Raw genomic sequence first — 55,683 nt, 5'->3', positions numbered from 1 at the left:
CGTGGAAGAAGCGCGGGAGGTCGCCGTGCCAGACCGCACCGGTGGAGTCCGTGAAGGAGCCGATCTCCTGCCAGGCCACGGTGTTCACGAACTGGTGCATGCCGACCGGCAGCAGACCGCGGTTGATGGCGCCGAAGACGCCGGAGCCGACGGCGCCCAGCCCGGTCATCCAGTTGCCGAAGTCGGTGATGACGTTGCCGACGGGCTCCCAGAGCAGACCGAAGAGAACACCCATCACGGTGCCGACGAAGGCCATGATGATCGGGACGAGACGACGGCCGTTGAAGAAGCCGAGCCAGTCGACCAGCTTGGTGCGGTGGTACTTCTGCCATATGACGCCGGCGAGCAGACCCATGATGATGCCGCCGAAGACCTTGGGGTCGTTGTACGTCGCGGCGACGTCGACTCCCTTGTTGGCGGTCGTGTTGACGACGGCCTCGGAGGTCGGGAACGCGGTGAGCACGTTCTTGTAGACCAGGAAGCCGACCAGCGCGGCGAGCGCGGTCGAGCCGTCAGCCTTCTTCGCGAAGCCGATCGCGATGCCGACGCAGAACAGCAGCGGCATGTTGGCGAAGACCGCGTCACCCGCCGTGGCGAAGACGGAGGCGACCTTGTCCCAGCCGAGGCCATCGGCACCGAACACGTCGGGCTGGCCGAGACGGAGCAAGATACCCGCGGCCGGCAGTACGGCGATCGGCAGCTGCAGGCTGCGACCGACCTTCTGCAGGCCCTGGAACAGGCCGGATCCGCGCTTCTTCGCGGGAGCGGCGGCCTGGGCGGTGGCCGTACTCATCAACTTCCTCCAGTAAGGCAAGGCGCCGCCAGAGGACATGAAACGGGGGCGACGGCGGCGTCTCGTGGAACGCGGTGGACTGGACCGCGTGGTCTACACCAATGAGTGGTGTAGACCAGTTTTAGCACGTGAGACTTAGATAAGGAACCTGCGAATTCTGTGTGCCCGAGCCATAGCTGGGCGTGAACGACGAAGGGCCCCCGGACCATGAGGTCCGAGGGCCCTGGGGGGCTCCGTGCGCCGGGCCGAAAGGCCCGGATCGGCTACGCCTTGGTGACGTCCCGGTCCATCTCCTCGCTCAGCTCGTCCGGCTCCCGCCCCGGCGTCGGGAGGTCGAACTTGGTGATCGCGAACCGGAAGATCACGTAGTAGACGAGCGCGAAGGCCAGGCCGATCGGAATGATCAGCCACGGCTTCGTCGCGAGGTTCCAGTTGATGACGTAGTCGATCAGACCGGCCGAGAAGCTGAAACCGTCCTTGACCCCCAGCGCCCAGGTCACCGCCATCGACACACCCGTGAGCACGGCGTGGATGACGTAGAGCAGCGGGGCGATGAAGAGGAACGAGTACTCGATCGGCTCCGTGATGCCGGTGACGAACGAGGTCAGCGCGACCGACAGCATCATGCCGCCCACCTCCTTGCGCCGGTGCGGCTTGGCGCAGTGGGTGATCGCCAGCGCGGCCGCCGGCAGCGCGAACATCATGATCGGGAAGAAGCCCGTCAGGAACTGGCCCGCGTTCGGGTCTCCCGCGAGGAACATGGGGATGTCGCCGTGGACCGTCGTGCCGTCCGGCTTCTCGTACGTGCCGAACTGGAACCAGATCGGCACGTTCAGGAACTGGTGCAGGCCGATGACGAGCAGCGCCCGGTTCGCGACGCCGAAGATGCCCGAACCCCAGGCGCCCAGGCCCACCAGCCAGTCGCTGAAGTTCTCCAGCGCGTCTCCGATCGGCGGCCAGACCCACAGGCACAGGGAGGCGAAGGCGATCGCGACGAAGGTCATGATGATCGGTACGAGCCGGCGGCCGTTGAAGAAGCCCAGCCAGTCGACGAGCTTCTTCCGGTGGTAGCGCTGCCAGAGCCAGGCCGCGAGGAGGCCGATGACGATGCCGCCGAAGACCCCGGGGTTCTGGTACGTGTACCCGGTGAAGGCCTGCTCGGGAGCCAGGCATCCACCGTTGATGTCCGCGGTGCCCGGCGGGCAGTCCTCGGGGAACTGGCGCAGCACGTTGTAGTAGACGAGGAAGCCGACCGCGGCCGCGAGCGCGGTCGAGCCGTCCGCCTTCTTCGCCATGCCGATGGCGACACCGATGCAGAACAGCAGGGGCAGGCCGAGGTTGCCGTCGAGCAGCGCGCCGCCGGCGCCCGCCATCACCTTCGCGACGTTGTCCCAGCCGAGACCGTCCGCCCCGAAGACGTCCGGCTGTCCGAGGCGGTTGATGATGCCGGCCGCCGGGAGGACGGCGATGGGCAGCTGGAGGCTGCGGCCCATCTTCTGCAGGCCCTGGAAGAGAACGCCCCATCTCGATTTCCGCGGCGGCGCGGCGGCGCTTTCCGTACTCATCGGCGTCCTCCCTGACCCGGAACAGGCCGGGCCCGACTCGCGTTGCACACTGGTGTAGACCAGTTGCGATAGGCTCCCGGAGCCCACTGAGGGCAGGTTGCCGGTGATCGTCATCATTCGACAGAACCCAGGCACCCGCTCGCGAAGTTGGGCCAACCGTGGGTTACCGTGACAAAGCGGACCGTCGGTGCGCCGAGACTCACGTTTCTTGAGACGGAACGGACAGGGAGAGAACATGGCCAGCAAGGCTGAGAAGATCGTCGCCGGCCTCGGCGGCATCGACAACATCGAAGAGGTCGAGGGCTGCATCACCCGCCTCCGCACCGAGGTCGTGGACCCCTCCAAGGTCGACGAGGCCGCGCTCAAGGCCGCCGGCGCCCACGGCGTCGTCAAGATGGGCACCGCGATCCAGGTCGTCATCGGCACCGACGCCGACCCCATCGCCGCCGACATCGAAGACATGATGTAACCAGCCTCATCGGCACAGGGGCCCGTTCCGGCAGGGGAACGGGCCCCTCGCCATGTACGGCTACGCTCGTGCCATGTCTCGTATCGACGGCCGTACCCCCGAACAGCTCCGCCCCGTCACCATCGAACGCGGATGGAGCAAGCACGCCGAGGGCTCCGTCCTCATCTCCTTCGGCGACACCAAGGTCTTCTGCACCGCCTCCGTCACCGAAGGCGTCCCGCGCTGGCGCAAGGGCAGCGGCGAGGGCTGGGTCACCGGCGAGTACTCGATGCTGCCGCGCGCCACCAACACCCGCGGCGACCGCGAATCCGTCCGCGGCAAGATCGGCGGCCGTACGCACGAGATCTCCCGCCTCATCGGCCGCTCCCTGCGCGCCGTCATCGACTACAAGGCGCTCGGCGAGAACACCATCGTCCTCGACTGCGACGTCCTCCAGGCCGACGGCGGCACCCGCACCGCCGCCATCACCGGCGCCTACGTCGCCCTCGCCGACGCGGTCTCCTGGGCCCAGACCAAGAAGCTGGTCAAGGCCGGCCGCAAGCCGCTCACCGGCACCGTCGCCGCCGTCTCCGTCGGCATCGTCGACGGCACCCCCCTCCTCGACCTCTGCTACGAGGAGGACGTCCGCGCCGAGACCGACATGAACGTCGTCTGCACCGGCGACGGCCGCTTCGTCGAGGTCCAGGGCACCGCCGAGGCCGAGCCCTTCGACCGCAAGGAGCTCAACGCCCTCCTCGACCTCGCCTCCGGCGGCTGCGCCGACCTCGCCGAGATCCAGCGCAAGGCGCTCGAAGGAACTCTCTAGGGCGCCACGGCGTCTCCATGAACACGGGCGTACGGCAGGAGCCGTACGCCCGTACATCCATATCCCCTGGGGAGGACCCGTCTTGAAGCGCCGTCTCGCACTCACCGTGGCCTCGGCAGCCGTACTCACCACCACCCTCGTCGGCTGTGGAGCACTCGACAAGGCGATGGACTGCGTCGCGACCGCCGACGCGATAGCCACCAGCGTCAGCAAGCTCGAGCAGGCCGCCTCCAGCGCCTCCAACGACCCGACGCAGCTCAACGAGTCCCTGAACGAGATCTCCACCGAACTCGGCAAGCTCAAGGACACGACGGACAACGCCGACCTCTCCAAGGCCGTCGACGACCTCACCAAGGGCGTCGAATCCGTCAAGACCTCCGTCAACAACGGCGACACCACCCCGGACATCAAGCCGATCACCGACGCGGCCGCCGAGATCGGCAAGGTCTGCACCCCGGGATAATCGGGACCATGACCCGTCTGATCCTCGCCACCCGCAACGCCGGGAAGATCACCGAACTCCACGCGATCCTCGCCGACGCAGGACTCACCCACGAACTCGTCGGCGCGGACGCGTACCCGGAGATCCCCGACGTCAAGGAGACCGGCGTCACCTTCGCCGAGAACGCTCTCCTCAAGGCCCACGCCCTGGCCCAGGCCACCGGCCTGCCGGCCGTCGCCGACGACTCCGGCCTCTGCGTCGACGTCCTGAACGGCGCCCCCGGCATCTTCTCGGCCCGCTGGTCCGGCACCCACGGCAACGACCGCGCGAACCTGGACCTGCTCCTGGCCCAACTCGGAGACATCGACGACACCCACCGCGCGGCCCACTTCGCCTGCGCGGCGGCCCTGGCCCTCCCGGACGGCCGCGAGCGCGTGGTGGAGGGCCGCATGCCGGGCACCCTCCGCCACACCCCGGTGGGCACGAACGGCTTCGGCTACGACCCGATCCTCCAGCCGGAGGGCTACGAGGTGACGTGCGCGGAACTCTCCCCGGAGGAGAAGAACGCGATCAGCCACCGGGGGAAGGCGTTCAGGGCGCTGGTACCGGTGGTGCGGGAGCTGCTGGGCTGAGGTCGGGTACGGAAATGGCCTGCGAATCGATCATTCGATTCGCAGGCCTTTAGTGTGCGGCGGAAGGGATTCGAACCCTCAAGCCGTTTCACGGGCCACAGATCCTAAGTCTGCTGCGTCGCCGTTGCGCCACCGCCGCTTGCCGCCTGCCATCGTACCGGGCGGGACTTCGGCGATTTGCGCCGCCTGCACCAGGTATCGGTAGCCGCATGGCAGTTGGGGCACAGGTAGCGAAGGTTCTCTCGGCGATTGTCGAGCCAGTTCCCGTTGACGTGGTCGATCTGCAGAGTGATGGTCCGGCCCCGCCACTCGCCCTCGTTCCCGCACTCGACGCAGCGGTACGGGACGCCTGTTTCGGTGAGGGCGCGGTGGAGACGGTCGCGGTTCTCCCGCGACGACCCGTCGGGGCGTACCCGGAGAACCTGGTCCGCGACGGCCCTCGGCTCCGTGACTCGCACCGTGCCCCATGTCCGCCGCTTGAAGTGAGAGGTGTCGAGGTCGAGCTCGGCCGCCCGCCTTCTCACCCGGCGGTGGTTCTGGTCACTCACGGGGAGTCCGAGGGCGCGCATGACCTCGGCGAAACTGGTGGACTCGGCCACTGCCGCACTCAGGCGATCTGCCGGCACCGTGGGCCGCCTGTGGGTGAAGTGGGCGATGTCGATCTCCCGCTTGTGGAGCATCTGTCTCAGCGCGGCGCGGGACTTGCTGTCATCGGGTACGCCGAGCAGGCGCGCCACCTCGCGGACGCTGCGTGCGGATGCCGCAGCCGCCCTGAGTTCGTCCGTGGTGAACGGCAGCTCCGTCGTCGATCGGTTGAGTCCAGGCAAGTGACTCACGTCGATTCCGGCCGCTGCGATTCGCCGACGGATGTGCGAGAGCGTTCCGGTCGCCGGCGGTGCGCCGAGTTTCTGCACGACCTCGCGCAGCGTCGTCGAGGAAGCGACCGCCTCGGCGATGGCGCTGTCGGTGTACTTGCGCCAAGGGCTCCGCTGCTTGAAATGGCTGGTCTCGATGCCGTACTCGGCGATCTTCGACTGCAGTGTCCGTCGACGTCCGCCGCTCGCTGCGACGCCGAGTCGGTGCATGAGGTCGGTCCAGCCGCTCGACTCGGCCACGGCGGCGCTGAGTCGTTCCCGGCTGTACACGGATGAACTGCCCGGCATTCCGCATCCCCTCCGCCCCGGCCACCTGTTCGCGGTCCCGTACGGATTAACGATCCGAATATCGGACAGTCACGTCCTTATTCGTCCGAAATGCGGAACGGGTCGCACCGCTTTGCGAAGAAAGCCGTGCGACCCATCTACGCGAGAGCCCGGTTCAGATCCCCAGGTCCTTGATGATCTTGGCTACGTGGCCCGTCGCCTTCACGTTGTACAGCGCGCGCTCGACCTTGCCGTCCTCGTCGACGATCACCGTCGAGCGGATCACGCCCGTCACCGTCTTGCCGTAGAGCTTCTTCTCGCCGAAGGCGCCGTACGCCTCCAGGGTCTCCTTCGACGGGTCGCCCACCAGGGTCACCTTCAGGTGCTCCTGCTCGCGGAACTTCGCCAGCTTCTCCGGCTTGTCCGGCGACACGCCGATGACGTCGTAGCCCGCGCCCGCCAGCAGCGCCAGGTTGTCCGTGAAGTCGCACGCCTGCTTGGTGCAGCCGGGGGTGAGCGCCGCCGGGTAGAAGTAGACGATGACCTTGCGGCCCTTGTGGTCAGCGAGCGAGACCTCGTTGCCGTCCGCGTCGGGCAGGGTGAAGGCGGGGGCGGTGTCGCCGGGCTGAAGTCGCTCGCTCATGGCTCTCCTCGGGATGTCTGGGCGTACACGACCGAGCCTAATGGGGGCCTGAGACAGACCGCGGACGGAGAAACTGAGAGACTGTCCGTCAACGACCGATTACGACTACGGAGGCAGCGCGGTGTCGGAGGCCAGGACCCCTGCGCAGATCGAGGCGGACATCGTCCGCCGGCGCGAGCAGCTCGCCGTCACTCTCGACGAGATCGGCATTCGGATGCACCCGAAGACGATCGTCGGCGACGCGAAGGCGAAGGTCGTCTCCACGGTCGACCACACCGTCGGACGAGCGGCCGCCGCAGTCAGTCGGGCCTGCTCCGACGTGAAGGCCCGGTTCACCCACGACGACGGCGCGCCGCGCCTGGAGCGGGTGGTTCCGGTGGCGGTGGTCGCCGTGGCCCTCGTCGGGCTGCTCGCGGTCTCCTCGCGCAAGCGCAAGGGATGACCCCTCCCGAGTACGGCCGACACGCCCGGACAGGTAGGTTCGAGTCGTGAGCGACAACACCCACGACAAGCTGCCCATCCGGATGCTCCACGACCGTGTGCTGGTCCGGACCGACTCCCCCGAGGGGGAGCGGCGCTCCGGCGGTGGCATCCTCATCCCGGCGACCGCCGCCGTCGGCCGCAGGCTGGCCTGGGCCGAGGTCGTCGCGGTCGGCCAGAACGTCCGTACGGTCGAGACCGGCGACCGCGTTCTGTACGACCCCGAGGACCGCGCCGAGGTCGAGGTGCGGGGCGTCGCGTACGTCCTGATGCGGGAGCGCGATCTGCACGCCGTGGCCGCGGACCGGTTCGAGGGGTCCACGGATACCACGGGGCTCTACCTGTAGGACGGTTCCGCGGAACGTCCTAGCCGAAGGCCTGGTGACCGGTGTCACCAGGCCTTTCGTATGGATTTTGCTACTGTGGAGCCACCCGACGAGACGCGCCGTACCGGGCCAGCTGCACCGCAGTACGCAAAGACGACGCACCCCTGTTGTTCCGTCTCGCGGAGGTGTTCGTCGTCATGGCCTGGGTTCTTCTCATCGTCGCCGGTCTGCTCGAGGTCGGCTGGTCGATCGGCATGAAGTACACGGACGGGTTCACCCGCCTCTGGCCCAGTGTGTTCACGGGCGCCGGGATCGTCGCCTCCATGCTGCTGCTGTCCCAGGCCGCCAAGACGCTGCCCATCGGTACGGCGTACGGCGTCTGGGTCGGAATCGGCGCGGCCGGTGCGGCGGTGTTCGGCATGGTGGTGCTCGGTGAGCCGGCGACCGCCGCCCGGATCTTCTTCGTCTGTCTGCTCCTGGTCGCGGTGGTGGGTCTGAAGGCGACCTCGGGGCACTAGCTCGGCGAGGCCGCCGGCTGCACCGGCGGCGGTGGGGGAGCCGCCTCGGGGGTCGACTCGGTGGTGGTGACGGGAGGCGTGCCTCCCCCGCTCTGGTCCGGGGCCGTGGCGCCGCCGTCCACTCCGCCCTGGGCCGCGGGGCGCTCCGGCTCCGTTTGCGGCTCGGGGCGAGCCGGTCGCTGAGGCTTCTGAGGCGCCTGGGGCGTGAGAGGCGTCAGCGGTACCGGCGGTGTCCGAGTGTGGTCCTGCGTCCTCTGCGGGCCCTCCATGCCCTCGTCCGACTCCTCCCACTCCTCCGCCGTGTCCGATCCGTCCGGCCGCAGCGGGTCCCATGACTCCTGCGCGCCGGCCCCGAGTTCGAGCTCGAACTCCTGCGGCTCGGTCCCCGCCAGCGCGTCCCGAGTGAACTGGCCCCAGATCTCCGCCGGTGGCCCGCCCCCGTTGATCCGGGGCAGTCCGAGCGCCCCGTACAGCGACTTCTGCTCGCCCGTGTCCGGGTCCTGGCCCATCATCGTGACCACCGTCGCCAGATCCGGGGTGTACCCCGCGAACCAGGCGGCCTTGTCGTCCTCGGCCGTGCCCGTCTTGCCCGCGGCGGGACGGCCCGCGGTCAGGGCCGCCGTTCCCGAACCGAACTCGACCACGCTCCGCAGCACCGAGGTCGTCGTGTCCGCGGCCTCCCGGGTCACCGCCTGCCGGCTTCCGGAGGCCGGCAGCTCCAGGTCCTCGCCGTCCTTGGTGACCTTCTCGACGAGGCTGTACGTGCCGTGCCGGCCGTGGTTGGCGAGGGTGGCGTACGCCTCCGCCATGTCGAGGACGCTCGCGGTGGCGGGGCCCAGCGCGATGGAGGGGGAGGCGTTGAGGTCGGGGGTGCTCTTCGGTACGCCGAGGGCGACGGCCGTCTCCCGGACCTTCGCGGGCCCGACGTCGACGGCCATCTGCGCGTACACGGCGTTGACCGAGCTGTCGGTGGCGGACCGTACGGTGATGTCGCCGTACGACTCGTCGTCCTCGTTGCCCGGGGCGTAGTAGTCGCCGTCCCAGCCCAGCACGGGGCGCTTGTCGGTGCCGTCGTAGTACGTGTTCGGGGTGATCCGCTCGCCCTCCTGGGTGAGCGATCCGTGCTGGAGCGCCGCGGTGAGGACGAAGGGCTTGAAGGTGGAGCCGACCTGGTAGTCGCGGCGCGTGGCGTTGTTGACGTACTGCCGGGTGTAGTCGATGCCGCCGTACAGGGCGAGGACCCGGCCGGTCGCCGGGTCGATCGCGGCGCCCCCGACCCGTACGAAGCGGTCGGTGGGGTTGCGTGCGGGGTCGAGCTTCGACATCACCTGGTCCTCGACGGCCGTGACGAAGGCGTCCTGCTTCTCCTTCTCCAGGGTGGTGGTGATCCGGAAGCCGCCGCCGGCCAGGGTCTTCTCGTCGACGATGCCGTTGCCGGTCAGATACTCCTCGACGGCCTGGACGAGGTAGCCGCGCTGCCCGGAGAGGCCGGTGGCGGGGCGGGCCGTCTGCGGGGACGGGAAGGCGGTGCCGGTCCGCTCGGCGGGGGAGAGCCACTTCTCCTTGACCATGCCGTCCAGGACGTAACTCCAACGGCCGAGCGCCTTGGTCCGGTTCTCGGGGTGGGTGGCGACGTCGTAGGCGCTGGGGGCCTTGAGCAGGGAGGCGAGGTACGCGCCCTCGGCGGTGTCGAGGTGCCCGGCGTCCTTGCCGTAGTAGGCGCGGGCGGCGGCCTGGATGCCGTAGGCGTTGCGGCCGAAGTAGCTGGTGTTCAGATAGCCCTCGAGGATCTCGTCCTTGCTCTTCTCGCGGTTGAGCTTGATGGCGATGAAGAACTCCTTCACCTTGCGGGTGATGGTCTGCTCCTGGCCCAGGTAGTAGTTCTTGACGTACTGCTGGGTGATGGTGGAGCCGGACTGACGGCCCTTGCCGGTGACGGTGTTCCAGGTGGCGCGGACCATGGCCTTGGGGTCGACGACGGCTCGGTCGGAGTAGAAGTCGCGGTCCTCCGCGGCGAGTACGGCGTGCCGGACGGACGCGGGGACGTGCATGAGGCGTACGTTCTCGCGGTTGACCTCGCCGTCGCGGGCGATCTGGCTGCCGTCGCTGTAGAGGTACACGTTGGACTGCGCGATCGCGGCGGAGTTGGCGGGCGGGATGTCCACGAGCAGGTAGCCGGCGACGAGTCCGCCGAGGAGCAGCAGGGTGCCGAGGAGGAAGGTGCCGAGGAGCGCCCGCAGGATGCGTCGGGGGCGGGAGCGTCGTGGGCGTTTGGGTGGCGGGGTGGGGACGGTGGGGTCCCTGGGCGCCCAGCCGGGCCGGTGTGGCTGGTCCTCGCTCATGGTGGAGCTCCCGTACCGGATGAAGGGGATGGCTCCCCCATACTGCACGCACCGGGACAGAACCTGAGGAATGCGACTCGTAAAGCACTCGCGTTGGCGGCGTGCGGGGTACTAGGGTCGTGCGCTTTGGTGCCGTCGGGGAGCACCGGACGAGAGGGAAGGGAACCGATGCGGCTGCTGTACGCGACGGTGGCCGCGGGTGGGTTCCGGCGCCATGCCACGTACCGGATGGCCACGGCGGCGGGGGTGTTCACCAACACCGTCTTCGGGTTCATCCTGTCGTACACCTATATCGCCCTGTGGGGCGAGCGGCCACAGCTCGGCGGGTACGACATGGCCGACGCGCTCGCCTATGTGTGGATCGGCCAGGGGCTGATCACCGTCTGCGGGCTGATGGGCGGCGGGTTCGAGGACGAGCTGATCGAACGGATCAGGACGGGTGACATCGCCGTCGACCTCTACCGGCCGGCCGATCTGCAGGCCTGGTGGTTCGCCGCCAACGCGGGGCGGAGCGCGTACCAGCTGCTCGGGCGCGGAGTGGCCCCGATGGCGGTCGGCGCGCTCGTCTTCGACATCACGCTGCCCGAGCGGGCGTCCACCTGGCTCGCGTTCCTGCTGGCGATCGCGCTGGGCGCGACGGTGAGCTTCGCGATCTGGTACCTGGTGGCGATGAGTGCGTTCTGGCTGATGGACGGTCAGGGCGTGGTGCAGGTGGCGTGGCTGGGCGGGCTGTTCTTCTCCGGGATGCTGCTGCCGCTGAACGTCTTTCCGGGAGCGCTGGGCGAGGTGGCGCGAGTGCTGCCGTGGGCGTCGATGCTGCAGATCCCGGCGGATGTGTACCTGGAGAAGTACGAGGGGTGGGGGCTGGTGGGGGCGTATGCCTTCCAGCTCGGCTGGGCGGCGGTGCTGCTGGTGGCGGGACGGCTGGCGCAGTCGCTGGCGACACGGAAGGTGGTGGTGCAGGGTGGGTGAGACGCCTGTGCTGGGGGAGTCGGGGGTGGTGCGCGGGGCGTACGGCGGCCCGGCTCCCGGGTCTGCGGGCGGTGGGGAGCCTGTGCCGTCACGCGGTACGGAGGCTGTGCCGCCGGCCCCCGGATCGTCCTGGTTCGCGGAGTCCTGGCGGACGTACCGGATGGTCGCCGGCATGTGGATCCGTTCGACGATGACGTACCGCACGTCCTTCGCTCTGACGCTGGTCACCTCCTTCGCCGTCACCTTCTTCGACTTCGTCGTGATCCTGCTGATGTTCGGTCAGGTGGAGGGGCTCGGCGGCTTCGCCTTCGCCGAGGTCGCGTTCCTGTACGGGGCGACCGGCGCGTCCTTCGGCCTCGCGGACCTGACGATGGGCTCGCTCCAGCGGATGGGCAGGCGGGTGCGGGACGGCTCGTTCGACATGTTCCTGCTGCGGCCGGCGCCGGTGCTCGCGCAGGTGGCGGCGGACAAGTTCGCGCTGCGGCGGCTCGGCCGGGTGGCCCAGGGACTGTTCGTACTCGTCTGGGCGCTGCTGATCCTGGACGTGGAGTGGACCGCGGTGAAGGTGCTGCTGCTGCCGGTGATGGTGCTCTGCGGCACGCTGATCTTCTCGGCGGTGATGGTCGTCGGCGCGTCGGCGCTGTTCTGGGCGCAGGACGCGGCGGAGGTGACCAGCTCGTTCACGTACGGCGGGAACACGCTGCTGCAGTACCCGCCGGCGATCTTCGCGCAGGATCTGGTGCGCGGGGTCGTGTACGTCGTCCCGCTGGCGTTCGTGAACTGGCTGCCGGCGCTTCACATCCTGGGCCGGCCCGCGCCGGCCGGGGTGCCGTCCTGGCTGGCCTTCGCGTCGCCGCCGGTGGCGCTGGTCTGCTGCGCCCTCGCCGGCCTGGCGTGGCGCGCGGGACTCCGTTCGTACCGAAGCACAGGGAGCTGAGACATGGCCTTCATCGAGCTGGACGACGTGCAGAAGGTCTTCACGGTGCGGCGGAGGGCGGGGCTGCTGCGCCGGGAGAAGCGTGAGGTCCGGGCGGTCGACGGGATCGGCTTCGGCGTGGAGCGCGGCGAGATGGTCGGCTACATCGGCCCGAACGGCGCGGGCAAGTCGACCACCATCAAGATGCTGACGGGCATCCTCACTCCCAGCGGCGGCCGTCTGCGGGTCGCGGGCATCGACCCGGCACGGGAGCGGACGCGGCTCGCTCAGCGGATCGGGGTGGTGTTCGGGCAGCGGACGACGCTCTGGTGGGACCTGCCGCTGAAGGACTCGTACCGGCTGATGCACCGGATGTACCGGATCCCGGACGAACGCTTCGCCGCCAATCTCGACCGCTGCGTGGAACTCCTCGAACTGGGCGAGCTGCTGGACGTACCCGTACGGCAGCTGTCGCTGGGCCAGCGGATGCGCGGCGACATCGCGGCGGCGCTGCTGCACGACCCGGACGTGCTCTACCTGGACGAGCCGACGATCGGGCTCGACGTGGTGTCGAAGGCGCGGGTACGGGAGTTCCTGCGCGAGCTCAACGCGACACAGGGCACGACGGTCCTGCTGACGACCCATGACCTGACGGACATCGAGCAACTGTGCAAGCGGGTGATGGTGATCGACCACGGCCGGCTGATGTACGACGGCGAGCTGGCGGGGCTGCACGAGGTGGGGGCCGCCAGCGAGCGTCAGCTGGTGGTGGACCTGGAGCGCGAGCTGCCGCCGATCGAGCTGCCCGGGGCGCGATTCGTACGGTCGGAGGGCCCGCGGCAGGTGCTCGCCTTCCCGGCCTCGGCGTCGGCGGCACCGCTCGTGGCGGCGGTGGCGGAGGCGTATCCGCTGGTGGACCTGTCGGTGCGGGAGCCGGACATCGAGGCGGTGATCGCGAAGATGTACGGGGAACGGGAACTTGAGGTGCGTCCGGGAAGTCCCTGATGTAGGGAGGTGGGGTGATGAGCGACACGAGGAGCGGGTCGGCGGGCGGCGCGCGCGGGGAGACGCCGGGCGGGCGGTCCGGCGCGACGCTCGGCGAGGCGCGGCGGCCGCTGGTGGCGTTCGCGTACACGGCGGCGGACGCGGAGCGTCATCGCGGGGTGCGCCGGATGAAGGCCCTGGCCACGGGTCTGCTTCTCGTGGTGGCGGTGATCTACGCCCTGGCGACATGGGCGGAGAACGCGGGATGGGGCGCCTGGGCCGGCTATGTGGCGGCCGCGGCGGAGGCCGGCATGGTCGGCGCGCTGGCGGACTGGTTCGCGGTGACGGCGCTCTTCCGGCGCCCGCTGGGCCTGCCGATCCCGCACACGGCGATCATCCCGACGAAGAAGGACCAGCTCGGCACCACGCTGGGTTCCTTCGTCGGCGAGAACTTCCTGTCGGCGGATGTCGTACGGGGGAGGCTGCACGCGCTGGGCATCGCGGGCCGCCTGGGCGCGTGGCTGGCGGAGCCGGACCACGCGGACCGGGTGACGCGGGAGCTGGCCACGGCGCTGCGCGGCGCCCTGACGGTCCTGCGGGACTCGGACGTCCAGGCGGTGGTCGGCGAGGCGATCACCCGACGTGCGGAGGCGGCGGAGATCGCGCCGGGGATAGGCAAGACGCTGGAGAAGATCGTCTCCGACGGAGCCCACCGCAGGGCCGTGGACCTGGTGTGCGCGCGGGCGCACGACTGGCTGGTGTTCCACGGCGACTCGGTGATGGACGCGGTCCAGGGCGGCGCGCCGGGCTGGACGCCGAGGTTCGTGGACCGTCGGGTGGGGGAGCGGGTCTACAAGGAGCTGCTGCGCTTCGTCACGGAGATGCGGGACATGCCGGAGCACCCGGCGCGCGCCGCGATCGACCGCTTCCTGACGGACTTCGCGGCGGACCTCCAGGCGGACACGGACACCCGGGCGCGGGTGGAACGCCTGAAGGCGGACCTGCTGGCACGCCCGGAGATCCAGGACATCATCGCCTCGGCCTGGTCGTCGGTGCGGGGCCTGATCATCGCGGCGGCGGAGGACGACCGCAGCCAGCTGCGCCTGCGGGCGCGGGCGTCCCTGATCTCCCTGGGCGGCAGGCTGGTGACGGACGGCCGCCTGCAGGCGAAGGTGGAGGGCTGGGCGGAGGACGCGGCGGCCTATGTGGTCACGACGTACCGCGCGGAGATCACGTCGCTGATCAGCGACACGGTGGCGAGCTGGGACGCGGACCAGACGTCGAAGAAGATCGAGGCGAACATCGGCCGGGACCTCCAGTTCATCCGCATCAACGGCACGGTGGTGGGCGCCCTGGCGGGCCTGCTGATCTACACGGTGAGCCACGCGGTGGGGGGCTGAGGGGGCGCTGCGGGTGTGTGGGGGGCCTCGGTTGGGGGGCGTGCCGGGGGCGGAGGCTGAGGCTGAGGTGATCGGCCTTGTTCGGGGGGCCGCCCGGGGGCGGAGGCTGAGGTGATCGGCCTTGCTCGGGGGGCCGCCCGAGGCCGGCCTCGCAGGGGGTGCTGTCGCGGGGGCCGAGCGATTGGCCTCGCAGGGGTGCCGCTGGGCGGTGAGGTGATGGGCCTTGTTCGGGAAGGGGTGCGCTGGGCGGGAGGGGGTAGGGGACCTGCCCGCCCAGCGCTCATGGGGAGGGCACTGGTTAGTACGTACGGAACGGCTGGGCCGTTCAGCGTGTGACGCGGGACTTCAGCCCTTGTTGCGAGTGACGGCCCACGAGGTCCCGGCCATGGCCCCGGCGACGGAGAATACGGCGGGCCAGGCCCCGACCTTCTTGGCCAGCGGATGCGACCCGGCGAACGCGGCGACGTAGGCCCCGGTCAGCGCGGCGGCGGCCTTCCCACCCGCCACCTGCTGCCACTCCCGTGCGGCGACGACCCCGGCACCGGCAAGCACGACACCCCCGAGGGGCCGCTTCTTGGTCCACCGCGCGACGGCGTACCCACCGACGAGTCCGACGGCGGCTATGGCGGGGGCGGGGATGCGGGGCATGGTGGGGCCTTCCTGGTCGGAACGTCGTGCTTCGAGCCTAGGACACGACGCTCCACTCCCGGGACCACGATCATCTGCACCGAATCCGCGCCACAATGGCCATCATGAGGGCCCTGGAGACGACTGCGGAGACGAGCTCCCGGATGAGCAAGCAGCGCAGCCGGAACACCGATGTGGAGATGGCGCTGCGTCGTGCCCTGCACGCTTCCGGGTTCCGATATCGGGTTCACCGGCGTCCGCTCAAGGGTGTGCGTCGGGAGGCGGACATCGTCTTCGGCCCTGCCAAAGTTGCCGTCTTCGTCGACGGCTGCTTCTGGCACGGCTGTCCCGAACATGCGACGTGGCCGAAGAGGAACTCGGCGTTCTGGCGGGAGAAGATCGAGAAGAATCGGATGCGGGACGCGAACACCGACGCCCGCCTAGCGGAAGCGGGTTGGGTGCCCCTGCGGGTCTGGGAGCACGAGGCCGCGGACGAGGCCGCCGCACGGGTGGCCGCGATCGTCATGGAGCGGCGGCCCCTCCGACGGGTCGGGAGAGGAATACGCGACACAGTTGCCGGGACCGGCCTGGAGGGCGGTTCGACCACCGATATTTGACAATCTGCACCCGTCAAATGACAGATGGTAACGTGGCTGTGGGGTGGTGAGGGGCGAAGGGAATACGTCGCTGTGTGCGGTGGGCGCAGCGAGGGGTGAGAACCAGGGGGCAGGCGTGACGGAATCACATGGCGAGGAGTTCGGCACCTGGCTGGTGCGCCAGCTCGCGCGAGCGGACATGAAGCAGGTCGACCTTGCACAGCGCCTCGGACTCACCCGGGCCGCGGTCTCCGCGTGGACCACCGGACGCGCCGAACCCCGCGAGGAGGTCAAGCGGGCCATCGCCGCCGTCTTCGACATCGATCCCGCCTCGGTCCGCAACCGCACCACGGACATCACCTCCGCCCTTCCCCGGCAGTGGCACCATCGACCGGCGCATACCGACGGCGGCCGCGAGTACGGCAACGCTGCGGCCTTCGCCTTCGATGCCGACCTGTCCGTCCTCGCCCGCGAGGCCACTCAGAATTCGCTCGACGAGCGCCTCGACCTCAGGGCTCCGGTCCATGTTCGCTACGTCCTTCACGAACTCACCGGCGAACACCTCGACAAATTCCTCGCCGCCATGCGGTGGAGCGAACTGCGCCCGCACTACGAGGCCGCCGCCGCCGGCGGCCAGAAGGTGTCCCGCAGCCTCCAGGCCGCACTCGACGATCTGGACGAGCAGCAGTCCCTGCTCCTGCTCCGTGTCGAGGACTACAACGCTGCCGGTCTCACCGGCCCGGAGTATCAAGACGGCCGTTACGCCGCCGTTGTACGTCGCCAGCTCGACAGTCACAAGCAGGCAGGCGGTCGTGCGGGTGGTTCGTACGGACTGGGCAAGGCCACTCTGTGGGCGACCAGTCGTCTGGGTCTCGTCCTCGTCAACTCCACCCTCTCCGAGCCTCACGAGGGACGAACCGAGCGCCGTGTCGTCGGACGCCTGGACCTGCCTTGGCATGAACTCGACGGCGAGTCCTACGCCGGCCCGGCGTGGTTCGGTGAGGCCGATCCCGAGTCCGTCCACAAGGGCGTGTCCCGCTCGTGGTGGGCGGACGAGGACGAGGTGCGCTCACTCCACCTGGACCGACGAGGGGACTCCCCCGGTACCTCCTTCCTCATCGTCGGCGCTCACGACGCCTCAGGAGACGCCGAGACCCTCCAGGAGATGCACGGCAAGCTCGTCCGATCGCTCGCCGACGGATTCTGGGCCTCCATGATCGGAGGCAAGTCGGCGGGTGCGCTGATGGAGGCGAGTGTCACCACCCTCCGCAACGGCCACGTCCTGATCTCCGAGGAGCGAGTCGACCCTCATGCCCACCACCCCGCACTGGGGCGTGCGTTCCAGACGTACCTCGACGGGGAGACGGTTCCCGAACTGACTTCGAGTGATCAGGTCGCACTCGTCGAGGTCCCCCTCGTCGTCTCCCCGCTCAAGGGGCGCGGCCGTGCCCGGGACAAAGGTCGTGAGCACCTCGCAGTCCTCCTGCTGACGTCGGCCGCGGATCAGGACGAGCGCCACAGCCGGGTCGTCTGCATGCGAGGCAATCGGATGACCATCACCGAACAGCGCCCCCGAGATCTTCCCCTCGGAACCCCGCCGTTCCAGGCAGTCCTGCTGGCCGGCTTCGCCACCGGTCGGGAGGGTGAGGACGTCGTACTGGCAGAGGCGTTCCTGCGTGCGTCCGAGCCACCCGAGCACGACCGCTGGGACCGAACCGAGGAGCTCACCACTCTCTACGAGCGGGGCGCTCTCACTCGGCTCAAGGAATTCCGGACCGCGATCGACAAGGCGGTACGCGGCCTGGTGGGTCGCCGGGAGACCGCCCGCGCCAACGGCCCCGCCGCCCTCCGCGAGCTGCTCAAGCTGGACAGCGGCTCCGGGAGCGCTTCCGGCGGGAGGCGGGCCCAAGGCTTCCCGGTCGTACGCAGCGTTCAAGCGCGTGTCGAAGCCGGCGGCGCCTGGCACGTCACTGTCGGCCTCAAGCTTCCCGATGCCGAGGACCCCTGGGTGCTGACCCCCGTGGCCAAGTTCGACGTGCGATCCGGTGGCCGCCCCGCTGTGGGATGGGCCGTGCTCGCCGCCTCGGACGACTGCCGAATGGAGAACGGCAACCTTGTCGTCGACCCTGGGGTGCGGACAGCCGTGTTCACCGGGGTGACCGACGCGGCGACCCACCCCGTCCAGGGCGGTCTCGCCCGTCTTGTCATCGACGTCCAGAAGGCCCGTGGAGGAGCGGCATGAAGTCCGTCTACCCCTATACCACCCTTTTCGGCGACATCGACCTCGACGTCCTCGCGATCACGGTCGACGGGACGTCTCCACTTCCGTACTCCCACGTCTCCAAGCCCGAGCGGACCGTGGCCCTCCACCAGTCCGGTCGGGAGAACTGGGAGTACTGCACGATTCGGTTGCAGGCATCGCTCCCCGAGGCAGAGGTCGCCGACGGGGAGTGGACGGACCTGGTCTGCCTGGCCGCCCTCACGGAGAAGGCGACCAACGCCCGGACCACGGCACGCCTCAAGCGGACGACGGACGGTGTCTGGATCGGCGCCATCGACCTCCACCGGAGTCGTCACCTGCACCGTGCCACGCTCGGCCTGTCCGTCGTCGCCACCGTCGACGGAGTCGAGGGTCGGGTGATCGGCACTCCCGAACACGACTGGTATCTCGACCTGAACGGCGCCACTCCGGTGCGCCAACGCGAGATCGAGATCGTGGAGGCGGACTTTCGTGAGGGGCCTGAGGAATGGCTCCGAACGTACAAGGACTCACCCTGGATCGTGGAGACCACCGGCGAAATGCCCACCGTCTACCTCAACACCGGATGCGTCGACGGGCTCGTGGAACTGCTCGGCGGAAGCGGGGGAACCCCGGCTGAGAAGCTGCTGCGGGACATGACCTCCAGTCGGGTCGCTCAGGAGGCGTGGACTGCCATGTTCCACAGCGCCGTCAGTGATCTCGACAGTGACGAGGACGGCACTCCGGTCATGCCTACGGGCTGGCGCGAATCCGTCCTTCGGATGATGCTCCCGGATGTGCTCCCCGGCCGTCAGCTCACCGACGCCCTGCACGACATCGAGGAACGCCGTACCAAGGGGTTCGGCTGGTCCGAACTGCAGACGACCATCCAATACGCGGCGGGCAAGCGGAGCCGGATCGCGAAGAAGCTGACCGACGCAGTCCGCGCCGTCGACCGCGCGGACAGGAGCGGCACCTGATGAGCCCCCTCACCCCCGTCGACATGCCGCCCGTGCTCGCGCTACTGCCCGACACCGCCGTCGCCAAGTACCTCAGCCGAGGCATCCAGTCCGGCCGGGAACTCCCACCGCCGGTGGCGCTTGCCCGCGCCTGCGTCGCGTATGACGCCCGGACCGCGGAGCGGCGGCGCACGGCGCCGGTCCGCGAACTCCTCGACAAGACCATGAGGCTTTTCGCGGACGATCGCCACGCGGCCGACGGCTGGCTTGCTCCTCGTCTTCACGCAACCCTGCGGATGACCCGTGCGGAGGCTGCCGACAGTCGTCTCTGGAACCATCTGGCCATGATCGTCGCCCCCGATTACGTGGTCTGGCGACACAAGGGAGCCGACAACGCCGAAGGCCCGGGCATCGCCACGGCCGCCCGCTTCAGCGGTCCCCACTACACCCAGAGCTTCTCGCGCCTCTGGTGGGCCGCCGAACTCTTCCGCGATGGCGACGACTACCGCCCCGTCGTCACGGCCTGCCGAGTCCAGGACGTCCTGAACACCACGATGCGCCTGGACGTGATCGACCACCGCCCCACGGCCCAGGCCATGATCCGTGTCATCGGAAGTCTCCTGGACTCGGGCGTTCCCCGTCCCGGTGACCACGTCAACGCCTTCTCCTCCGCGGTGAACGCGGCCGGCAGCACGCTCATGTACGACGTGCTTGCGCGGGACGGCGACCCCGACGTCGACGAACTCCACGACTGGATCCAGGCCGGTGTCGGCGTGGCGGTGGACTGGGACCGTCTCCCGGAAGGTCCTGAGGACGGTCGTGTCCAGGGCGCCGCCGTCGACGCGCTGCTCCCGCTCTTCGAGAAGCTGCGAGCGGAGGCGCCGCTACGGCAGAGGAAGGGCCATGAGCCCGATGGGGAGACCGGGCCGTCCGTTCCCGCTCCCAGAACGCCGGGAGTCACCCTGTCGAAGCCCTCGGACCTCGCGTGACCGGGTGATCAGCCCGCGTACTCGTCGGCCGAACCGATCGCGGCTTCGAGGACCGCCCTGCCCAGCAGAGGCGGGATCGCGTTGCCGATCTGCTGGGCGATGGCCCGGCCGGACCAGGGGTAGTCGGCGGGGAACGTCTGCAGGATCCCGGCCTCGGAGTCGGTGAAGCGAGGAAGCTCTGTTCCGTCCCCGGCGACGACACGGTTGCGAGAGACCTTGCCGGTGACCGTGAAAGCGGGTTGGTCGGACGAGCGGCGACCGCGGGCCCGGGGGTCGCCGCCGGTGCCGTAGTTCGAGACGACCTCGAAAGGTGTCCTCCGGTCGAGGACCTCCGACATGGGAACCCAGGGCGCCAGGCGCGGGTCTCCCTCCTCACGACGCACACCCTTGCGGAACAGACGGTGGGTGGGCTCCGGCAGTTCGACGATGCCATTGAGGCGGGCTACGAGGATGGCGCGACGCCGTGTCTGCGGCACGCCGAACTGTTCCGTGTGCAACACCTTGGGCTCGGCGACCCAGTATCCATTCCGGGACAGGACCTTTCCGTACTCCCGCCAGACAGGGAGGACCGCAGGCACCTGCTCCAGAATGATCGCCTCGTACGGCCGACCGTCACGAAGTGCTTCCAGCGCCCAGCGCAGCGGCTCCAGGACGAGTCCGGTACGCGGATCGTCGAGCACGGCGAGTTCCGACCGGACGTCCTCTCCGCAGGCCATCCGCTTCACGAAACCGATCACCTCGTCCAAGGCACGGCGGCCTGCGCCGCTCCCGGCGACGGTGAAGGTCTGGCACGGAGGACCACCGGCAAGCACGGTGGCATTCGGGAACTTGTGAGGGCCGAAGTCCTGCACGTCTCCCTGCAACGTGAGGAGCCCGGCGGCAGTTCGTGTATCGCACGCGTCCTGGTCGAACTCGATGCCCGTCACCTCGTAGCCGAGATCGCGCGCCGCGACGTCGAGCCCGCCGGGTCCGGCGAACAAGTCGACAATCTCGGGGCGTGGCACGTGATCTCCTGGGATGGTGTGTTCGTGAAGCGGACCGGGCGACCCCAGCAGCGCTACAGGTTACCCGGCTCGGCGCGGCGATCAGCGAGGCTGTCGGCCGTCGCTCCCGGATGGTCGTAGGGTGACGGATTCTGCGCGTCGGGGCAGGACTGCAACGCCGCTTTGATCGCTTCGCCCAGCGCTCGTCCGACCGGAGGAGGGGTGGCGTGGCCCACCTGCCGATACTGTGCGGTCTTCCGGCCCGCGAAGACCCAGTCGGAAGGGAAGCCCTGAAGGGCGGCGGCTTGACGCACGGTGAGGGGCATCATCCCGGGGCGTCCTCGTGACGGATCCCAGGCGAAGTCCGGGCCGGGCACGAGGTCGGCCACGGTACCGCCGTCCACTCCCATGCGTGCCCACGCGCGCTTGGTCCCGGTCGGTCCCAGGTCCGCACCGCCGCGGTTCCAGGAGCCACCGACCAGGGTCGGTGCCGGCCGGTCGGCCTGGGCGGCCCACTCGGCGGCCTGGGGCCAGCCACGGTCGCCCATGGACGGGCCGAGTACATCCCCGACGGTCCGGTGGCGTGCGACGGAGGCCAGGGGCGGGGCGAACGAATCCGAGTGCCCGTCCCTGAAGGCGACCATGACTCCTTGCTTTCGATCCTGCGCCACTCCGAAATCCGCTGCGTTGAGCACGAACCACTGAATGTCGTAGCCGAGGTGGACGAGTTCCTCGGCGATGTACTCCCGAATGGGACCGTACGCCGGCTTGGTGACGAGGTCGGGGACGTTCTCGATCAGCAGGGCCCTGGGCCGGACACCGTGCATCAACATGATGGTGGCCTTGAGCACCTCCGACTCGTCATCCCTGTCGGCGCGGCGCACGGAGGCGGTTGCCTTGACGCGGGGTAGACCGGCCGCGAGCAGGTCCACGTCGTAGGTCTGCTGATGGTCGGCGGGGTCGAAGTCGAGCAGGTCGAGGTCGAGGACGTCCCACGTGGGCCTGTTCGCCAGGAGCGTGTCACAGGTGACGGTCCTGTTGTCGAGCAGGAGCACAGGGTCGAAGCCCGCCTGCTCCAGACCGAGGGCGAGACCCCCGGCACCGGCACAGACGACGACACTCCGCAGGCGAGTCGTCCTGGTGGTCATCACGATCTTCGTCGATCCTCGTTCGGTCGGCCCCGATCCACAAGGCGGGGAGAGTCCCCCTGGTGGAGACGGGACCGTGCCCGAAGCCGCCAGGGGGAGTCGTCGTGGTCAGCGAGTGGCCTCGTCAGGGGCCGTGTCGATGATGGCGACCCCCTCCTGGGAGGAGTCGACGGTCGTGAACCGCAGCACGCGGCCGTCGTCGCTGCGGGCCGAAGCCGGGGCGACGAAGCCGAAGGCCATGACGATCCGACTCGGATCGAGGGTGCCTTCCTCGACGAGCGTGGCCCGATGAGCGGATTCGACGATCGGGTAGACGACGACCACTCCCCGCCTCGGGGTCACCAGGCTTTCGACCGCGCTGTCGCCCGAGTCGGCGAGCGAGCCCGCGATGCGCAGCGCGGCCGCGCGGTGCTTGATGTCGCTGATGGCGCCGAAGAGCGGGTCACGGCGGCGGTCACGGGCGAAGTAGGAGTACGAACGGCCTGTGTTGCCGAGCCGCATGCGCCGACCGGTCTGGGAATGCTGCGGCGCCAGCACGATCCAGTCGTCCACCTGAGCAGGGGTACTCGTGGTGATCTCCCGCAGGTAGTCGAGGTGCGGCGCGAACTGCGAAGGCGCCCCCCAACGTACGGCTGACACCAGATCGAAGAGATCGACGGGGTTCATCCGTCCCGTGAGAGCCGCGAAACGGTGAGCGACGCCTTCCCGAGGGAAGTGGTAGGAGAGCTGAGTCGGCTCTGCGGACAGGGAGTCCAGGACGGGCGTCCACAGATGGGTGTTGTGCCGGAGGTCGGTGACTTTCGTCGGATAGGCCGTGGGCTCCTGCCACTGGCCGGGGGAGCGGAGGGTGACCAGGCGCGAGTTGTACATCTTGTTCGGGCTGGTCGGCTTGAGCCATGGGATGTGCTGCGAGACCAGCGGCGGCACCTTGTCCGGGGTCACCTGCGGGCGACCGTCGACCGTTACCGAGTACTGCGCCAGCTCCGCGCGGAACGTCTCCTCGTCCCGGCAGATCGCCTCGAAGCCGTCGTAGAGGTCGATCTCCTTCTTCCCGATGGTCTCCTGGCGGCCCAAGTAGAGCCGGACCAGGTCCCGGTAGCCCTGGCGGAAGCCGAACCAGCGGCCCATCTGCATGAGTGTGGAGGCATTGCCGGCGCGGCGCCGGAAGTACGAGACGGTCAACCCTTCGACGGTGAAGCCTCGGGCGAGCTTCTGACCTCCGATGAGGATCTTCCAGATGGACCGCTTGTCGAAGTCGGCCTCGCCGGTCTCGAGGTCCTTGTCGCCGTTGACCACGATGATCGGCTTGTCGTCGCCCCCGATCCGGATCGCGGCGGGGCCGATGTAGGGCGCGAGCTCGTCGAAGGAGTCGGGCACGGCCTGACCGTCGGCGCGCACCGCGGAGACGGGGGCGATGTCCGTGTCGAACAGGACGCGGAGTCGCTCGTGGCCGCGGGCGCCGAGGTAGCCGGCGTTCCACCACAGTCTGGTGACCCGACCCAGCAACTCGCGGTGTACGTCCTGGCGTTGCGACTCGTGGATCAGCATGGTGTGGTGCTGGAAGTACCGATCGCCGAGGTCACCCTTGTCCTCGCGGTACAGCTTCATCGCGGCCGTCAGCACGAACATGTCCATGGCCCGCTCGAGACAGGTGTCGTCCTCGTCGTCCTCCACCACGATGTCGCGGACGTGCGCCATCTCGTTGGAGTTCGCGTACGTTCGCTCCTCATCCGACAGGGCGGAGTCGAGGTCGTGGAAGTCGCGGGCGCCCATGTACTCGTCAGGACGCGGCAGGGAGATGATGAAGTCCTTGGGGAAGATGTCCGCGGTGTCGCTGGGGTCGATGAAGACGTTGGCGAAGGGGGTTGCGGTGTATCCCACGTACTGGGCACGCGGCAGCATCCGCAGCAATTCGGAGATCCGCTGATTGATCGCGGTCCGCTCGGCGTTCGGCTTGGCGAGGTCGGAGGTGTTCACCGATGCTTCGTCCGACTCGTCGTCCACGATCAGGACCGGGATCTCGGAGAGGGGCGTCTTGATCTTCCGTAGATCCTTGACCAGCTTCTTCAGGACCTTGTCGTTCTTCTTCACGACCATCAGCCGGGCTGGGGCCCGATGGAGGTTGCGGGGGTCGTACAGGGGGAGGCCCGGTTCCTGCTTCTCGTATTCGAGGGCGACGATCCCCTGCAGAAGGCTTTGGTAGTCGTCGCGGCGGGTCGTCAGCCTATGGATGTCGAACGCGCCGAGTGTCGAGGGCAGCGCACCGAAGCCGGCGAACTTGCCCTCGTTCCAGGCGCGGTCGTCGGCGTAGTCGGACTCGTACTCGCTGGCGCCGCGCACGATGTTCTCGCGGCCGACCAGCTCCATGTCGAGGCGGCGCTGGGTCTGGTCACGCAGCATGTTGATCGTGCCGCCCAGGACGATCACGAGCCGGTAGCCCGAGTCGAGCGCCTTGGCGATGACACCGGCGAAGTTGGCGGTCTTACCGGACTGGACGTAACCGACCACCAGGCCCTTCGACTGGTATGCCTCCTCTGCCGTGGGGTCGGCCAGCCGCTCGACCACACGATCGGACGCCTCGTCGAGACCGGCGACGACGTCTTCGGGCCAGCCTTTGTCCGCCAGCAGCCTGCGGTACGCGGGCCAGTACCAGGGCCGACCCTGGAGGGACTGCGGGGTGTACCAGGGGGTGTGCTCGGTGCTGATGACGACCGCACCGGTGGCCTTGTGGACGGGGACGAGTGCGTCGAGAAGCTTGCCGGTCTCGTCGTCGATGTCGAGCAGCGCGTACACGTCGGCCCGTCGCTTGTCCGTGCGGGGCGGATGCGACGACCAGGCGACGTTCTCGTTGTAGTCCCAGCGGGTGAGCTGCTTGCGCCACACCTCCACCAGTTGGTCCGTGGAGTGCGCGTCGCGGAGTACGGAGAGGAAGTCCGCTTCGTCGGCGTACTCCATCGCAGCCGGTGTGAGGTCTTCAGCCTGGTACTCCAGGGCGCGGGCGAGCCGCTTCGGCTTCCCCGCGCTCATGTCGCCGAGTGCCCGGGCATGGAGATCGACACGGATGCCGGCGGGGGTGTCGGGACTGGTCATCGGCGGTTCCTCGGCTGTCGGGACGGAGTGATCGGGGTACACGGAAGGTTCATGGGAGACGAAGCCCGGCCAGGTTCACCGGGGCGCCGGGCGTCGGCGCGAGCCCGGTGACATCGGTCTCGTAGCGCACGGCGGAGATACGCTCGAACGTCGCCGCTGCGAGCAATGCCGGGGTGAGTCGTGGCACGGACTCGGCAGCCAGGACCAGGGCTTCGTCCCGAGGTGTCCAACGCTCGTCGTCCTCACGTTCGGCCGACCACCCGGACCGCTCCAGCGCGAAGTTCAGTCGACCGAGGGCTGCCGGTGCCCGTTCCGCTACCGCGGCGCGCACCGCGCGGACCGATTCGGCGAGCGTGCGGCCACCCGCGCCGCCCCGGGTCAACCGGAGCGAAGCGAGCCACAGCGGTCGGTCGGGAGCGGGTTGCAGCTGGCCGAGTCCGTGGATCACGTGACGTCGTCGTTCCGCCGCGGTCGTCTTCACCTCGATGTCGAAGTCCACCAGAGCGAAGTCGTGTTCCTCGCCGTACGGACCGGTCCATGCCTCGACGGCGGTGTCCCAGCCATGGGTCTCGGCGAGCCGGGACAGGATCGCGAGTTCGCCCAGCAGTCCGATCCGGCGCTCTACGCTCAGCGCCCGAGGGCGGTCGAGCAGAGAAGCCCAGCCCTCCACGGTCTCGGTGAACGCACGGTCGAGCGAACGGTTCTTCGTGACGATCCGATCGGCAACGGCAAGCAACATGTCGTGGAAGTCGCGCATCAACTCGACCTGGGTCGTTCTGATACGGGCCATGCGCAACCCCCTGTCGACCGCCACCTGATCGATGCGGACTGCCGGCAATGACGAACGGGGTGGCTGCTGGTTCGGGCCGAGTTCGACGAACAGGGCGATGTCGCGGCCGCCGCGCCCTATCTCGTACGAGACGACGGGGTGCTTGTCGGCGGCGGAGAGACGGTAGCTTGCGCCGACTCCTTCTCCCAGGTAGTGCTCGACTGTCGACCAGCCGAGCGCCGCACCGTCCGCCGAGTCAGTCATCGTCCGCCACCCGATTCAGTTCGGCGCGAGCGGCCGCGACCAGGACGGACTGCCACAGCTGCAGGTTGTCCTTCTCGCGGCTGCCGCTGTACTCCTTCTCGAAGATCCCGTGGAGCAGCAGGTACATGAGCGACTTGAGGGTCGGGGCGTCGTTGAGCCCTCCGCGCCGGCCGCCGAGGATAGCTGCCCGATAGTGATGGTTGAGGACGATCGTCCGGGCCTCGCGGTCGATGTCGAAAAAGGCGCTGTTGTCGATCTTCTGCCAGCGAACGGAGATGGGCTCCTCTCCGGGTATGAGCGGCAGTTCGTCCTCGATGGCCTCCCGGACGGAAGACTCGAAGCCCTTGCCCGCGGGGATCACGGGCTTGCGGGTGGTTCCGGTCCGCTTCCGCGCATCCCGATACGTCGCGTCGGCGTCTGCTATGTACTGGGAGAACGCGCGACCGTCGGAGCCCACCGCTGACTCCAGGGCTGTGACGAACTCCGGAGAAGTGTCGACACCGTCCTTCTTCACCGTGAGACGGAATGCCGCGGAGGCCATGACGTCGTCGGGCAGGTCGATGGCAACGCGCGCGAGGGAAAGGTGCTGCTCGGGCTGACGGAAGTTGTTCCAACCACCGGCCTGGACCAGGCGGTCGTGGCGGTAGAAGTAGAAGCCCTGGCGGTCGATGACGGTACCCACGGCTTTGAACTCGTCGTTGTTCGACTTCGGCGGCCAGACGTGCGCCGTCAGTGTGACCGGACCGACGGAGGGGATGGCAGCGACGAAGTCGTGCGCGTAGTCGGGGTGCCCGCTGACGGGGTATGCGAACGGGTCGAGCGGCTGGACACCGAAGTTCATGTACTCGACGCCGGTGGACACGTCCTCTACGGCGATGGTGACATTGAAGTCTTCGCGAGCCAGGAACCGGTGCAGATGCAGGCCGAGGTGCAGTCCCAGCTTGTTGATGGTGCGGTGCAAGTACCGATCGGTTTGGGCACCACCCCCGGTCTGCGGGAAGTTCTTGACCGCGTCCCAGCGGACGACGGTGCCTTGCCAGACGATCGGGCAGTCGTAGTAACGGTCGATGAGCTGCTGCGCGTAGTCCGGCGCGACGATGTCGCATTGGTAGCCGTTCACGGCCCGCTCTATCGTCCAGCGGCGCCCTGCCGGGGCTGCAGCCCTCGTGCGTCGCACTTTGCTGACAACGGTGACGGCGCCGGCGTGGCTGAGCGACGCGGACTTGAGTCCGGTGCCGAACATGCCGAGGGCCTGTGAGCCGTAGTCGCGCCGTCCGCCGACGGTCATCGCGACGTCCAACTCCTCCTCGTCCATGCCTTTGCCGTCGTCGACTATGAGCAGGCTGACAAGGCTGTCGCCATCGCGCAGGAAGTGGATCACGACGTCCTTTGCGCCGGCGTCGATGGAGTTGTCCACCAGGTCCGCGACCGCCGCCTCGAAGCCGTACCCCTGACTGCTGAGGGCCTCCATGTAGCGAGCGTCCGGAGGCAGGCGCTTGCTGCCGGTGGTGGGTACTTCGAATTGCCACTCAGTCGTCATGTCTCGCCTTGGGGTACGCACGCCACACCTGTTCAGGCGACCCTAATGGACGGTGCTGACATCGACAGCCGACTGGGTAAATGTGCTTATGTCGGCTAGGCCTCCGTACCCCCATGGCACTCCCCATAAGCCCTCCCCGACCCGCACCAGCACCCCGCCCCCCGCGCCGGCGGCCAAGTCGTTGCTCGGCCGCGGGCTGCCAGGGTGGTGGCGTACTGGGGGAGCAGGGAGGCGTTCGAGGGGGACGTGGATTCGGAGGCGGCGAAGGCTTCGTAGGACGGGACCGTGGCCGGGACGATGCCCAGGTTGGGGGTGCCCGCCGCCGCTAGTTCGCGGAGGGAGGCTTCGATGTCCGTGAGGTGGGCTCGGTACGTGGGGTACTCCGCCTCGAGTTCCGGGTACGAGGCGAGGAGCTCGTCCAGTTCCCGTTCCGGCCAGTGGAGGACCGCCACCGGGAAGGGGCGGGAGAGGGCCGTGCGGTAGGAGCCCAGTTCGCTGCGGAGGCGGGTGATCTCGGCCTGGAGTTCCGCCGGGTCCGAGGAGCCGAGCGACCACAGGCGCTTCGGGTCGTGCAGTTCGTCCAGGGGGACGGCCCCCGTGTGCAGCGTGTCCGCGAGGGTGTCCCAGCCGTCGTGGGGCAGCGCCAGCATCCGGCGGACCCGGTGGCGGGTGGCGAGCAGCGAGCGGGTGGGGTGCGGGAGGTCCGCCGGCGCCGACTCCGGCGCCAGCAGATGGGCCGCCTCCGTCGCGTACGTCTCCGACAGCTCCAGCTCGTCATGGGCCTCCAGCGTCTCCACCACGATCTCCCACGGCGCCGCGTCCGCCGGCGCCGACGCCCGCACGCCCTCGATGATCGCCCGCGCCTCGGGCTCGTGGCCGTACTCCCACAGGTTCGCCGCCTTCAGCGCCCTGATCAGGTGGGGGGAGGCGGGTGAGGAGGACAGGAGGGTGTCGTACAGCGCGGTCGCCTGCGGCCGCTCGCCCGCCAGTTCCAGATGCGCCGCTGCCTGGAGGAGCAGCGGTTCCTGGTCCTCGGGGTACCGCGCGGCGGTGCGCAGCAGGCGCTCGGCTTCGGTGGCGTGGGCGGCAGGCGTGTCGGGGCGCATGTCGACCACCGTACTGCTGTACGGCCCTGGAGAGTTGGCGCCTCAGCCCTTATCGTGCCCCGCGTGCGGGACAGGGTGCCGGTCGTCGTCCAGACACGCGGGGTGCGGAGCACACCCGCCCGCGTGCTGTGGGTCGGTGCCGAGGCCGTCGTCACCTGCGGGGTCGTGCTGCTGCTCCTCGTCGTCCACCAACTCTGGTGGACCAATCAGCAGGCCCGCGCCCAGGCCACCCAGCAGGTCCGCGCCCTTGAACGGGAGTGGGAGGGATCACCCCCGGCGCCGTCCGTCGAGGCACCGCCTCCCGAGGACGGGACCCCCGCGCCTGTCGAGTCCGTCGCGTCCCCGGAGGCCGATGCCGAGCCCGAGGCCACTCCTTCCCCCGGCCGCCCTCCCCTCTCCTCCGCCTACGCCATCCTCCGCATCCCCCGCATCGGCCTCACCGCCCCCGTCGCCCGTGGCGTCGGCAAGCGGTCCGTCCTCGACCGCGGGTACGTCGGGCAGTACCCGGGAACCGCCGCCCCCGGGAGTCCCGGCAACGTCGCCCTCGCCGGGCACCGCAACACCCACGGCGAGCCCTTCCGCTACATCAACCGGCTCCGGCCGGGCGACCGGATCCGGGTGCAGACCAGGGAGCGGGAGTACGAGTACGTCGTCGATCAGGTGCTCGCCCGGACCGCTCCCCGCGACACCGGCGTCATCCAGCCCGTGCCCCGCTCCCTCGTCAAGCCCTCCTACGGGTACTCCGCCCCCGGCTCCTACCTCACCCTGACCACATGCACGCCCGAGTTCAGCTCCGCGTACCGGCTCGTCGTCTGGGCGAAGCTCGTACGGTGACGGCCGCGCCCACCACGCCCAGCGCCGCCGACACGAGCAGTGCCGTGTCGGCGCCCGCCGTCGCCAGCGCGATCGTGAGGGCGCCACGCCCGCCGACGAGCCGATGTAGCGGGCCGTGTTGTTGGCCCCCGAACCCATCGCCGCCCGCTCCGGCGGCACGGAGTCGACGGCCAGGCGTGGCAGGGCCGCGTTCAGCAGACCGCTGCCCACGCCCACCACGAACAGGCCGGGGAGGAGGCGGAGCCACGAGCCGTGCGGGGAGGAGAGCGAGCCCAGGAGGCCGAGCACGCCCGCCGTCGACAGGACGAGCTCGGGCGCTGGGGGCGCGACGAGGTGCCCGGTGCCCCGGCCGTACGCCACTTCCATCACGCCGACTGCGGCACCGAACTCGGCCCGTACGGCGAATGTCCGGCCTGTCACGTTCCCGTACCGCCCGCCGACGTCGAGATGCGGCCCGGTGCCGGGCTCGATCCGGACCCCTCCGATCCGGTCAGCCGGGCGCTGCTCCGGCCCCGCCGACTCCTCGTCCCTCTCGAAGCCGATCGTGTATAACGGCTGGTACAGGACGAAGCGAGCGGCGACCGGGGAGGGAAGTGCGGTGATCGGCAACCTGCTCCTGCGCGTGCTCGCTCCCCTCTTCTTCCTGCTCGCGCTCGCCGATCTCCTCCTCTCCGACGGCTCCAGCCTCTCCGCCGCCGTCGCCCTCGCCGCGACCACCGTCTTCTGCGCCCTCATCGGCGCCCCCGCGCCCGCGTCCGTACCCCCGACCCGGGTACGCACCGCCTTGCGCGATCGCGAGCGGCGCACCGCCTTCCTGCCGCAACGCGACCCCGACGCCTCCGGCCGCCGCAGGCCCCGGGCACCCGGCCGTCCCCTCCCGACGGCCGCGTAGGCGCACAGCACAACCGCTCCACCCCGCCTGCATCCTGCGCGGATCCGTCATGCCGAGACATCCTTCTTCCGGCACGACGAGACCCCTCGGAGGGCTCCCATGTCCGTTTTCGCTTCCCTGGTCGAGCAGCTCGCCGACCTGCTCCAGCCGCTCTTCGCCACCACCGCGACCGCCGCCGCGATCGTCCTGTTCACGATGCTCGTCCGGCTCGCGATCCACCCCCTCTCGCGGGCGTCCGCCCGCGGACAGAAGGCCCGCACCCGCATCGCCCCGCAGCTCGCCGAGCTCCGTGCCAAGCACGCCAAGGACCCCGAGCGGCTCAAGAAGGCGGTCATGGAGCTGCACGCGAAGGAGAAGGTCTCGCCCTTCGCCGGCTGCCTGCCCAGCCTCCTCCAGGCGCCCGCGTTCCTCCTCATGTACCACCTGTTCTCCGGCGACCGGATGGCCGGCCACACCCTCTTCGCCGCCCCGCTCGGCGACCACTGGGCCGACGCCCTCGGCAACGGCGGCGCCTTCGGCCCGGCCGGCCAGGTCTACCTCGTGCTCTTCGCGATCGTCGCCGCCGTGGCCGCCTTCAACTACCGCCGCACGAAGCGGCAGCTCGCCGCACAGCCCCTGGACACCGGACTCCCGGCGACGCCGGGCGCGGACACGATCAACAAGGTGATGCCGCTGCTCTCCTTCGCCACGCTGATCACCGTCGCCGTGGTCCCGCTCGCGGCCGCGCTCTACGTCGTCACCAGCACCACGTGGACCGTCTTCGAGCGGGCCGTCCTCTTCCGGGAGCAGCGCCCCACGGAGGCCCTTGCTACTCAGGCGTAAGGGTCCAGTCCGTGAACGGGGTCTTGCCGAGTGGTCGAAACTCTTGGAGGATCGACCAACCTCCGATGGCCGCAACCCATCGGCCGGGGATCAGTAGGGCCCGACCCTGGGCCCACCTCGACCACAGGGAGAAGACCATGAAGCTGCTGCGAGTCGGTCCGGCGGGTGCCGAGCGTCCTGCCCTGCTCGACCAGGACGGGACGCTGCGCGACCTGTCGGCCCTGGTCGGCGACGTCGACGGCAGCCTGCTGGCCGACACGTCCGCGCTCGACCGGATCCGGGCGGCCGCCGGGGCCGGCGTGCTGCCCGCGCTCGACGCGACCGGGCTGCGGATCGGCCCTCCGGTCGGCCGGATCGGCAAGGTCGTGTGCATCGGGCTGAACTACCACGGGCACGCGGCCGAGACCGGCGCGGCGACCCCCGCCGAGCCGGTGGTCTTCCTCAAGTCCGCCGACACGGTCGTGGGCCCCGACGACACGGTGCTCGTACCCCGCCGCAGCACCAAGACGGACTGGGAGGTCGAGCTGGCGATCGTCATCGGCCGCACCGCCCGCTACCTGGAGACCGACGAGGAGGCCCTCGCGCACGTCGCCGGTTACGCGGTCGCCCACGACGTCTCGGAGCGCGAGTTCCAGATCGAGCGCGGCGGCACCTGGGACAAGGGCAAGAACTGCGAGACCTTCAACCCGCTCGGCCCGTGGCTGGTCACCACCGACGAGGTGCCGGACCCGCAGGCGCTCTCGCTCAAGCTCTGGGTCAACGGCGAGCTGAAGCAGGACGGTCACACCTCGGACCAGATCTTCCCGGTCGCGGAGGTCGTCAGGTACGTCAGCCAGTTCATGACCCTGTACCCCGGCGACATCATCAACACCGGCACCCCGGCGGGCGTCGCGATGGGGCAGCCGGAACCGAAGCCGTACCTGCGGGCCGGTGACGTGGTGGAGCTGGAGATCGACGGACTCGGCCGCCAGCGCCAGGAGCTCAAGGACGCGTAGCGAGCCGGCCGGCGGGCTCGGGACGCGTCGCGGGCCGGCGGGCTCGGCTCAGGGCGCGTCGCGGGCCGACCGGTACCGAGGTGGGGCACCGGCCCGGTGGGCCGCCTAGGCCGCGAAGCCGTCCAGCAGCAGGCCCAGCGCCTCGACCACCATCGCGTGGTCCTCGGCCTGGGGCAGCCCCGACACGGTGACCGAGCCGATCACGCCCGCGCCGTCGACCGCGATCGGGAACGAACCGCCGTGGGCGGCGTACCGGTCGGGGTCGAGGCGCGAGGACTGCTCGAACGTCGTCCCCTTGGCCCGGAAACGGGCGCCGACGAGGAACGAGCTCTCGCCGTACCGCTCGACGACCCGCCGCTTCCGGTCGATCCAGGCGTCGTTGTCCGCGCTCGACCCCGGCAGCGCGCAGTGGAAGAGCTGCTGCGCGCCGCGCCGGATGTCGATCGCGACGGGCGCACGGCGCTCGCGTGCCAGACCGACGAGGAGCGAGCCGAGCGCCCAGGCGTCGTCGTACGTGAAGTGGGGGAGGGTCAGGCGGGCTTCCTGGGCCTCGATCGTGGCGACCTCGCTCACAGCGTCACCGCGATTCCCTCGCGGGCGGAGCGCTTCGCCGCCTCCAGGACGTCCAGGGTCGCCGCGGCCTCGAGGGCGGTGACCGGGTTCGCGCCGGTTCCGCGGAGAGCGGCGGCGACGGCCGCGTAGTACGCCGGGTAGTCGCCCGGAAGCGTCTCGACCGGGGTGCCGCCGCCGGTCAGCGGGGACTCTCCGGCGCCGAGGGTGCCCCACATCGACTCCGGCTCCACGCCCCACGGCGTGCCGGGCGCGGGCAGCAGGCCCTCGCGCAGGTCGGCCTCCTGGGGGTCGAGGCCGTACTTCACGAATCCGGCGCCGGACCCGAGGACGCGGAAGCGCGGGCCGAGCTGGGCGGTGGTGGCGCTGGCGTAGAGATGGGAGCGGACACCGTTCGCGTGCGTGATCGCGATGAAGGTGTCGTCGTCGGTCTCGGCGCCCGGGCGACGGACGTCCGCCTCCGCGTACACGCGTACGGCCGGACCGAAGAGGACCAGGGCCTGGTCGACGACATGGCTGCCGAGGTCGTACAGCAGCCCGCCGATCTCCTCCGGCGCGCCGGACTCGCGCCAGCCGCCCTTGAGCTGCGGGCGCCAGCGCTCGAAGCGGGACTCGAAGCGCTGCACGTCACCGAGCGCGCCGTCCGCGATGAGTGCGCGCAGGGTGAGGAAGTCGTTGTCCCAGCGGCGGTTCTGGAAGACGGAGAGGAGCAGGTCCCGCTCCTCGGCCAGCGCGGCGAGGGCCCGTGCCTCGGCGGCGGTGCCGGCGACCGGCTTGTCCACGACGACCGGGAGCCCCGCTCGGAGCGCGGCGGTGGCGAGGGGGACGTGCGTCTTGTTGGGGGAGGCGACGACGATCAGATCGAGCTCGTCCGCCCGCGCCCACAGCTCTTCGGGGGAGTCCGCGACCCGTACGCCGGGGTGCGCCGCGCGCGCCTGTGCCTGGCGCTCCGGGTTGCCGGTCGTGACCGTGTCGAGGACGAGGCCCTCGGTGGCGGCGATCAGCGGGGCGTGGAAGACGGAGCCCGCGAGGCCGTAGCCGACGAGTCCGACGCGGAGGGGGGCGGTGTCGGTGCCAGTCATGGAGCCCACTTAAGCAACGCTGTTGCCAAAGTGCAAGCGAGGGGGAGAATGGGGTGGTGAACAGGAGTGTCAGGGGTGTCAGGGGCGGTGCGGTGGGTGCGGTCGGCGTGACGGGCGCGGCGGGTGCGGTGGGTGCGGCAAGCGTCGTCGGCGTCAATCTGCCGGCGCTGCGCAGCCACAACGCCGCGCTCGTGCTCGACCTGCTGCGTACGGCGGGGGAGGCCGGGATCAGCCGCCTGGAGCTGGCGGACCGGACCGGACTCACCCCGCAGGCGGTCAGCAAGATCACGGCGCGGCTGCGGGCGGAGGGCCTGGCGCGGGAGGCCGGCCACCGCGCCTCGACGGGCGGCAAGCCGCGCACCGTTCTGCGGCTGGTCCCCTCGGCGGCGTACGCGGTCGGGGTCCACCTGGACCGCGACGAGCTGACGGCCGTCCTGGTGGACCTCGCGGGGGTACGGGTGGCTGTGCGCAGGGCCCCACTGGACCTGGGCGCGGGCGCGTCCGCGGTGTTCGAGGTGGTGGAGCGGGAGGTGGGCGCACTGAGAGGGGTCGGCGCCGCCGGTGCGGGTGGGGTCGGCGGGGTCGGCGGGGTCGGCGGCGGGGCGTTCGGGGCCGGTGGCGATGGCGGTGTCGGCGGCGGGGAGTTCGGACGAGCCGGGTCCGTCGACTCGGTTGCCTCCGGGGCCCGGGGGCCTGGGACCTCGGACGCCGGGATCCCCGCGACCCCAGGCGCCCAGACACTGGAGGCCGCGGGTTCCGAGATCTCGGGCGGTGCGACCGCAGGTTCCCGGACCGCGGGTTCCGCGACCTCGGCCCCCGAGGCCCCGGGCGTGGAGATCTCGGGCGCCGAGACTTCCCAGGCCGCGGGCCCTGCGACCCCGGAGCCCGCCGCTCCCGCCGTCCTCGGTGTGGGCGTTGCCATGCCCGGGCCCCTTGATCACCCCACCGGGACCCCGGGGCGGGTCACCGGGTACCCGGAGTGGGAGGGCATCCCGCTGCGGGACGAGCTCGCGCGGCGGCTCGGGCTGCCCGTCGAGCTCGACAAGGACACCAACGCCGCCGCCCTCGGGCTCGCCCTCCGCGCCCCGGCGGCCGACTCGTTCGCGTACCTCCATCTCGGTACGGGGCTCGGCTCCGGCCTCGTCCTGGGCGGCGCGCTCCACCGGGGCGCACGGACCGGCGCGGGCGAGTTCGGGCACCAGACCGTCCAGCTCGACGGCCCGCCCTGCGGCTGCGGCGGGCGCGGATGCCTGGAGGTCCTGTGCCTCGCGGCCGTGGCCCGCGGCGACCTCCCTGAGGCGGCCAGGATCCTCGGCACCGGAGCCATGAATCTCGTACGGCTCCTGGACATCGACCGTGTCGTCCTCGGCGGCCGGGCCGTGACCGCCGCGCCCGAGGTCTTCGTGCACGGCGTCGGCGCGGTCCTCGCCGACGCGGGCCTGGGGACCCCGGTCGCGGGCACCGCCACCCCGTACGCCGTCGCCGAGGGCGCGGCGCAGCTGATCCTCAGTCCGATCTTCGGAAAATAGGCTGATCGGATGGAATGAGCGGGCCGTCCGGGGGTGCGCGCCGCGTCGCTCCCCGATCCCGCCGCGCCCGGGTGGCAGCGTCGCGGCCGTCCGTACGCCCGCGAGCAGCAAAGGCACCCGCCCATGCGACTGCGCAACGCCCTCGCCCTCGGTGTGACCGCGGCGACGACCGGAACCGCCGTCCTCGCGCTCGCCGTCGCCCCGTCCTCGGCGGACCCCGCGCCCGGCCCGGCCCCCGGCTCCGGCGCAGACTCCGGAACCGAGCGCTCCGGCCCGGGAATCGACCGCCTCGGCTCGACGAGCGAGCACCCGGCCCCCGGAGCCGACGAAGCCGACGGAGCCGAGCGCGTCGGTTCGGCGAGCGAGCACCTGGCACCCCGAGCCGACCAACTGGCTCCCGGAGACGACCGTCTCGGCTCCACGAGCGAGCACCTCGCCCCCGGAGCCGAGCGCCTCGCCCCCGGAACCGCCCGCCTCGGTCTCGAATCCGGCCCGAGCCTCGGCTCAGGCCCCGCCCCCGGAATCGGCCCGCGCCTCGCCCCCACCGGCGCCAGCTCCGGCCTCGCCCAGGCCAGCGCCAGCCCCGGCCCCGCCCCCACCAGCGCCAACCCCGGTCCCGACCCCACCGGACCCGTCCCCACGGCCGTCAGCCCCGGCCCTGCTGTTCAGCGCCTGGACAAGCCGCCCACCTGTGGCAACGCCTCCGAGCCCGTCTTTCCCCTCGACACCCGGATCCACAGCGGCCCCGGCACCTACGTCCCGGGCGCCGGCTTCCGGACCTTCGAGGTCGACCTCACCAACACCACCTCCGAGGCCTGCCACAGCATCCACCCGGTCCTGGTCCTCGCCGACCGTGACCGCGTGCTGCGGCCCGCCCAGATCCAGCTCGACTTCTACGACTCCGAAGCGAGCCGCTGGCGGCCGGTGCAGTTCGAGGAGACCGAGGAGGACGAGAACATCGGGGTGTTCAACGGGTTCCCCGGCTTCGCCGTCCCCGCGGGCCGCACGGTCACCGTCAGCGTCCGCCTCGCGTTCCATGAGGACACCGCGCCCAACGAGGTCGTCGTCAACGCGGCGATCGTGCAGCGGCAGGGGGACGACGGGGACTGGGTCGGCGAATCCGGCGACTACCGTCTGGCCATCGCGCCGGAGGACTCGACGGGCACGGACATCGAAACGCGCCCGACCCCGGTCCCCTCGACCACTCGCCCACCCGCCCCCACTCGCCCACCCGCCCCCACCCGGCCCGAACTCGCCCTCACCGGACCCGAGTCGACGACCGCGCTCGCCCCCGCCTCCGGGGCGTTGCTCCTCTCGGGTGCGGCACTGGTCGTCGCCGCCCGCCGCGGGCGGCGCCGGGCCTAGTGCGTGTTGCGAAGGTCCGGCCTGCCCCGCGACGCCCGGCACGCCCTCCCCCACGCCGCGCTGTCGGGGTCGCCCGAGTACGCCGACGGTACGAGGCGACCCTCCGCCCTGCGAGCGCGCGCACCCCGCGGGGCCCGCCGCGCGGGTGGACGGCTCTGCTCTCGCAGCCCGCCCTCAGAACCCTCCGGTCACTCTCCGTACACCCACCCGTTCATCCCCATCTGCGAGCATCCCCCGGTGGACTACCCGAACGACCAGGCACCTGGCGCCCCCATCCGCTCCGGCATCCCCGAGCACGGCCGCATCCCCAAGTACTACGCGGTGAAGGCCAAAGTCTCCTCTCTGATCGACGAGTTGGGCGAAGGCGGGCTCCTGCCCACCGAGCGGGATCTCGCCCTCCGGTACGAGGTCTCCCGGGAGACCGTCCGGCAGGCCCTGCGCGAGCTGCTCCTCGAAGGGCGGCTGCGCCGCCAGGGGCGGGGGACCGTCGTCGCCGGGCCCAAGCTGGAGCAGCCGCTCTCGCTGGCGAGCTACACCGAGGGCGTACGACGCCAGGGGCGCCGGCCCGGCCGTTCGCTCATCACCCTCGACCGCTTCCCCTGCCCCGACGCCCTCGCGCCCGAGATCGGCGTCCGGCGCGGCGAGCCCGTCTGGCACATGGAGCGGGTGCTGCTCGCCGACGACGAGCGGGTCGGCCTGGAGAGCACGTACGTCTCCGAGGCCCGCGCCCCGCGCCTCGACACCGAGTTCGACCCCGACTCCTCCTTCTACGCCTACCTCCGCGAGAAGCTCGGCATCGCCTTCGGCGATGCCGACGAGCGCATCGAGACCGTCCTCGCCACCCCTCGTGAGGCCCTGCTCATCGGCACCCCGCCCGCTCTCCCGATGCTGCTGATCCACCGGATCTCCCGGGACGCCTCCGGCCGCCCCCTGGAGCGTGTCCGCACGCTCTACCGCGGCGACCGCTTCAGCTTCACCGCCCACCTGGGGCATCAGGGCTGATCGAACGGCGCGAAGGGAGTCCATCGAGTCGCGTCGATAACGGAAAGGTAACGGGTCTAGGCCAACCTTGTCGGGCCGTTCACCGTCCCGTTGCCCATGGGATCCGTCCGGGTCACTCGTCGCCAGGACGGTGAACGGCATGAAGGTGATCGTCGTAGGAGCCGGCGTGGTGGGAACCATGCACGCCTGGCACGCAGTGGAACGCGGCCACGAGGTCGTACACATCGAGCGCGAGGCCGAGGCGCGCGGAGCCTCGCTCCGCAACTTCGGCCAGATATGGGTGAGCGGCCGGGCGGGCGGCGAGGAGCTGGAGACCGCGCTGCGCGCCCGCGAACTGTGGGAGGGCATCGGCGCCCGGGTCCCCGGACTCGGCTTCCGGGCGATCGGCTCGCTCACCCCCGTACGCAACGAGCTGGAACTGGCCGTCGCCGAGGCCGCCCTGGCCCGGCCCGACGCGGCGGCCCGCGGCTACAAGCTGCTGACCGCCGCCGAGGCCCGTGCCGTCAACCCCGCCCTGCGCGGGACGTTCGAGGCCGCCCTGTGGTGCGAGCGCGATGCCGCCGTCGAGCCGCGCACCGCCCAACTCGCCCTGCGCGAGGCCCTCCTGGCCACCGGGAAGTACACCTTCCTGCCGAACCGCGAGGTCCGTGACGTGTCCGGCGCCGAGGGCATGGCGAACGCCGCCGTCCGCGACGACCGCGGCGAGGTCCACAGCGGCGACGTCGTCGTCCTCTGCACCGGCGCCGCGCTCGGCGGTCTCGTCCGCGAGATCGCCGGTGACATCCCCGTCCGCCGCGTGCGGCTGCAGATGATGCAGACCGACCCGCTCGGTGAGCCGCTGACCACCTCCGTCGCCGACGCCGACTCCTTCCGCTACTACCCGGCGTACGCGTCGGAGGCTCTGGACGCCCTCAACGCGGGCCAGGCGCAGGACCCGACCGCCGCCGCGCACAGGATGCAGCTCCTGATGGTCCAGCGCCTGGACGGCGGACTGACCATCGGCGACACCCACGAGTACGAGCACCCCTTCGCCTTCGACACCCTCGAAGACCCCTACGAGCACCTCACCCGCGTCGTGGAGTCCTTCCTCGGCCGCCCGCTGCCGAAGGTCCGGCGGCGCTGGGCGGGCGTGTACGCGCAGTGCACCGACACCAGCCGGGTCGTGCACCGCCAGAAGGTCCGCGAAGGCGTGTGGCTGGTGACCGGACCCGGCGGACGCGGCATGACCTGCTCGCCCGCCGTCGCCGAGACGACCGCGAACGAACTGGGCTGGTGAGCACCGTGACCGAGAACCGCAGGCACGACCTCGTCGTACTGGACATGGCCGGCACCACGGTCGCCGACGGCGGCCTCGTCGAGCAGGCCTTCACGGCCGCCGCCGAGCGCCTCGGCGAAGACCCGGCCACGATGATCGACTACGTCCGCGCCACCATGGGCGAGTCCAAGATCTCCGTCTTCCGCCATCTCTTCGGCGGCGACGAGGCCCGCGCCCGGCAGGCCAACCTCGCCTTCGAGGCGGCGTACGGGGAGCTGGTCTCCGACGGCAGGATCGCCCCGATACCCGGCGCGGCGGAGGCGATCGCCGAGCTGAGGGAGCAGGGCCGGACGGTCGTCCTGACCACCGGGTTCGCCCGGGTCACCCAGGACGCGATCCTCGACGCGCTCGGCTGGTCCGACCTGGTCGAGCTGACCCTCTGCCCGGCCGACGCCGGCGGCCGGGGGCGCCCGTACCCGGACATGGTCCTCGCGGCCTTCCTGCGTGCGGGAGTCGTCGACGACGTCCGGCAGCTCGTGGTCGCGGGCGACACCTCGTACGACATGCTCAGCGGGGTCCGCTCGGGCGCCGGGATCGTCGCGGGCGTCCTGACGGGCGCGCACGACGAGGGCGCGCTCAAGGAGCACGGCGCGACGCATGTGCTGGCCTCGGTCGCGGATCTGCCGGGGGCGATCGCGCGGGCGGAGGCGGACCGGTGACCGGGCCCGCGACCGCCGTGGACGCCGGGACCGCAGCGGCGCGCGCCACGCATGCCACGCTCCGCGCGGCCGGTGCCCGTAGCGGCATCCGCTTCGACTCCGTCTCCGTCGCGTACGGGACGCACACCGTTCTCGACTCGCTCGACCTGACCGTCGAACCGGGCGAGGTCATGGCCCTCCTCGGGCCCTCCGGCTCCGGCAAGACCACCGCCCTGCGGGCGGTCGCCGGGTTCGTGCGGCCGGTCTCCGGGCGGGTGTTCATCGGCGACCGCGACGTCACCGGCCTCCCGCCGCACCGGCGGGGGATCGGGATGGTCGTCCAGCAGTACGCCCTCTTCCCGCACATGCGGGTCGAGGACAACGTGGCCTTCGGCCTGAAGGCGCGGAAGGCGCCGAAGGGCGAGATACCCGGGCGGGTCGCCGAGGCCCTGGAGATGACCGGGATGGCGGCCTATGCCCAGCGCTACCCGCGCGAGTTGTCCGGCGGACAGCAGCAGCGCGTCGCCATCGCGCGGGCGCTGGCCATCCGGCCGAACGTCCTGCTCCTCGACGAGCCGCTGTCCGCGCTGGACGCGCAGCTGCGCTCGGGAATGCTGGCCGAACTGGCGCGACTCCACCGGGAGTTGCCAGACGTGTCGATCCTGTACGTCACCCACGACCAGGTCGAGGCGCTGACCCTCGCCGACCGGATCGCCGTCATGGACAGGGCCCGGCTCCAGGACTGCGGCACACCGCAGGACCTGTACCGCCGTCCGCGTACGGAGTTCACGGCGTCGTTCGTCGGCAACGCGAACCTGCTGCCGGTGACGGTGGGGGTGGGCGGGGTGACCTTCGGCGGGGCCGAACTCCGGGTCGCGACGGACGACGTCGCCCCGGGCGCGGCCGCCACGCTGTGCGTACGACCGCACCTCGTCGGGCTCGGCGACGGGCCGAACGCGCTGCGGGGGCGGATCGCGGAGGTGCAGTGGCGGGGCGCCACGCATCGGCTGTACGTCGACGTGGAGGGGCATCGCGTCAAGGCGGACGTCCGTGAGCTGCGGGAGACGCCGGCTCTCGGTGACGAGGTGGTCCTGCACTTCGCACCGGAGGACGGGGTGCTGCTGGGGGCCGGGGTGTCCGATGGGTGACTCCAAGGGGCCGGTCATGACGGCTGAGCGCCCACGTGGTGTCGTGCCCATCCGCACCGCCATGGGGGACGACGGCCCACGACGTCCCGAGAGCAAGGGGTCCCGTGCCGTACCCGCCTGGATCTGGGCCCTGCCGCCCGTCGCCGTCCTGGCCCTCGTCTTCCTCTACCCCCTCGCCCTCGTCGTCCAGGAGTCCCTCGTCCCCGGTGCCTACGGCGACGTCCTCGGGTCCGAGGCGTTCCAGGACGCGCTGGTCACCACCGTGTGGCTGGCCGTCGGGGCCACCGTCGGGTGTCTCGTCCTCGGGTTCGTGCTCGCGCTCGTCATCGCGTTCGTGCCGTTTCCCGGAGGGAAGGCGGTGTCGAAGTTCATCGACGTCTTCCTCTCCTTCCCGTCCTTCCTCATCACGCTCGCGCTCCTCTTCCTCTACGGAACGGTCGGCATGGCCAACGGCCTGTGGACGGACGTCACGGGCGCCGAGTCGGGGCCCTTCCGGTTCCTGACCACGCCGTGGGGTGTCCTCCTCGCCGAGATCACGTACTTCACGCCCTTCGTGGTGCGTCCGCTCCTCGCCGCTTTCTCGCAGATGGAGACCGCGCAGCTGGAGGTCGCCTCCTCCCTCGGGGCGAAGCCGCTGCGCATCGTCCGGCGGGTGGTCCTGCCCGAGGCGCTGCCCGCGCTCGCCGCCGGCGGGAGCCTCGTCCTGGTCATGTGTCTGAACGAGTTCGGGATCGTCCTGTTCACCGGCGCCAAGGGCGTCACGACGCTCCCGATGCTCGTCTACGGCAAGGCGATCCTCGAGTCCGACTACGCCGCCGCCTGTGTCGTCGCCGTCGTCAACGTCGCGATCTCCGTGGGCCTCTACGGCCTCTACCGGGTGGTGAGCCGTCGTGCTGGTGCATAGCCGTACGGGCAGGTGGACGGTCTGGGCGCTCTTCGCGGTGCTCTTCGTGCCGCTCTTCGCCCTCCCGCTCCTCGTGATCGTGGCCGCCTCGTTCTCCACCAACTGGTCCGGGGCCTTCCCCTCCGGGCCGACGGCGGAGCACTACTCGGCCGCCGTGCGCGGAGAATCCCTCCAGGCACTGACCACCAGCCTGGTCACCGCGGTCACCGCGAGCCTGCTCGCGCTGGCCGTCGGCACCTGGGCCGCGCTCGCCGCGTCCGCCCTCCGCAGGAGGGGCAGGAGGGTCCTCGACGCGCTGTTCATGCTGCCGGTCGCGGTGCCCTCGGTCGTGGTCGGCCTCGCCGTCCTGGTCGCCTTCTCGCAGCCGCCCGTGCTCCTGAACGGCACGCGCTGGATCGTGATCCTGGCGCACACCATTCTTGTCACGGCGTTCGCCCATCAGTCGGTCTCGGCGGCCATCCTCCGTCTCGACCCGATGTACGAGCAGGCGGCGGCCAGCCTCGGCGCCCGCCCCTCGTACGTCCTGCTCCGGGTGAAGCTGCCGCTCCTGCTGCCGTCCCTCAACGCGGCCGCCGGGCTCTGCTTCGCCCTGTCCATGGGCGAGTTGAGCGCCACGATGATGCTCTACCCGCCGGACTGGCTGCCGCTCCCGGTGCTGATCTTCACGGCCACCGACCGCGGCTCCCTCTTCACCGGCTCGGCGCTCGCCGTGGTCCTGATGGCCGCGACCCTGCTCGTCCTGCTCGCCGTCTCCCGTATCCGAACCAAAGCGTCCTACCGCTGACTCACCCAGGAGAGAACGACGTTATGCGTACCCCGTCCATGTTCGTCAAGCCGATCGCCGCCGTCGTCGGCAGCCTCGCCCTCGCCGCCGGCCTCACCGCCTGCGGTGGCTCCTCCACCGCCTCCGACGAGAAGGTCGTCACGGTCTACAGCGCCGACGGCCTCAAGGGGGAGAAGGGCGACGGCTGGTACGACAAGGTCTTCGCCGACTTCGAGAAGCAGACCGGCATCAAGGTCGAGTACGTCGAGGGCGGTTCCGGCGAGATGGTGCAGCGCGCCGTCCGCGAGAAGAACAACACGCAGGCCGATGTCATCGTGACCCTGCCGCCCTTCATCCAGCAGGCCGACTCCAAGGGGCTGCTCCAGGCGTACACCCCGAAGGGCGCCGAGCAGGTCGACGGTGCCGACAAGGCCGACGACGGCAAGTGGACCTCCGTCGTCAACAACTACTTCGGCTTCATCCACAACAAGCAGCAGCTGAAGGAGGCCCCCAGGACCTGGGAGGAACTCCTCGACGCGAAGTACGAGAACAAGCTGCAGTACTCCACCCCCGGCGTCGCCGGTGACGGCACGGCGGTGGTCATCAAGGCGATGCACGACTTCGGCGGCCAGGAGCCGGCGATGGAGTACCTGAAGAAGCTCCAGGCCAACAACGTCGGCCCGTCCTCCTCCACCTCCAAGCTGGCCCCGAAGGTCGACAAGGGCGAGATCCTCGTCGCCAACGGCGATGTCCAGATGAACTTCGCCCAGTCCAAGTCCATGCCGAACCTCGCCATCTGGTTCCCGGCCAAGGACGGCGGCAAGCCCACCAGCTTCGCCCTGCCGTACGCCGCCGGCCTGGTGAACAAGGCCCCGCACAGCGAGAACGGCAAGAAGCTGCTCGACTTCATGCTGGGCGAGCAGGCCCAGCGCGAGGTGAGCGCGATCGGCGGCGGCTTCCCGGCCCGCAAGGACGTCAAGGCCACCGACGCCAACGCCATCGCGCTCGCGAAGCTGATGGAGGGCGTCGAGATCTTCGAGCCGGACTGGGCCGACATCGACAAGAACCTGACCGCCTACGTCGACGCCTGGAAGACGGCCACCGGAAGCTAGCCGCGGGCTTCCAAGAGTTCACCGCACGGACCCTGGAATCCCTCCGCATGTAGCGGAAAGATAACGGGTACGGACCAACGCCCCCGAGGAATCGGGGGCGTCGGCGTGTCCTCACCCCCTTCTACGGAGGATCCAGATGCCGATCACCGGCATGTCCACCGGCCCGTCCCGCCGTACCCTGCTCGCCGCCGCGGGCGTCGCGGCCGTCGCCGCCACGGGCGTGGCCACCGCGCCCGCCGCCCGCGCCGTCGCCCCCACGCTCCCGAACGGCACCAGCAAGGACAAGGTGCTCGTCGTCGGCATGGACGGCCTGCGGTACGACAGGATCGACGCGGCCAAGGCCCCGACCCTCAAGTCCCTGATGGCGAACGGCACGTACGGCCTGTCGCTGCTCTACGCCAACCCGATGGCCGCCACCTCCTCCGGCCCCGGCTGGTCGACCGTCTCCACCGGTGTCTGGCCCGACAAGCACGGCGTGAAGGACAACACCTTCGCCGGCAAGAACTACGCCAGGTACCCGGGCTTCCTGGCGCGGTTGAACCAGGTCCGCCCCGACCTCTCGCTCTTCGCGGCCGTCGACTGGCCCGAGCTCGACACGCACGGCACGGTGACCCCCGGCGCCGACGCCAAGCTCGTCCACGACAACGACTACGCCGTCAACGACAAGGTGATCACCGACACCACCGAGGACATCCTCCGGAACCAGAACCCGGACGTCCTCTTCGTCTACTTCGGCGAGACCGACGAGATCGCCCACACCTACGGCGCCAAGAGCACCAGGTACCTCGACGCCATCGACGTCCAGGACGGCTACCTCGGCAGGCTCCTCGCCGCGATCAAGGCCCGCCCGTCGTACGCCACCGAGCGCTGGACGGTCATCGTCACCACCGACCACGGCCACACCGACGCCGGCGGCCACGGCGGCTCCTCCATCGAGGAGCGCCGCACCTTCGTCCTCGCGCAGGGCCCCGGCATCGCCGCCGGAGCCCGCCCCATCGACACCCGCCTCGTCGACGTCGCCGCCACCGTCTTCCACCAGCTCGGCATCGCGCCCGACGCCTCCTGGGGCCTGGACGGCAAGCCGATCCAGCAGCGCTCCACCGACCCCTTCGACGCGCTGCAACCCTCCCTCGGCGGCCGCGTCGACGAGACCGGCATCCCCGCCGGAGTCCTCGGCTTCACCCACACCGCGCCCAGCGGCTGGTCCGTCATCAACAACGCCATGGGCACCGGCGGCATGACCGAGTGGCGCGGCTGGGCCTTCGCCACCGACGAGTTCTGGTCCCGCACGCAAGCCGGCCAGTCCCGCGAGCTCAACATCCGCTCCCGCGGCGTCTTCGCCGTTGCCGACTCCGACGAGTGGGCCGACAAGAGCTTCTCCGGTACGTACGACTCGACCCTGGTCACCCCCGCGTACAGCCTCTCGGGAGCCAGCCGCGTCACCCTGGACTTCACCACCTTCTACCGTCAGGAGGGCAGCCAGACCGCCCAGGTCCTGGCCTCCTTCAACGGCGGTACGCCGACCGTCGTCAAGAGCTACACCTCCGACGTGATCTCCCAGCCGCAGTCGCTCACCGTGAACGTCCCCACCGGGGCGTCCAGCGTGAGCTTCCGCTTTCGCTACACCGGTTCCAACAACTGGTACTGGGTGATCGACGGGGTCAAGATCGCCACTTCCTGATTAGTCTGGGGGCGTCGCCACAGCGCTGTCGCGGCGCCCCCGCACACCGCACGATTTCTGTACGGCAGGAGTCCCCGCACATGGCAGAGCGCAAGCCGATCGAATCCTGGCTCACCGACATGGACGGCGTCCTCATCCACGAGGGTGTCCCGATCCCCGGCGCCGACGCGTTCATCAAGAAGCTGCGGGAGACCGGGAAGCCCTTCCTGGTCCTCACGAACAACTCGATCTACACCGCCCGCGACCTGCACGCCCGACTCGCCCGCATGGGACTCGACGTGCCCGTGGAGAACATCTGGACCTCGGCGCTCGCCACCGCCCGGTTCCTCGACGACCAGCGCCCCGGCGGCACCGCCTATGTCATCGGCGAGGCCGGCCTGACCACCGCGCTGCACGACATCGGCTACGTCCTCACCGACCACGACCCCGACTACGTGGTCCTCGGTGAGACCCGGACGTACTCCTTCGAGGCCATGACCAAGGCCGTGCGGCTCATCAACGCAGGCGCCCGCTTCATCTGCACCAACCCCGACGAGACCGGCCCCTCCCTCGAAGGCCCGCTCCCGGCCACCGGCTCGGTCGCCGCGCTGATCACCAAGGCCACCGGCAAGGACCCGTACTTCGCCGGCAAGCCCAACCCGCTGATGATGCGCACCGGCCTCAACGCGATCGGCGCCCACTCCGAGTCCAGCGCCATGATCGGCGACCGGATGGACACCGACATCCTGGCCGGCCTGGAGGCGGGGATGCAGACCTTCCTGGTCCTCACCGGTCTGACGACGCATGCGGAGATCGACCGCTTCCCCTTCCGGCCCTCCAAGATCGTCGACTCGATCGCCGACCTCGTGGAGCGCGTGTAACCGCCGGTTCGGCCCCGGGGCGTGCCCCGGTCGGGCCCCTGCGGATGCGAAACGGCCGGAGCCGGGTGACCCTTCCACTACCAGGAGGTCACGATGCGTTCAGGTCCCATTGCTCTCCGTGCCGCAGGGGCGGCCGCCATCCTGGTACTGGCACCCACGGCCGGTACCGCCTTTGCCGGGGACGGCGTCAAGGTCACCGTCACCCCGTCCACCGTCAAGCCCGGCGCCGATGTCGACGTCCGCGTCCAGGGCTGCAAGGGCACCACCGGCGCCGCCCGGTCCCATGCGTTCGTCGCGAACGCCGAGCTCACGGGCCGTGACGGGGGCGACTACGCCCTCTTCGGCGACACCACGATCAAGTCGGGCCTCCAGAAGGGCACGTACAAGGTCAGCGTCACCTGCGACGGCCGGGAGCACCGGGACGTCGGCGTGGTCCACGTCGAGAAGCACAGGCCCGAGACGACCCACGAGGCCACGCTCGAGCCGACCCACCGGCCGACGTACCACCCGAGCCCCGTGGCCCCGGTCCGGGCCGGCGGCGGAGGCGCCGCCATGGCGGTTCCGGTACCCGCCGCGCCCGGTGTCGCGCAGACCACGACCGAGAGCGGCCTCGGCACCCCGTACACCCTCGTCGGCCTCGGTATGGCCGCGATCGCCGCGGTGGCCGTCGCCTTCCGCAGCGCGCGCCGCCGCCGCACGGGCGCGACGCCGGGCGCGGACTGACCGTGTCCGACGCGAGCCGTTCGGCCGGCAGCGGGCGGATGCTGACCGGTGTCGCCTGGGCCCTCCTGCTCGTCGGTCTCTGGCTCTGGGGCCGCGAGATCACCGAAGGGCCGGGCAGCAGCTCGGCACCGACCACCGGCGACATGGCCGCGGTCGGCCGTCCGCTCGGCGTCCCGCTGCCTCCGGCGCACCGCCCCCTGAGCCCCGCCGAGCCGCGCCGGGTCGAGATCCCCTCCCTCGGCATCGCCGCGCCCGTCGTCGGGCGCGGCCTGGACGCCGCGGGCGCGGTGGACCCGCCGCCGTTCGAGATGCCCCACTCGGTCGGCTGGTTCCGCACCGGCACCCGGCCCGGCGCCGAGGGCGCTGCGCTCTTCGTCGGCCATGTCGACACCGCGACCAGGCCCGCCGTCTTCTACGGCCTGAGCTCCGCCCGCCCCGGTGAGACCGTCAGGGTGACCCGGACCGACGGTACGGTCGCCGAGTTCACCATCGACGACGTCCAGGTCTTCCCCCGGGAGCGCTTCGACGCGCGGAAGGTGTACGGGCAGCGCCAGGCCGACCGGGCCGAGCTGCGCCTGATCACCTGCGGCGGCACCTTCGACCGCGAGGCCGGTGCCTACACGGCGAACGTCGTCGTCTCCGCGTACCTCACCGGCACGGGCAAGACCTGACACGCGCGCGCGAGGCCCTTCGCGGCGCGAGGCCCGTCGTAGGGCGAGGCCCGGGCAGAGGAGCGCCCGCCGCCGGCCCGGCCGACGGACCACGTCCCGCGCGCCCGACGGCCGGGCCGGTCCTCGACCGCGGGCGCACGGGCTGCGGGAGAAGCCCGGCGCCGCCGCGGGAGGTTCGGGTGCCGCAACTGTAGAACGGGCTTCCGGTCCCGGCCCAGACCTCCTTTGTGCCACGATTGTCCTGACCGGTTCCGTACGGTTCCGTACACCCAAGGGGGAGTGGATGTACGCACATCGCACCGGACGTGCCCGCCTGGCCTGCGCCGCGCCGCTGGCCGCGGCTCTGCTGCTGTCGGCCTGCACGTCGTCCGGCGGAGGCTCTCGGGACGGCGGGGACAAGGGCGCCGCACCACCGCGGTCGGGCACCCAGCAGCCCAAGGAGACGGACCCCTTCTGGGTCAACCCGCAGGGCAAGGCGGCCAGACAGCTCGCCGCGTACACGAAGGCGGGCCGCGCCGCGGACGCCGCACTCGTCGAGAAGATCGCCTCCCAGCCGGCCGGCGAATGGGTCGGCACGGACCGGCCCGAGGACGAGGCGAGGGCGCTGACCGAGGCCGCCCGACGGGCCGACCGGGAGGCGCTGCTCGTCCTTTACAACATCCCGCACCGCGACTGCGGCCAGCACTCCGCGGGCGGCGCGGCCGACGCAGGCGCCTACCGCGACTGGGTCGAGAAGGTCGCCCGGGGCATCGGGGAGCGGCGCGCCACCGTCGTCCTGGAGCCGGACGCGGTGATGCACATGGTCGACGGCTGCACCGAGCAGCAGTACCACGAGGAGCGGTACGAGCTTCTGAAAGGCGCCGTCCAGCGGCTGAAGCGCCAACCGGGCGTCACCGTCTACCTGGACGCGGGAAACGCCGGCTGGGGCAAGCCGGAGGAGATCTTCGAACCGCTGCGGCGCGCGGGCGTCGCGGACGCCGACGGCTTCGCGGTCAACGTCTCCAACTTCCAGACCACGGAGGCCAGTACGGGCTACGGCAAGCAGCTGTCGGACCGGATCGACGGCAAGCCCTTCGTCGTCGACACCAGCCGCAACGGCAACGGCCCCTACACCGAGGGCGATCCGCGGGAGAACTGGTGCAACCCGCCCGGCCGCGCGCTCGGCGAGCCCCCGACCGTCCGCACCGCGGACCCGCGGGTCAAGGCGTATCTGTGGATCAAGCGGCCGGGGGAGTCGGACGGCGACTGCAAGGGCGGTCCGAAGGCGGGGGAGTGGTTCGAGCAGTACGCGCTCGACCTGGCCCGTGGCGCCGAGTAGGACCGGTCAGGGCACCTCCACCCAGCGGGCTTCGGAGGGGGTGCCCCGCGCGTCCGTCACGAAGAGCATGTACCAGCCGGAGGGGACAAGCGAGCGGTTCTTCGGCACCCCGAGTTCCACCCGGCCGGCGGTCTTCTTGAGCGTCAGGGCGATCGTGCGCTGGTCGACGTCGGTGACATGGGTGACGGCGCTCGGCCGGATCAGCTTCGCGGAGGTGATCTCCGCGGACCGCTCCGTACGGAACACCCCGGTGGTCCCCCGGGCGATCCTGCGCGGGCCTTCGCCGAGTTCGGGCCGGCCGCCGTCCCGGTAGAGGTAGGGCGGGGTCCAGAGCTCGATGCGCTGCTCGAAGACGCCCGGCCGGGTGTTCGCCGGGTCGGAGAAGAGCGAGTCCGAGCCGAAGATCATGACCCGGCCGTCGGGGAGCAGCAGCGAGCCCGAATGGTAGTTGCGGCCCACCCTCGGGTCGGCGACGCGCTTGTACGTGCCGCTCCTCGGGTCGTACGTCCGGGCCTGGAGGATGTCGGAACCGCCGCGCCCCCGGTAGTCCTCCGAGCCGCCCGTGACGAACACGGTGTCGTCGGGGAGCAGCGAGGCGCTGGGGTAGCGGGTGCCCTTCTCCAGGGCGGCGCCGTCACGGAAGCGCGGGTCGGCCGCCTTGAGGTCCACGAGCCGGGTCCTGGCGCTGGCCTTGTCGGACTCGCCGACCCCGCCGCCGCCGATCACCATGAAGCGCTGGTCCTGGGCGGGCGGCAGCATCACCGTCGCGGAGGTCTCCATGCGGTCGGGGTCGCTCAGCCCGGGGACCTTGGTGAAGGTGTTCGTCTCCAGGTCCCAGATCCCGGGGTCGCGCCCGACGTCGGCGGGGCCGTAGCCGGCGTTCGAACCCGAGTAGAAGAGCTTCCCGTTCGCCATCAGGAAGATCGCCGGGTAGGTCGGGAAGCGCCGCTCGATCCCGGTGTACGTCCACTTCTTCGTCTCCGGGTCGTAGATCTCGTCCTTGCCGGGCACGATCTGCCCGATCTCGTCCAGCCCGGAGAGGGCGAGGACCCGCCCGTCCTTCAGCGTGGTGAGCGTGGGGTACCAGCGGGCCTCGTTCATCGGGTCGACGGTCACGTACTTCTCGGCGACGGGATCGAACTCGTAGGCCTCCCTGATCCCCTGGAAGTCCTTCTTGTCCAGGGCGAGTTTCTGCGCGATGCCGTACACGTTGCGGGCGTCGGATCCCTTCATGCCGGCCACCCGGTAGTTGTCCTCGGTGCCGGTCTCGTACGCCTTCCCGGACCGCTCGGCCTCGACGTAGATCCGGCCGAGGCCGGGGGTGTTGTGGAGGAACCGCCCGGTGTTCCTGTCGAAGACCTTGGTGGCCCGCTCGACCAGGACCGGGTCCTTGGAGACGAAGGTCCTGCCGTTCGCCTTCCCGGTGAAGCGGGTGCCGGCCGGCAGGATGATCGGCTTGTCCGGGTCCTCGTTGTGGACGATCATCAGGCCGCCGGCCTTGGTGACATCGCCCTCCAGCTTCTCGTACCGCTTCGTGCCGCCCGCCACCAGCAGCTTCCCGTCCGGGAGTTGGGTGTGCCCGGCGCAGAACATGTCCTTCGGGGTCGGGATCTTCTTGAAGATCCCGGTCTTCGGATCCCACAGCACCGACTCGAACTTCTTCGCGTCGAAGTTCTTCTGGTTGTTCCCCGAGCCGGCGATCAGCAGCACCTTGCCGGTGTGCAGCAGGGCCGCGTGGATGGCGTTGACCCGGAAGTCGGCGGGCACGTCGAGAAAGTCCCAGCGCCCGTTCGCCGCCTTGTACTCGGGCCGGTCGATCGCGTACTCGTGGTACCGCTCCGAGCCGAACCGCCACAGCGCCGGCCCGTTCATCCCGGCGACCGCGACGATCACGGCCGCCCCGATCGCCACCCGTCGGAACCGGTTGCGACGCGCGTTGGCGATCATTCGTTACGCCCTCCCAGCGCGCTCTCCATGGGCTGCTGCGGGGACTCCGCCCAGCGGGGCCGCTGTGCCGGTACGTGGACGGGTGCGGCCGGCGCCTCGGCGCGCCGCCGCCGCTCCGCGCGGATGCCGTACCGCCAGGCCAGGATCGGCGCGGCCGTGATCAGCAGCGCCAGCGAGGCCCAGGTGATCATCGCGGGGTGGTCGTGCCCGAAGACGAACGAGGAGGCGAGCGAGCCCCCGAAGACGACGATGAAGAAGAGATGGATCCGGAAGGTGCCGAAGAGGGTGTCCGGGCTGGAGGAGTCGCCCTTGGGCGTCACCACGAAGGAACTCTTGCGACGCAGCACCGCGTCCATCAGCGAGCGGGCGTAGATCGGTGCGGAGAGCGCGGACATCGCCATGCCGGCCAGGCCGCCGGACCCCTCGGGCTCGTGCGGGGAGACGTTGTGGCGCCGGTTCCAGATGTAGAGCCCGATCTGGAGCGCGGAGGCGTTGCCGTACAGCATCATCCACATCGCCGGGTCGATCTGGACGCCTGAGGCGCCCATGCCCAGGAAGAGCGCGCAGCTCAGCGCGGCCAGGATCCAGTTCAGTGCCGACATCGGATAGAAGATGATCATCATCGTGTAGTTGAAGAGCTTGCCGGGCGGCAGCGTCCCGAAGCCCTTCCAGTACTGCTTGAGGATCGTCTCGTACGTGCCACGGGACCAGCGCAGCTGCTGGGTGAAGAAGTCGGTCCAGGCGGTCGGGCCCTCGCCGACGGCGAGCACGTCGGGCGTGTACACCGAGCGCCACTTGCGGCCCGTGGCGGGATTGCGGTGCCGGTGCATCTCGAAGCCGGTCGCCATGTCCTCCGTGATCGAGTCGTACAGCCCGCCGATCTGCTTGAGCGCCCGGATCCGTACGGCGTTGGAGGTGCCGACGAACATCGGTGCGCCGTAGCGGTTGCCGGCGCGCTGGATCAGGGCGTGGAAGAGGAACTGCTGGGACTCTGCGGCCTTGGTGACGAAGGTGTCGTAGTTGCCGTAGACCTGCGGTCCGATGACGAAGCCGACGTCCGGGTCGCGGAACCAACCCAGCATCCGCTCCAGGTAGTTGGGGAGCGGGACGTGGTCGGTGTCGACGGAGGCGAAGAAGTCGTAGTCGTCGCCGTGCGCCTGCAGCCAGGCGTTGTAGTTGCCGTGCTTGGTCTTCGCGCGGTGCGGCCCCTCGGACTGGTTCCAGGCGGGGACCCCCTTGCGGGTGAAGTGGCGCACGCCGAGCCGGGCGCAGACCGCCTTGACCTCGGGGTCGTCCCCCTCGTCGAGCAGCCAGACGTGCATGGGTCCGCGGTGGCGGATCTTCACGGCCGCGCGGAGGGTCTTCGTCACCATGGCGAGCGGTTCCTTGCCGGGGACGAAGGAGGTGAGGAACGCGACCCGGGTGCCCGCCTCCGGGACCACGGGGACGGGGTCGCGGGCGACCAGGGTCGCGTGCGCGTTCGACAGGACGTTCATGGTGCGGAAGAGCTCGATCAGGCCGATCGACACCAGCATCACGATGTCGAGGGCGCGGAGCAGGTCGTCGTCGAGGTTCGGATCCCGCTCGGTCCAGTGCTGAGGCTGCATCAGCCAGACGAACAGGCCCAGCGACACGAGCGGCGCGGCGCCGAGCAGGAGCGCGGCGCGCAGCCGGTGCGGCTCCTGGGAGAGCAGGGAGCGGTAGCGCACCCGGTAGGGCAGGCTCGGATCGGGCTCGGTCAGTGGCCCGGCGAGCCGGCTGTAGTGCTCGTAGTCGTAGCGTGGCATTGTCGTCACGGAACGGAGCCGAGTACCCCCGGCGGGCGTCCATGCAGACGTCATGAGTCCATCCCCCCGTGCGCGGTCACGGGCGGGGCCCCCACCCCGCACTCGACGCGACCATGCGTGCCCCCAACCCCCCAGGGACCAAGCCAGAGTCCACGACCCCGCTTCTTGATCGCAAGGGCGAAACAAGCTGTTTACCGCCCAAAGTCGGGCGCTCTGGTTCTGCTGTGACGAAAGGGATGACGCGGGCTCATGAGACGACCGAGGCCCCCTCACCGATGGTGAGGGGGCCTCGACTCTGCGTGCGCCGCCAGGGACTCGAACCCCGGACCCGCTGATTAAGAGTCAGCTGCTCTAACCAACTGAGCTAGCGGCGCCTGCTGACCTGCGTAACTCTACCCGACGTCCGGGGGTGGTTCCGACCATTACCGGTCGCTCCCGGCCTGTCGGATGGTCGTATCAGGCCTTCGATCCGTCAAAATGCGATTTGTCCGGACAGTTGAGACACTGGCGCCCGTGCACCAGCGCCTAAAGATCTTGACGAGTGTGGAGGGGAATCGCATGAGCCTTCCGGTCTTCGAGGAGTTCGAGCCCGCGGCCGACTGCGGCTGCGCGGGCTGCGCCAGGCAGCGGCGCGATCGTGCCCTTGGTCTGCCCGTACGCGCGGGCGGCCACCCGGCGGCGCACGGCGCGCGCCGCGCGCTGGTCCTGGTGACGGCGGCGGGGGTGGCCCTGGGGGGAGGGGGTGCGCTGGCGACGGACGCGGGGGCGGCGGGTCTCGTGCTCGATGCGGCGGGCGGGCAGGCGGGCCTCGCGACGGAAAGGGCGTCGGCGCCGGGGCCCGACACACCCCAGGGCGGTGCGGGCCCGCTGCACGGCGGAGCGCACGGGCCCGGTCCCGGCTCGGATCCTGGCGCCGGTCCGCAGCCCCCGCCGGGCGGTACCCCGACGACAGGTCAGGTCACCCCCCAGTCGCTGCGGAAGACCACCCGCGCCGAGATCATCAACCGCGCCAAGCGATGGGTGAGCGCACAGGTCCCGTACTCGATGGAGAAGTACTGGTCCGACGGCTACCGCCAGGACTGCTCGGGCTACATCTCCATGGCGTGGAACCTGCGCGGCAACGAGTGGACCGGCAGCCTGGACGCCTTCGCCGAGCGGATCGACCGTACGGATCTCCAGCCCGGCGACATCCTCCTCTTCCACAACCCGGCCGATCCGACGAGGGGCTCCCACGTCACGATCTTCGGCGGATGGACGGACTACACCCACACGTCCTACATCGCGTACGAGCAGACCAAGCCGCGCACGCGCCGGCAGGCCACGCCGCTCGCGTACTGGGTCAACGCGGACCGCTATGTGGCCTACCGCTACAAGGGCGTCGTCGGTAGCGGCGGTGGTGGCGTGTCCGCGACCGCGGCGCCCCGCCCGGCCGCCGGCGCCGCCGCGACCGCGGCCCCGTACCCGGGCGCGGCGATGTTCGGCCCCGGCGCGAACAACGCGCACGTCACCCGGCTGGGGCGGCTGCTGATCGCGCGGGGCGCCAAGCAGTACTACCGCCAGGGCGCCGGTCCGCGCTGGGGCGAGGCGGACCGCAGGGCGACCCAGGCGTTCCAGCGGGCGCAGGGCTGGAAGGGCAAGGCGGCGGACGGGCTGCCGGGGCCGCAGACCTGGCGACTCCTGGTGTCCGGTCAGGGCCGGAGCATCGGCGGTTCGAGTGGTTCGGACGGTCCGAGCGCACATGCGCAGGGGTTCCCCGGGCGTGGCTCCTTCCGTCCGGGCCAATCCAACGCATATGTGGAGAAGCTGGGCAAGCAGCTGGTGAAGCGGGGCTACGGCAAGCACTACCTGTCGGGTCCCGGTCCGCGCTGGGGCGAGGCGGACCGTCGCAATGTCGAGGCGTTCCAGCGGGCACAGGGATGGCGCGGCGGCGCGGCCGACGGCTACCCGGGCCCGGAGACCTGGCGGCGCCTGTTCCGATGACCCCGAGAACATGAGGTGGATCCCAATGACCCGTTCGACCCCAAACCCCGACTCGGGCGCGGCGGCGAGCCGCGACGCGGCCCGGTCGGCGATCCGCCTGACGGACGAGACGCGCCCGCCGAGACGGCACGCGCCGGAGCCCTCCCGCAACGGCCCGACGCCGGGGGCGGGCGGGGGCGGTGACGGTTCCGCCGCGGCGCCGGACGGGGGCGGTTCCGCTGCCTCGCCCTCGGCGGTCGAGGCACGGACGAACGCCGGGCCGGCCCCGACGCCCGCATCCGCGACCGGGGACCCCGGGAGTTCGGAGAACGGGACGGCGGGGGGCGGAGCCGCGAACGCGTCGACGACGTTCGACGGCGCGGTGGGCGCGGGCCCGGACAACCGCCCCGACGGGCCGACGACGGCGGGCGGCTCGGAGGCGAGCCCCGGAGTGTCGGGCGCCGCCGTCGTCGACGGTGGCGCGGCGGGGGCCGGCGCGGAGGCCCGGCCCGGCGCTTCGGCGACCCCGTCGGGCGGGCCGACGACGGCGAGTGCCATGGACGCGCGCTCCGGCGTGTCGGCTGCCGCCGCTGGTGCGGCGGACGTCGACCCGGGGAAGCAGCCCGGCTCTCCGGCCGTCGCGGCGGGTGCCCCGCACGCGTCGTCCGGTGCGGACAACGGCCTCGGCTCGCCTACGGCTTCGGCGACCTCGCCCGGCGGCGCGGCGGGCGTCGGTCCGGAGAATCGGCCCGGTGCTTCGGCCGCCCCGGGCGCGTCGTCCGGCGCTTCGGCGTCCTCGCCGGTCGCGTCGTCGGCGGCGGGTGGGTCGGGCGCGGGCTCCGGGGTGTCGGCTGCTGCCGCTGGCGCGGCGGGGGTTGGTCCCGCCGCCTCGGCGACCCCGTCGGTCGCGTCGGCGGCTGGTGGGTCGGCCGCTGCCGGTGGTGCGGCGGGCGTCGGTCCGGAGAATCGGCCCGGTGCTTCGGCCGTCCCGGGCGCGTCGTCCGGTGCTTCGGTGGCCTCGTCGGTT

Annotated in this window: 50 protein-coding genes, 2 tRNA genes, 3 pseudogenes and 1 riboswitch (1 of these 56 running past the window's edge); of the genes and pseudogenes, 36 read left to right on the top strand and 19 right to left on the bottom strand. The window is 70.6% G+C overall.

The genetic code is table 11. The annotated features are described in order from the left end of the window. Both ACFQ7Q_RS05505 and ACFQ7Q_RS05500 read right to left on the bottom strand, forming a co-directional pair. Positions 1 to 793 carry the 5' portion of a PTS transporter subunit EIIC gene (locus tag ACFQ7Q_RS05505; RefSeq protein ID WP_383550276.1) on the bottom strand. The gene continues 473 nt to the left of window position 1, outside the view, so the window shows 793 of its 1,266 coding nt (coding positions 1–793); its start codon is at positions 791 to 793; its stop codon lies beyond the left edge, outside the window. A 263-nt stretch (positions 794 to 1,056) separates the two neighbouring features. Then, on the bottom strand, positions 1,057 to 2,358 hold the full coding sequence (locus ACFQ7Q_RS05500) for a PTS transporter subunit EIIC (protein WP_383550274.1): 1,302 nt from the start codon (positions 2,356 to 2,358) through the stop codon (positions 1,057 to 1,059). A gap of 208 nt (positions 2,359 to 2,566) precedes the next feature. Between ACFQ7Q_RS05500 and ACFQ7Q_RS05495 the strand changes: the two genes are divergently transcribed. The 4 genes from ACFQ7Q_RS05495 (at position 2,567) to rdgB (ending at position 4,706) form a co-directional block, all read left to right on the top strand. Then, positions 2,567 to 2,827 (top strand): glucose PTS transporter subunit EIIB, encoded by a 261-nt coding sequence (locus ACFQ7Q_RS05495; protein ID WP_383550272.1) that lies wholly within the window; start codon positions 2,567 to 2,569, stop codon positions 2,825 to 2,827. 73 nt (positions 2,828 to 2,900) lie between these two features. Beyond that, the gene (rph, locus tag ACFQ7Q_RS05490) at positions 2,901 to 3,632 is read left to right on the top strand and encodes a ribonuclease PH (protein WP_383550270.1); all 732 of its coding nucleotides are present in this window, start codon (positions 2,901 to 2,903) and stop codon (positions 3,630 to 3,632) included. 82 nt (positions 3,633 to 3,714) lie between these two features. Further along, entirely contained in the window at positions 3,715 to 4,095 is a 381-nt protein-coding gene (locus tag ACFQ7Q_RS05485) for a hypothetical protein (RefSeq protein ID WP_383550268.1), read from the top strand. A gap of 8 nt (positions 4,096 to 4,103) precedes the next feature. Next, on the top strand, positions 4,104 to 4,706 hold the full coding sequence (gene rdgB, locus ACFQ7Q_RS05480) for an RdgB/HAM1 family non-canonical purine NTP pyrophosphatase (RefSeq protein ID WP_383550266.1): 603 nt from the start codon (positions 4,104 to 4,106) through the stop codon (positions 4,704 to 4,706). 55 nt (positions 4,707 to 4,761) lie between these two features. Here the strand turns inward: rdgB and ACFQ7Q_RS05475 are convergent. From ACFQ7Q_RS05475 to bcp, 3 genes are all read right to left on the bottom strand, one after another. Further along, a tRNA-Leu gene (locus ACFQ7Q_RS05475) sits at positions 4,762 to 4,845 on the bottom strand. Continuing rightward, positions 4,811 to 5,851 carry an HNH endonuclease signature motif containing protein gene (locus ACFQ7Q_RS05470; protein ID WP_383550264.1) on the bottom strand — a complete coding sequence of 347 codons (1,041 nt, stop codon included), beginning with the start codon at positions 5,849 to 5,851 and terminating at the stop codon, positions 4,811 to 4,813. The genes ACFQ7Q_RS05475 and ACFQ7Q_RS05470 overlap by 35 nt, the downstream gene beginning before the upstream one ends. A gap of 172 nt (positions 5,852 to 6,023) precedes the next feature. Continuing rightward, the gene (bcp, locus tag ACFQ7Q_RS05465) at positions 6,024 to 6,491 is read right to left on the bottom strand and encodes a thioredoxin-dependent thiol peroxidase (protein WP_383550261.1); all 468 of its coding nucleotides are present in this window, start codon (positions 6,489 to 6,491) and stop codon (positions 6,024 to 6,026) included. 121 nt (positions 6,492 to 6,612) lie between these two features. Here bcp and ACFQ7Q_RS05460 point away from each other — a divergent pair, with 121 nt between their 5' ends. From ACFQ7Q_RS05460 to ACFQ7Q_RS05450, 3 genes are all read left to right on the top strand, one after another. After that, positions 6,613 to 6,933, top strand: a complete 321-nt coding sequence (locus tag ACFQ7Q_RS05460) for a DUF3618 domain-containing protein (protein ID WP_383550258.1) — start codon at positions 6,613 to 6,615, stop codon at positions 6,931 to 6,933. Between the two features lie 46 nt (positions 6,934 to 6,979). Next, entirely contained in the window at positions 6,980 to 7,318 is a 339-nt protein-coding gene (locus ACFQ7Q_RS05455; protein ID WP_329120126.1) for a co-chaperone GroES, read from the top strand. 64 nt (positions 7,319 to 7,382) lie between these two features. Next, positions 7,383 to 7,460, top strand: a riboswitch (guanidine-III (ykkC-III) riboswitch). Between the two features lie 34 nt (positions 7,461 to 7,494). Beyond that, positions 7,495 to 7,815 (top strand): DMT family transporter, encoded by a 321-nt coding sequence (locus ACFQ7Q_RS05450; protein WP_383550255.1) that lies wholly within the window; start codon positions 7,495 to 7,497, stop codon positions 7,813 to 7,815. On the opposite strand, the gene ACFQ7Q_RS05445 is transcribed toward ACFQ7Q_RS05450, so the two are convergent. Beyond that, entirely contained in the window at positions 7,812 to 10,157 is a 2,346-nt protein-coding gene (locus tag ACFQ7Q_RS05445) for a transglycosylase domain-containing protein (protein WP_383550252.1), read from the bottom strand. The genes ACFQ7Q_RS05450 and ACFQ7Q_RS05445 overlap by 4 nt on opposite strands. A 168-nt stretch (positions 10,158 to 10,325) precedes the next feature. On the opposite strand from ACFQ7Q_RS05445, the gene ACFQ7Q_RS05440 reads away from it, so the two are divergent. The 4 genes from ACFQ7Q_RS05440 (at position 10,326) to ACFQ7Q_RS05425 (ending at position 14,429) form a co-directional block, all read left to right on the top strand. Further along, entirely contained in the window at positions 10,326 to 11,129 is an 804-nt protein-coding gene (locus tag ACFQ7Q_RS05440) for an ABC transporter permease (protein ID WP_383550249.1), read from the top strand. 160 nt (positions 11,130 to 11,289) lie between these two features. Then, a complete protein-coding gene (locus ACFQ7Q_RS05435) occupies positions 11,290 to 12,066 on the top strand; it encodes an ABC transporter permease (RefSeq protein WP_383550390.1) in 777 nt (258 codons plus the stop codon). Positions 12,067 to 12,069: 3 nt separating this feature from the next. Then, complete coding sequence (locus tag ACFQ7Q_RS05430) at positions 12,070 to 13,050, top strand: ATP-binding cassette domain-containing protein (protein ID WP_383550246.1); 981 nt, start codon at positions 12,070 to 12,072, stop codon at positions 13,048 to 13,050. A 17-nt stretch (positions 13,051 to 13,067) separates the two neighbouring features. Then, on the top strand, positions 13,068 to 14,429 hold the full coding sequence (locus ACFQ7Q_RS05425) for a DUF445 domain-containing protein (RefSeq protein WP_383550244.1): 1,362 nt from the start codon (positions 13,068 to 13,070) through the stop codon (positions 14,427 to 14,429). A gap of 345 nt (positions 14,430 to 14,774) precedes the next feature. Here the strand turns inward: ACFQ7Q_RS05425 and ACFQ7Q_RS05420 are convergent, their stop codons facing one another. Next, the gene (locus tag ACFQ7Q_RS05420; RefSeq protein ID WP_383550241.1) at positions 14,775 to 15,077 is read right to left on the bottom strand and encodes a hypothetical protein; all 303 of its coding nucleotides are present in this window, start codon (positions 15,075 to 15,077) and stop codon (positions 14,775 to 14,777) included. A 95-nt stretch (positions 15,078 to 15,172) separates the two neighbouring features. Here ACFQ7Q_RS05420 and ACFQ7Q_RS05415 point away from each other — a divergent pair, with 95 nt between their 5' ends. The 4 genes from ACFQ7Q_RS05415 to ACFQ7Q_RS05400 all read left to right on the top strand — a co-directional run bounded on the left by ACFQ7Q_RS05415 (position 15,173) and on the right by ACFQ7Q_RS05400 (position 19,839). After that, entirely contained in the window at positions 15,173 to 15,673 is a 501-nt protein-coding gene (locus ACFQ7Q_RS05415; protein ID WP_383550238.1) for a very short patch repair endonuclease, read from the top strand. Positions 15,674 to 15,851: 178 nt separating this feature from the next. Next, entirely contained in the window at positions 15,852 to 17,894 is a 2,043-nt protein-coding gene (locus tag ACFQ7Q_RS05410) for a helix-turn-helix domain-containing protein (protein WP_383550388.1), read from the top strand. Further along, a complete protein-coding gene (locus ACFQ7Q_RS05405; RefSeq protein WP_383550235.1) occupies positions 17,891 to 18,871 on the top strand; it encodes a hypothetical protein in 981 nt (326 codons plus the stop codon). The genes ACFQ7Q_RS05410 and ACFQ7Q_RS05405 overlap by 4 nt, the downstream gene beginning before the upstream one ends. Next, positions 18,871 to 19,839 carry a DUF6339 family protein gene (locus tag ACFQ7Q_RS05400; protein WP_383550231.1) on the top strand — a complete coding sequence of 323 codons (969 nt, stop codon included), beginning with the start codon at positions 18,871 to 18,873 and terminating at the stop codon, positions 19,837 to 19,839. Before ACFQ7Q_RS05405 ends, ACFQ7Q_RS05400 begins: the two co-directional genes overlap by 1 nt. Positions 19,840 to 19,847: 8 nt before the next feature. Here ACFQ7Q_RS05400 and ACFQ7Q_RS05395 read toward each other — a convergent pair whose 3' ends face one another. The 6 genes from ACFQ7Q_RS05395 to ACFQ7Q_RS05370 form a co-directional block, all read right to left on the bottom strand. After that, on the bottom strand, positions 19,848 to 20,843 hold the full coding sequence (locus ACFQ7Q_RS05395) for a DNA cytosine methyltransferase (protein WP_383550228.1): 996 nt from the start codon (positions 20,841 to 20,843) through the stop codon (positions 19,848 to 19,850). A 53-nt stretch (positions 20,844 to 20,896) separates the two neighbouring features. Next, entirely contained in the window at positions 20,897 to 21,970 is a 1,074-nt protein-coding gene (locus ACFQ7Q_RS05390; protein ID WP_383550225.1) for a DNA cytosine methyltransferase, read from the bottom strand. Positions 21,971 to 22,078: 108 nt separating this feature from the next. Then, positions 22,079 to 25,060 (bottom strand): Z1 domain-containing protein, encoded by a 2,982-nt coding sequence (locus ACFQ7Q_RS05385; RefSeq protein ID WP_383550222.1) that lies wholly within the window; start codon positions 25,058 to 25,060, stop codon positions 22,079 to 22,081. A gap of 49 nt (positions 25,061 to 25,109) precedes the next feature. Then, on the bottom strand, positions 25,110 to 26,093 hold the full coding sequence (locus ACFQ7Q_RS05380) for a PD-(D/E)XK motif protein (RefSeq protein ID WP_383550219.1): 984 nt from the start codon (positions 26,091 to 26,093) through the stop codon (positions 25,110 to 25,112). Continuing rightward, positions 26,086 to 27,633 (bottom strand): ATP-binding protein, encoded by a 1,548-nt coding sequence (locus ACFQ7Q_RS05375; RefSeq protein WP_383550216.1) that lies wholly within the window; start codon positions 27,631 to 27,633, stop codon positions 26,086 to 26,088. The genes ACFQ7Q_RS05380 and ACFQ7Q_RS05375 overlap by 8 nt, the downstream gene beginning before the upstream one ends. Before the next feature lie 95 nt (positions 27,634 to 27,728). Continuing rightward, on the bottom strand, positions 27,729 to 28,739 hold the full coding sequence (locus tag ACFQ7Q_RS05370; protein WP_383550213.1) for an SEC-C domain-containing protein: 1,011 nt from the start codon (positions 28,737 to 28,739) through the stop codon (positions 27,729 to 27,731). Positions 28,740 to 28,802: 63 nt separating this feature from the next. Between ACFQ7Q_RS05370 and ACFQ7Q_RS05365 the strand changes: the two genes are divergently transcribed. After that, positions 28,803 to 29,573 (top strand): class E sortase, encoded by a 771-nt coding sequence (locus tag ACFQ7Q_RS05365; RefSeq protein WP_383550210.1) that lies wholly within the window; start codon positions 28,803 to 28,805, stop codon positions 29,571 to 29,573. Here the strand turns inward: ACFQ7Q_RS05365 and ACFQ7Q_RS05360 are convergent. Then, positions 29,527 to 29,879: pseudogene (locus ACFQ7Q_RS05360) on the bottom strand (MFS transporter); the annotation flags it as partial. The gene ACFQ7Q_RS05365 and the pseudogene ACFQ7Q_RS05360 overlap by 47 nt on opposite strands. 3 nt (positions 29,880 to 29,882) lie before the next feature. Here ACFQ7Q_RS05360 and ACFQ7Q_RS05355 point away from each other — a divergent pair. The 4 genes and pseudogenes from ACFQ7Q_RS05355 to ACFQ7Q_RS05340 all read left to right on the top strand — a co-directional run. Further along, a pseudogene (locus ACFQ7Q_RS05355) lies at positions 29,883 to 30,125 on the top strand (transcriptional regulator); the annotation flags it as partial. A 46-nt stretch (positions 30,126 to 30,171) separates the two neighbouring features. Next, positions 30,172 to 30,465: a DUF6412 domain-containing protein gene (locus tag ACFQ7Q_RS05350; protein ID WP_383550206.1), complete on the top strand. Its 294-nt coding sequence runs from the start codon at positions 30,172 to 30,174 to the stop codon at positions 30,463 to 30,465. A gap of 99 nt (positions 30,466 to 30,564) precedes the next feature. Next, the gene (locus tag ACFQ7Q_RS05345) at positions 30,565 to 31,287 is read left to right on the top strand and encodes a YidC/Oxa1 family membrane protein insertase (RefSeq protein ID WP_383550204.1); all 723 of its coding nucleotides are present in this window, start codon (positions 30,565 to 30,567) and stop codon (positions 31,285 to 31,287) included. 137 nt (positions 31,288 to 31,424) lie between these two features. After that, the gene (locus ACFQ7Q_RS05340) at positions 31,425 to 32,282 is read left to right on the top strand and encodes a fumarylacetoacetate hydrolase family protein (protein ID WP_383550201.1); all 858 of its coding nucleotides are present in this window, start codon (positions 31,425 to 31,427) and stop codon (positions 32,280 to 32,282) included. Positions 32,283 to 32,387: 105 nt separating this feature from the next. Here ACFQ7Q_RS05340 and ACFQ7Q_RS05335 read toward each other — a convergent pair whose 3' ends face one another. After that, positions 32,388 to 32,855, bottom strand: coding sequence for a heme-degrading domain-containing protein (locus ACFQ7Q_RS05335; RefSeq protein ID WP_383550198.1), 468 nt, complete (start codon positions 32,853 to 32,855; stop codon positions 32,388 to 32,390). Continuing rightward, positions 32,852 to 33,934 (bottom strand): Gfo/Idh/MocA family oxidoreductase, encoded by a 1,083-nt coding sequence (locus ACFQ7Q_RS05330; protein WP_383550194.1) that lies wholly within the window; start codon positions 33,932 to 33,934, stop codon positions 32,852 to 32,854. The genes ACFQ7Q_RS05335 and ACFQ7Q_RS05330 overlap by 4 nt, the downstream gene beginning before the upstream one ends. Before the next feature lie 128 nt (positions 33,935 to 34,062). Between ACFQ7Q_RS05330 and ACFQ7Q_RS05325 the strand changes: the two genes are divergently transcribed. The 14 genes from ACFQ7Q_RS05325 (at position 34,063) to ACFQ7Q_RS05260 (ending at position 48,963) form a co-directional block, all read left to right on the top strand. After that, entirely contained in the window at positions 34,063 to 35,463 is a 1,401-nt protein-coding gene (locus ACFQ7Q_RS05325; protein WP_383550386.1) for an ROK family protein, read from the top strand. Positions 35,464 to 35,586: 123 nt separating this feature from the next. Then, complete coding sequence (locus ACFQ7Q_RS05320; protein ID WP_383550191.1) at positions 35,587 to 36,828, top strand: LPXTG cell wall anchor domain-containing protein; 1,242 nt, start codon at positions 35,587 to 35,589, stop codon at positions 36,826 to 36,828. Positions 36,829 to 37,065: 237 nt separating this feature from the next. Continuing rightward, a complete protein-coding gene (locus ACFQ7Q_RS05315) occupies positions 37,066 to 37,830 on the top strand; it encodes a GntR family transcriptional regulator (protein ID WP_383550188.1) in 765 nt (254 codons plus the stop codon). Between the two features lie 139 nt (positions 37,831 to 37,969). Next, a complete protein-coding gene (locus tag ACFQ7Q_RS05310; protein WP_383550185.1) occupies positions 37,970 to 39,106 on the top strand; it encodes a TIGR03364 family FAD-dependent oxidoreductase in 1,137 nt (378 codons plus the stop codon). A 44-nt stretch (positions 39,107 to 39,150) separates the two neighbouring features. Then, positions 39,151 to 39,804 carry a phosphonatase-like hydrolase gene (locus ACFQ7Q_RS05305; RefSeq protein WP_383550384.1) on the top strand — a complete coding sequence of 218 codons (654 nt, stop codon included), beginning with the start codon at positions 39,151 to 39,153 and terminating at the stop codon, positions 39,802 to 39,804. An 86-nt stretch (positions 39,805 to 39,890) separates the two neighbouring features. Beyond that, positions 39,891 to 40,931 carry an ABC transporter ATP-binding protein gene (locus ACFQ7Q_RS05300; protein ID WP_383550383.1) on the top strand — a complete coding sequence of 347 codons (1,041 nt, stop codon included), beginning with the start codon at positions 39,891 to 39,893 and terminating at the stop codon, positions 40,929 to 40,931. 61 nt (positions 40,932 to 40,992) lie between these two features. Further along, the gene (locus tag ACFQ7Q_RS05295; protein ID WP_383550381.1) at positions 40,993 to 41,835 is read left to right on the top strand and encodes a 2-aminoethylphosphonate ABC transporter permease subunit; all 843 of its coding nucleotides are present in this window, start codon (positions 40,993 to 40,995) and stop codon (positions 41,833 to 41,835) included. Beyond that, positions 41,822 to 42,619: an ABC transporter permease gene (locus tag ACFQ7Q_RS05290; protein WP_383550182.1), complete on the top strand. Its 798-nt coding sequence runs from the start codon at positions 41,822 to 41,824 to the stop codon at positions 42,617 to 42,619. Before ACFQ7Q_RS05295 ends, ACFQ7Q_RS05290 begins: the two co-directional genes overlap by 14 nt. 23 nt (positions 42,620 to 42,642) lie before the next feature. Beyond that, complete coding sequence (locus ACFQ7Q_RS05285) at positions 42,643 to 43,710, top strand: 2-aminoethylphosphonate ABC transporter substrate-binding protein (RefSeq protein ID WP_383550180.1); 1,068 nt, start codon at positions 42,643 to 42,645, stop codon at positions 43,708 to 43,710. 151 nt (positions 43,711 to 43,861) lie between these two features. Continuing rightward, a complete protein-coding gene (locus tag ACFQ7Q_RS05280) occupies positions 43,862 to 45,391 on the top strand; it encodes an alkaline phosphatase family protein (RefSeq protein ID WP_383550379.1) in 1,530 nt (509 codons plus the stop codon). Between the two features lie 80 nt (positions 45,392 to 45,471). Continuing rightward, on the top strand, positions 45,472 to 46,251 hold the full coding sequence (locus tag ACFQ7Q_RS05275) for an HAD-IIA family hydrolase (protein ID WP_383550177.1): 780 nt from the start codon (positions 45,472 to 45,474) through the stop codon (positions 46,249 to 46,251). 93 nt (positions 46,252 to 46,344) lie between these two features. Then, the gene (locus tag ACFQ7Q_RS05270; RefSeq protein WP_383550174.1) at positions 46,345 to 46,974 is read left to right on the top strand and encodes a hypothetical protein; all 630 of its coding nucleotides are present in this window, start codon (positions 46,345 to 46,347) and stop codon (positions 46,972 to 46,974) included. A 38-nt stretch (positions 46,975 to 47,012) separates the two neighbouring features. After that, complete coding sequence (locus ACFQ7Q_RS05265) at positions 47,013 to 47,645, top strand: class F sortase (protein ID WP_383550377.1); 633 nt, start codon at positions 47,013 to 47,015, stop codon at positions 47,643 to 47,645. Between the two features lie 283 nt (positions 47,646 to 47,928). Beyond that, positions 47,929 to 48,963, top strand: coding sequence for a glycoside hydrolase family 6 protein (locus ACFQ7Q_RS05260; protein WP_383550171.1), 1,035 nt, complete (start codon positions 47,929 to 47,931; stop codon positions 48,961 to 48,963). A gap of 6 nt (positions 48,964 to 48,969) precedes the next feature. Here ACFQ7Q_RS05260 and ACFQ7Q_RS05255 read toward each other — a convergent pair whose 3' ends face one another. The 3 genes from ACFQ7Q_RS05255 to ACFQ7Q_RS05245 all read right to left on the bottom strand — a co-directional run bounded on the left by ACFQ7Q_RS05255 (position 48,970) and on the right by ACFQ7Q_RS05245 (position 53,071). Further along, entirely contained in the window at positions 48,970 to 50,910 is a 1,941-nt protein-coding gene (locus ACFQ7Q_RS05255) for a galactose oxidase-like domain-containing protein (RefSeq protein ID WP_383550167.1), read from the bottom strand. Continuing rightward, positions 50,907 to 52,751 (bottom strand): glycosyltransferase family 2 protein, encoded by a 1,845-nt coding sequence (locus tag ACFQ7Q_RS05250; RefSeq protein WP_383550164.1) that lies wholly within the window; start codon positions 52,749 to 52,751, stop codon positions 50,907 to 50,909. Before ACFQ7Q_RS05250 ends, ACFQ7Q_RS05255 begins: the two co-directional genes overlap by 4 nt. 246 nt (positions 52,752 to 52,997) lie before the next feature. After that, positions 52,998 to 53,071 (bottom strand) — tRNA-Lys (locus tag ACFQ7Q_RS05245). A gap of 184 nt (positions 53,072 to 53,255) precedes the next feature. Between ACFQ7Q_RS05245 and ACFQ7Q_RS05240 the strand changes: the two genes are divergently transcribed. Continuing rightward, on the top strand, positions 53,256 to 54,677 hold the full coding sequence (locus ACFQ7Q_RS05240) for a peptidoglycan-binding protein (RefSeq protein ID WP_383550161.1): 1,422 nt from the start codon (positions 53,256 to 53,258) through the stop codon (positions 54,675 to 54,677). Positions 54,678 to 54,702: 25 nt separating this feature from the next. Next, positions 54,703 to 55,683, top strand: a pseudogene (locus ACFQ7Q_RS05235) (hypothetical protein); the annotation flags it as partial.

Source organism: Streptomyces sp. NPDC056527 (assembly GCF_042794475.1).
Taxonomy (GTDB): Bacteria; Actinomycetota; Actinomycetes; order Streptomycetales; family Streptomycetaceae; genus Streptomyces.
Note: the sequence above shows the minus strand (reverse complement) of the source record. Positions and strands in the feature narration are given on the sequence as shown.

Coding starts and splice junctions, on each gene's coding strand:
- ACFQ7Q_RS05500 (WP_383550274.1), bottom strand. CDS start 2,358: ATGAGTACGGAAAGCGCCGCCGCGCCGCCGCGGAAATCGAGATGGGGC.
- rph (WP_383550270.1), top strand. CDS start 2,901: ATGTCTCGTATCGACGGCCGTACCCCCGAACAGCTCCGCCCCGTCACC.
- rdgB (WP_383550266.1), top strand. CDS start 4,104: ATGACCCGTCTGATCCTCGCCACCCGCAACGCCGGGAAGATCACCGAA.
- bcp (WP_383550261.1), bottom strand. CDS start 6,491: ATGAGCGAGCGACTTCAGCCCGGCGACACCGCCCCCGCCTTCACCCTG.
- ACFQ7Q_RS05450 (WP_383550255.1), top strand. CDS start 7,495: ATGGCCTGGGTTCTTCTCATCGTCGCCGGTCTGCTCGAGGTCGGCTGG.
- ACFQ7Q_RS05445 (WP_383550252.1), bottom strand. CDS start 10,157: ATGAGCGAGGACCAGCCACACCGGCCCGGCTGGGCGCCCAGGGACCCC.
- ACFQ7Q_RS05440 (WP_383550249.1), top strand. CDS start 10,326: ATGCGGCTGCTGTACGCGACGGTGGCCGCGGGTGGGTTCCGGCGCCAT.
- ACFQ7Q_RS05435 (WP_383550390.1), top strand. CDS start 11,290: ATGGTCGCCGGCATGTGGATCCGTTCGACGATGACGTACCGCACGTCC.
- ACFQ7Q_RS05430 (WP_383550246.1), top strand. CDS start 12,070: ATGGCCTTCATCGAGCTGGACGACGTGCAGAAGGTCTTCACGGTGCGG.
- ACFQ7Q_RS05425 (WP_383550244.1), top strand. CDS start 13,068: ATGAGCGACACGAGGAGCGGGTCGGCGGGCGGCGCGCGCGGGGAGACG.
- ACFQ7Q_RS05420 (WP_383550241.1), bottom strand. CDS start 15,077: ATGCCCCGCATCCCCGCCCCCGCCATAGCCGCCGTCGGACTCGTCGGT.
- ACFQ7Q_RS05415 (WP_383550238.1), top strand. CDS start 15,173: ATGGCCATCATGAGGGCCCTGGAGACGACTGCGGAGACGAGCTCCCGG.
- ACFQ7Q_RS05410 (WP_383550388.1), top strand. CDS start 15,852: ATGAAGCAGGTCGACCTTGCACAGCGCCTCGGACTCACCCGGGCCGCG.
- ACFQ7Q_RS05405 (WP_383550235.1), top strand. CDS start 17,891: ATGAAGTCCGTCTACCCCTATACCACCCTTTTCGGCGACATCGACCTC.
- ACFQ7Q_RS05400 (WP_383550231.1), top strand. CDS start 18,871: ATGAGCCCCCTCACCCCCGTCGACATGCCGCCCGTGCTCGCGCTACTG.
- ACFQ7Q_RS05390 (WP_383550225.1), bottom strand. CDS start 21,970: ATGACCACCAGGACGACTCGCCTGCGGAGTGTCGTCGTCTGTGCCGGT.
- ACFQ7Q_RS05385 (WP_383550222.1), bottom strand. CDS start 25,060: ATGACCAGTCCCGACACCCCCGCCGGCATCCGTGTCGATCTCCATGCC.
- ACFQ7Q_RS05380 (WP_383550219.1), bottom strand. CDS start 26,093: ATGACTGACTCGGCGGACGGTGCGGCGCTCGGCTGGTCGACAGTCGAG.
- ACFQ7Q_RS05375 (WP_383550216.1), bottom strand. CDS start 27,633: ATGACGACTGAGTGGCAATTCGAAGTACCCACCACCGGCAGCAAGCGC.
- ACFQ7Q_RS05370 (WP_383550213.1), bottom strand. CDS start 28,739: ATGCGCCCCGACACGCCTGCCGCCCACGCCACCGAAGCCGAGCGCCTG.
- ACFQ7Q_RS05345 (WP_383550204.1), top strand. CDS start 30,565: ATGTCCGTTTTCGCTTCCCTGGTCGAGCAGCTCGCCGACCTGCTCCAG.
- ACFQ7Q_RS05340 (WP_383550201.1), top strand. CDS start 31,425: ATGAAGCTGCTGCGAGTCGGTCCGGCGGGTGCCGAGCGTCCTGCCCTG.
- ACFQ7Q_RS05330 (WP_383550194.1), bottom strand. CDS start 33,934: ATGACTGGCACCGACACCGCCCCCCTCCGCGTCGGACTCGTCGGCTAC.
- ACFQ7Q_RS05320 (WP_383550191.1), top strand. CDS start 35,587: ATGCGACTGCGCAACGCCCTCGCCCTCGGTGTGACCGCGGCGACGACC.
- ACFQ7Q_RS05310 (WP_383550185.1), top strand. CDS start 37,970: ATGAAGGTGATCGTCGTAGGAGCCGGCGTGGTGGGAACCATGCACGCC.
- ACFQ7Q_RS05305 (WP_383550384.1), top strand. CDS start 39,151: ATGGCCGGCACCACGGTCGCCGACGGCGGCCTCGTCGAGCAGGCCTTC.
- ACFQ7Q_RS05295 (WP_383550381.1), top strand. CDS start 40,993: ATGGGGGACGACGGCCCACGACGTCCCGAGAGCAAGGGGTCCCGTGCC.
- ACFQ7Q_RS05285 (WP_383550180.1), top strand. CDS start 42,643: ATGCGTACCCCGTCCATGTTCGTCAAGCCGATCGCCGCCGTCGTCGGC.
- ACFQ7Q_RS05280 (WP_383550379.1), top strand. CDS start 43,862: ATGTCCACCGGCCCGTCCCGCCGTACCCTGCTCGCCGCCGCGGGCGTC.
- ACFQ7Q_RS05275 (WP_383550177.1), top strand. CDS start 45,472: ATGGCAGAGCGCAAGCCGATCGAATCCTGGCTCACCGACATGGACGGC.
- ACFQ7Q_RS05270 (WP_383550174.1), top strand. CDS start 46,345: ATGCGTTCAGGTCCCATTGCTCTCCGTGCCGCAGGGGCGGCCGCCATC.
- ACFQ7Q_RS05265 (WP_383550377.1), top strand. CDS start 47,013: ATGCTGACCGGTGTCGCCTGGGCCCTCCTGCTCGTCGGTCTCTGGCTC.
- ACFQ7Q_RS05260 (WP_383550171.1), top strand. CDS start 47,929: ATGTACGCACATCGCACCGGACGTGCCCGCCTGGCCTGCGCCGCGCCG.
- ACFQ7Q_RS05255 (WP_383550167.1), bottom strand. CDS start 50,910: ATGATCGCCAACGCGCGTCGCAACCGGTTCCGACGGGTGGCGATCGGG.
- ACFQ7Q_RS05250 (WP_383550164.1), bottom strand. CDS start 52,751: ATGACGTCTGCATGGACGCCCGCCGGGGGTACTCGGCTCCGTTCCGTG.
- ACFQ7Q_RS05240 (WP_383550161.1), top strand. CDS start 53,256: ATGAGCCTTCCGGTCTTCGAGGAGTTCGAGCCCGCGGCCGACTGCGGC.